Annotated in this window: 46 protein-coding genes, 1 tRNA gene and 1 pseudogene (1 of these 48 running past the window's edge); 20 read left to right on the top strand and 28 right to left on the bottom strand. The window is 66.5% G+C overall.

Going from position 1 to position 57,671, the window contains the following annotated elements; all coding sequences use genetic code 11:
- Positions 1-197, bottom strand: partial view of a TonB-dependent receptor gene (locus CA237_RS11690; RefSeq protein WP_066687528.1) — the beginning only. Its footprint begins 2,011 nt before the window's first position; 197 of the gene's 2,208 nt are visible here — the first part of the coding sequence; its start codon is at positions 195-197; the stop codon falls past the left edge of the window.
- A gap of 85 nt (positions 198-282) precedes the next feature.
- Between CA237_RS11690 and CA237_RS11685 the strand changes: the two genes are divergently transcribed.
- Complete coding sequence (locus CA237_RS11685) at positions 283-2,733, top strand: sulfite reductase flavoprotein subunit alpha (RefSeq protein ID WP_126014160.1); 2,451 nt, start codon at positions 283-285, stop codon at positions 2,731-2,733.
- A 13-nt stretch (positions 2,734-2,746) separates the two neighbouring features.
- Here the strand turns inward: CA237_RS11685 and hspQ are convergent, their stop codons facing one another.
- Entirely contained in the window at positions 2,747-3,121 is a 375-nt protein-coding gene (gene hspQ, locus CA237_RS11680) for a heat shock protein HspQ (protein ID WP_066687522.1), read from the bottom strand.
- 132 nt (positions 3,122-3,253) lie between these two features.
- Between hspQ and CA237_RS11675 the strand changes: the two genes are divergently transcribed.
- Positions 3,254-3,343 (top strand) — tRNA-Ser (locus CA237_RS11675).
- An 89-nt stretch (positions 3,344-3,432) separates the two neighbouring features.
- Positions 3,433-3,888, top strand: coding sequence for a TrmH family RNA methyltransferase (locus tag CA237_RS11670; protein WP_066687521.1), 456 nt, complete (start codon positions 3,433-3,435; stop codon positions 3,886-3,888).
- A gap of 15 nt (positions 3,889-3,903) precedes the next feature.
- On the opposite strand, the gene CA237_RS11665 is transcribed toward CA237_RS11670, so the two are convergent.
- Complete coding sequence (locus tag CA237_RS11665; RefSeq protein WP_126014159.1) at positions 3,904-4,758, bottom strand: fumarylacetoacetate hydrolase family protein; 855 nt, start codon at positions 4,756-4,758, stop codon at positions 3,904-3,906.
- Between the two features lie 158 nt (positions 4,759-4,916).
- On the opposite strand from CA237_RS11665, the gene CA237_RS11660 reads away from it, so the two are divergent.
- From CA237_RS11660 to glgX, 6 genes are all read left to right on the top strand, one after another.
- Complete coding sequence (locus CA237_RS11660) at positions 4,917-5,879, top strand: alpha/beta hydrolase (RefSeq protein ID WP_066687518.1); 963 nt, start codon at positions 4,917-4,919, stop codon at positions 5,877-5,879.
- A 105-nt stretch (positions 5,880-5,984) separates the two neighbouring features.
- Complete coding sequence (locus CA237_RS11655) at positions 5,985-8,414, top strand: glycogen/starch/alpha-glucan phosphorylase (protein ID WP_126014157.1); 2,430 nt, start codon at positions 5,985-5,987, stop codon at positions 8,412-8,414.
- Positions 8,411-10,561 (top strand): 1,4-alpha-glucan branching protein GlgB, encoded by a 2,151-nt coding sequence (gene glgB / locus CA237_RS11650; protein WP_066687516.1) that lies wholly within the window; start codon positions 8,411-8,413, stop codon positions 10,559-10,561. The genes CA237_RS11655 and glgB overlap by 4 nt, the downstream gene beginning before the upstream one ends.
- 18 nt (positions 10,562-10,579) lie before the next feature.
- On the top strand, positions 10,580-11,839 hold the full coding sequence (gene glgC, locus CA237_RS11645) for a glucose-1-phosphate adenylyltransferase (protein ID WP_084401214.1): 1,260 nt from the start codon (positions 10,580-10,582) through the stop codon (positions 11,837-11,839).
- Positions 11,840-11,990: 151 nt separating this feature from the next.
- Positions 11,991-13,406, top strand: coding sequence for a glycogen synthase GlgA (gene glgA / locus CA237_RS11640; RefSeq protein WP_066687513.1), 1,416 nt, complete (start codon positions 11,991-11,993; stop codon positions 13,404-13,406).
- The gene (gene glgX, locus CA237_RS11635) at positions 13,403-15,172 is read left to right on the top strand and encodes a glycogen debranching protein GlgX (RefSeq protein WP_066687511.1); all 1,770 of its coding nucleotides are present in this window, start codon (positions 13,403-13,405) and stop codon (positions 15,170-15,172) included. The genes glgA and glgX overlap by 4 nt, the downstream gene beginning before the upstream one ends.
- Here the strand turns inward: glgX and CA237_RS11630 are convergent.
- The 6 genes from CA237_RS11630 to CA237_RS11605 form a co-directional block, all read right to left on the bottom strand.
- Positions 15,159-16,658 (bottom strand): MFS transporter, encoded by a 1,500-nt coding sequence (locus tag CA237_RS11630; RefSeq protein WP_066687509.1) that lies wholly within the window; start codon positions 16,656-16,658, stop codon positions 15,159-15,161. The two genes, glgX and CA237_RS11630, sit on opposite strands and share 14 nt — an antisense overlap.
- Positions 16,659-16,807: 149 nt before the next feature.
- On the bottom strand, positions 16,808-18,853 hold the full coding sequence (locus tag CA237_RS11625) for a glycoside hydrolase family 97 protein (protein ID WP_066687506.1): 2,046 nt from the start codon (positions 18,851-18,853) through the stop codon (positions 16,808-16,810).
- Positions 18,854-19,020: 167 nt separating this feature from the next.
- On the bottom strand, positions 19,021-20,643 hold the full coding sequence (locus CA237_RS11620) for an alpha-glucosidase family protein (RefSeq protein ID WP_126014153.1): 1,623 nt from the start codon (positions 20,641-20,643) through the stop codon (positions 19,021-19,023).
- Positions 20,643-22,433: an alpha-amylase family glycosyl hydrolase gene (locus CA237_RS11615; RefSeq protein WP_066687500.1), complete on the bottom strand. Its 1,791-nt coding sequence runs from the start codon at positions 22,431-22,433 to the stop codon at positions 20,643-20,645. The genes CA237_RS11620 and CA237_RS11615 overlap by 1 nt, the downstream gene beginning before the upstream one ends.
- Positions 22,430-23,950 carry a tryptophan halogenase family protein gene (locus tag CA237_RS11610; RefSeq protein WP_126014151.1) on the bottom strand — a complete coding sequence of 507 codons (1,521 nt, stop codon included), beginning with the start codon at positions 23,948-23,950 and terminating at the stop codon, positions 22,430-22,432. Before CA237_RS11610 ends, CA237_RS11615 begins: the two co-directional genes overlap by 4 nt.
- Before the next feature lie 57 nt (positions 23,951-24,007).
- The gene (locus tag CA237_RS11605) at positions 24,008-26,761 is read right to left on the bottom strand and encodes a TonB-dependent receptor (protein ID WP_232307827.1); all 2,754 of its coding nucleotides are present in this window, start codon (positions 26,759-26,761) and stop codon (positions 24,008-24,010) included.
- A 188-nt stretch (positions 26,762-26,949) separates the two neighbouring features.
- On the opposite strand from CA237_RS11605, the gene CA237_RS11600 reads away from it, so the two are divergent.
- A complete protein-coding gene (locus CA237_RS11600; RefSeq protein WP_066687496.1) occupies positions 26,950-27,972 on the top strand; it encodes a LacI family DNA-binding transcriptional regulator in 1,023 nt (340 codons plus the stop codon).
- Positions 27,973-28,236: 264 nt separating this feature from the next.
- Here CA237_RS11600 and CA237_RS11595 read toward each other — a convergent pair whose 3' ends face one another.
- The 6 genes from CA237_RS11595 to CA237_RS11570 all read right to left on the bottom strand — a co-directional run bounded on the left by CA237_RS11595 (position 28,237) and on the right by CA237_RS11570 (position 35,824).
- Complete coding sequence (locus CA237_RS11595; RefSeq protein WP_066687492.1) at positions 28,237-29,127, bottom strand: SMP-30/gluconolactonase/LRE family protein; 891 nt, start codon at positions 29,125-29,127, stop codon at positions 28,237-28,239.
- A 1-nt stretch (position 29,128) separates the two neighbouring features.
- Positions 29,129-29,923 carry an SDR family oxidoreductase gene (locus CA237_RS11590; protein WP_066687491.1) on the bottom strand — a complete coding sequence of 265 codons (795 nt, stop codon included), beginning with the start codon at positions 29,921-29,923 and terminating at the stop codon, positions 29,129-29,131.
- 23 nt (positions 29,924-29,946) lie between these two features.
- On the bottom strand, positions 29,947-31,086 hold the full coding sequence (locus tag CA237_RS11585; protein ID WP_066687485.1) for a fumarylacetoacetate hydrolase family protein: 1,140 nt from the start codon (positions 31,084-31,086) through the stop codon (positions 29,947-29,949).
- Between the two features lie 10 nt (positions 31,087-31,096).
- Entirely contained in the window at positions 31,097-32,878 is a 1,782-nt protein-coding gene (locus CA237_RS11580) for an IlvD/Edd family dehydratase (protein ID WP_241215478.1), read from the bottom strand.
- 70 nt (positions 32,879-32,948) lie between these two features.
- On the bottom strand, positions 32,949-34,358 hold the full coding sequence (locus CA237_RS11575; protein WP_126014149.1) for a sugar porter family MFS transporter: 1,410 nt from the start codon (positions 34,356-34,358) through the stop codon (positions 32,949-32,951).
- A gap of 410 nt (positions 34,359-34,768) precedes the next feature.
- A complete protein-coding gene (locus tag CA237_RS11570) occupies positions 34,769-35,824 on the bottom strand; it encodes a LacI family DNA-binding transcriptional regulator (RefSeq protein ID WP_126014147.1) in 1,056 nt (351 codons plus the stop codon).
- A 158-nt stretch (positions 35,825-35,982) separates the two neighbouring features.
- Between CA237_RS11570 and CA237_RS11565 the strand changes: the two genes are divergently transcribed.
- Positions 35,983-38,391 (top strand): glycoside hydrolase family 3 N-terminal domain-containing protein, encoded by a 2,409-nt coding sequence (locus CA237_RS11565; protein WP_066687472.1) that lies wholly within the window; start codon positions 35,983-35,985, stop codon positions 38,389-38,391.
- A 586-nt stretch (positions 38,392-38,977) separates the two neighbouring features.
- On the opposite strand, the gene CA237_RS11560 is transcribed toward CA237_RS11565, so the two are convergent.
- The 5 genes from CA237_RS11560 to CA237_RS11540 form a co-directional block, all read right to left on the bottom strand.
- A complete protein-coding gene (locus tag CA237_RS11560) occupies positions 38,978-39,349 on the bottom strand; it encodes a tetratricopeptide repeat protein (protein WP_232307826.1) in 372 nt (123 codons plus the stop codon).
- 150 nt (positions 39,350-39,499) lie between these two features.
- Positions 39,500-39,928: a biopolymer transporter ExbD gene (locus tag CA237_RS11555; RefSeq protein WP_066687471.1), complete on the bottom strand. Its 429-nt coding sequence runs from the start codon at positions 39,926-39,928 to the stop codon at positions 39,500-39,502.
- A 12-nt stretch (positions 39,929-39,940) separates the two neighbouring features.
- Entirely contained in the window at positions 39,941-40,426 is a 486-nt protein-coding gene (locus tag CA237_RS11550; protein WP_126014145.1) for a biopolymer transporter ExbD, read from the bottom strand.
- A gap of 76 nt (positions 40,427-40,502) precedes the next feature.
- On the bottom strand, positions 40,503-41,297 hold the full coding sequence (locus CA237_RS11545; protein ID WP_066687469.1) for a MotA/TolQ/ExbB proton channel family protein: 795 nt from the start codon (positions 41,295-41,297) through the stop codon (positions 40,503-40,505).
- An 85-nt stretch (positions 41,298-41,382) separates the two neighbouring features.
- Positions 41,383-42,075 carry an energy transducer TonB gene (locus CA237_RS11540; protein ID WP_066687468.1) on the bottom strand — a complete coding sequence of 231 codons (693 nt, stop codon included), beginning with the start codon at positions 42,073-42,075 and terminating at the stop codon, positions 41,383-41,385.
- Between the two features lie 224 nt (positions 42,076-42,299).
- Between CA237_RS11540 and CA237_RS11535 the strand changes: the two genes are divergently transcribed.
- Positions 42,300-43,160 (top strand): hypothetical protein, encoded by an 861-nt coding sequence (locus tag CA237_RS11535; protein ID WP_066687467.1) that lies wholly within the window; start codon positions 42,300-42,302, stop codon positions 43,158-43,160.
- A 7-nt stretch (positions 43,161-43,167) separates the two neighbouring features.
- On the opposite strand, the gene CA237_RS11530 is transcribed toward CA237_RS11535, so the two are convergent.
- Positions 43,168-43,917 (bottom strand): SDR family oxidoreductase, encoded by a 750-nt coding sequence (locus CA237_RS11530; RefSeq protein ID WP_066687462.1) that lies wholly within the window; start codon positions 43,915-43,917, stop codon positions 43,168-43,170.
- Complete coding sequence (locus CA237_RS11525; protein ID WP_066687460.1) at positions 43,914-44,285, bottom strand: dihydroneopterin aldolase; 372 nt, start codon at positions 44,283-44,285, stop codon at positions 43,914-43,916. Before CA237_RS11525 ends, CA237_RS11530 begins: the two co-directional genes overlap by 4 nt.
- A 138-nt stretch (positions 44,286-44,423) precedes the next feature.
- Here CA237_RS11525 and CA237_RS11520 point away from each other — a divergent pair, with 138 nt between their 5' ends.
- The 4 genes from CA237_RS11520 to CA237_RS11505 all read left to right on the top strand — a co-directional run bounded on the left by CA237_RS11520 (position 44,424) and on the right by CA237_RS11505 (position 47,312).
- Complete coding sequence (locus CA237_RS11520; protein WP_066687458.1) at positions 44,424-44,921, top strand: N-acetyltransferase; 498 nt, start codon at positions 44,424-44,426, stop codon at positions 44,919-44,921.
- Positions 44,922-44,962: 41 nt separating this feature from the next.
- Entirely contained in the window at positions 44,963-45,526 is a 564-nt protein-coding gene (locus CA237_RS11515) for a DUF1285 domain-containing protein (protein WP_066687456.1), read from the top strand.
- A complete protein-coding gene (locus tag CA237_RS11510) occupies positions 45,523-46,113 on the top strand; it encodes a CoA pyrophosphatase (protein ID WP_066687449.1) in 591 nt (196 codons plus the stop codon). Before CA237_RS11515 ends, CA237_RS11510 begins: the two co-directional genes overlap by 4 nt.
- A 62-nt stretch (positions 46,114-46,175) precedes the next feature.
- A complete protein-coding gene (locus CA237_RS11505) occupies positions 46,176-47,312 on the top strand; it encodes a CCA tRNA nucleotidyltransferase (RefSeq protein ID WP_241215481.1) in 1,137 nt (378 codons plus the stop codon).
- Here the strand turns inward: CA237_RS11505 and CA237_RS11500 are convergent.
- The 3 genes from CA237_RS11500 to CA237_RS11490 are packed head-to-tail and all read right to left on the bottom strand — an operon-like array spanning position 47,282 to position 51,986.
- Positions 47,282-49,036 carry an EAL domain-containing protein gene (locus CA237_RS11500; protein WP_126014141.1) on the bottom strand — a complete coding sequence of 585 codons (1,755 nt, stop codon included), beginning with the start codon at positions 49,034-49,036 and terminating at the stop codon, positions 47,282-47,284. The two genes, CA237_RS11505 and CA237_RS11500, sit on opposite strands and share 31 nt — an antisense overlap.
- Before the next feature lie 55 nt (positions 49,037-49,091).
- Positions 49,092-51,344, bottom strand: a complete 2,253-nt coding sequence (gene parC / locus CA237_RS11495) for a DNA topoisomerase IV subunit A (protein WP_126014139.1) — start codon at positions 51,342-51,344, stop codon at positions 49,092-49,094.
- A gap of 60 nt (positions 51,345-51,404) precedes the next feature.
- Entirely contained in the window at positions 51,405-51,986 is a 582-nt protein-coding gene (locus tag CA237_RS11490) for a TetR/AcrR family transcriptional regulator (protein WP_126014137.1), read from the bottom strand.
- Positions 51,987-52,168: 182 nt separating this feature from the next.
- Between CA237_RS11490 and CA237_RS11485 the strand changes: the two genes are divergently transcribed.
- The 3 genes from CA237_RS11485 to purC all read left to right on the top strand — a co-directional run bounded on the left by CA237_RS11485 (position 52,169) and on the right by purC (position 54,739).
- A complete protein-coding gene (locus tag CA237_RS11485) occupies positions 52,169-52,990 on the top strand; it encodes an alpha/beta hydrolase (RefSeq protein WP_126014135.1) in 822 nt (273 codons plus the stop codon).
- A gap of 68 nt (positions 52,991-53,058) precedes the next feature.
- Positions 53,059-53,865 carry a hypothetical protein gene (locus tag CA237_RS11480; protein ID WP_126014133.1) on the top strand — a complete coding sequence of 269 codons (807 nt, stop codon included), beginning with the start codon at positions 53,059-53,061 and terminating at the stop codon, positions 53,863-53,865.
- 94 nt (positions 53,866-53,959) lie between these two features.
- Positions 53,960-54,739: a phosphoribosylaminoimidazolesuccinocarboxamide synthase gene (gene purC, locus CA237_RS11475; protein WP_066687427.1), complete on the top strand. Its 780-nt coding sequence runs from the start codon at positions 53,960-53,962 to the stop codon at positions 54,737-54,739.
- A 122-nt stretch (positions 54,740-54,861) separates the two neighbouring features.
- Here purC and CA237_RS11470 read toward each other — a convergent pair whose 3' ends face one another.
- From CA237_RS11470 to CA237_RS11460, 3 genes and pseudogenes are all read right to left on the bottom strand, one after another.
- Positions 54,862-56,664: an acyl-CoA dehydrogenase C-terminal domain-containing protein gene (locus CA237_RS11470; RefSeq protein WP_126014131.1), complete on the bottom strand. Its 1,803-nt coding sequence runs from the start codon at positions 56,662-56,664 to the stop codon at positions 54,862-54,864.
- Positions 56,665-56,668: 4 nt separating this feature from the next.
- The gene (locus tag CA237_RS11465; protein ID WP_084401208.1) at positions 56,669-57,112 is read right to left on the bottom strand and encodes a MerR family DNA-binding transcriptional regulator; all 444 of its coding nucleotides are present in this window, start codon (positions 57,110-57,112) and stop codon (positions 56,669-56,671) included.
- Positions 57,113-57,144: 32 nt separating this feature from the next.
- Positions 57,145-57,453, bottom strand: a pseudogene (locus CA237_RS11460) (histidine kinase); the annotation flags it as partial.
- Between the two features lie 38 nt (positions 57,454-57,491).
- On the opposite strand from CA237_RS11460, the gene CA237_RS19890 reads away from it, so the two are divergent.
- Positions 57,492-57,671: hypothetical protein (locus CA237_RS19890; protein ID WP_206432975.1), on the top strand; the 180-nt coding region annotated here is incomplete at its 3' end.

The raw sequence follows: 57,671 nt of genomic DNA, 5'->3' as shown, positions 1-57,671 counted from the left end.
TCGATCAGGTCGATCGTCAGCGGCAGGGCATTGGGCGGCAGAATCGTGCGCGCGGCGGTTATGACGATCTCTTCGTCACTTTCGGCAGTCTTTACAGCGTCCGCGTCGCCATCGACGCTCTGCGCCGCCACCGGCATCGCCAGTATCGCTACCGTCGCCACCGCTGCCAGCAACAGCCGGCCCGTTCCCCCGCGCATTCTCGTTTCCCCCGCGTAATATTGACGCTTGTTGCGCGGCCCGCTAACGCGATCAATTATCAATATCAAGTCATTCGAGCGCGGCATGACCCGGAACGTCCTGTTTCAGATTCACTGGTTCCTGGGCATTACCGCCGGGCTGGTTCTTGCGGTCATGGGCGTGACAGGCGCGGCGCTCAGCTTCGAACCGGAGATATTGGCCGCGCTCAACCGCGATCGCCCGGTCGCGGCCGGGACGGCCCGCCTGACCGGACCGGAACTGATCACCGGCGTCATGCGCCAGCGCCCCGATGCGGAGATCGGGCGGCTGATCGTCCCGAGCGGTTCGGACGAGCTGACCAGCGTCACCTATCGGCTGAAGGGATCGAAGGAGCGCCAGTTCGAACGCCTCGACCCCTATGACGGCACGCTGTTGGGCGAACCGCGCGGCGGCGCGACGATCGACTTCCTCGAAGACCTGCATCGCTGGCTCGCGCTGCCCGGCGGCGGCAACGGCATCGGTCGCCAGATCAGCGGCTTCTCGGCCATCGCCCTGATCTATTTCGCGCTGTCCGGCCTGTACCTGCGCTGGCCCAAGCGACCGCTCGACTGGCGCAACTGGTTAGTGCTCGATTTCCGAAAGACCGGGCGCAATCTCTACCGGATGCTGCATGCGGTGATCGGCGGCTGGGTGCTGATCTTCTACTGCATCAGCGGCTTTACCGGGCTGTGGTGGTCCTACGACTGGTATCGACAGGGCGTGCGTGCGCTGCTGGTGGCGGAGGGGCCGGTCGAAAAGCCCAAGCATCCGAAGGACGTTCCCGTCGATCCGACGCGCGCGTGGCAGGGCTTCGTCCATGCGACGGGGGGCCGGGACTATGACCGGGTGACCCTGATCGTACGCGATCATGGGGAGGTGCAGTTCCGCGCGAAGCTGCCGAACGGCCGTCACGACCGGGTCAGCGACGAACTGTCGATCGACGGTACGACGGGCCAGATGATCGCCGACAAGCGCTATGCTGCGCGGCCCGTGGGCGAAGATATCGTGACCAGCATCTTCGAACTGCATCGCGGCGCATATTTCGGGCTGATCGGCCGCATCGCGATGATGCTCGCCAGCCTGACCATGCCGCTGTTCACGATCACCGGCTTCCTTCTCTATTTTGCCAGGCGGCGTCGCAAGGCGGCTTTGGCCGAGGTCGTGGCGGATACCTCCGCCGCGCCGCTCGACCACGCGACGACGCTGGTCGCCTATGCCAGCCAGACCGGATCGGCCGAGCGCATCGCCCGGCTGACCGCCGCCGCCCTGCCCGATGCCGCGGCGCTGCCGATCGCCTCGCTCGACCCCGACCAGCTGTCGCGTGCCAGCCGCCTCTTCGTCGTCGCCAGCACCTATGGCGAGGGCGAGCCGCCCGACAATGCCCGCGGCTTCGCCCGAACGATGGAGCGCGAGGCGCCCGACCTGTCGCATCTCGACTATGCGGTAATGGCGCTGGGCGACCGCGAATATGCCGAATTCTGCGCCTTCGGTCACCGCGTCGACCGCTGGCTGCACGATCACGGCGCCACCCGGCTGTTCGATGCGGTGGAGGCGGACGGCACCGATGCCGATGCCCAGCGTCAGTGGCAGCATCAACTCGCCGGGCTTGGTGGGCGTACCGATCAGCCGGATTGGGCACCCGCCGCGATGGACGAATGGCGGCTGGTCGAACGCCGCCTGCTCAACCCCGGCAGCGCCGGGGGCGAGGCTTGGCATGTCGCGCTGGAGCCGGTCACCGCCGGCGCGGACTGGACACCGGGCGATATCGTCGAGATCCGGCCGCAACAGGATGTGCGCCGCGTTGCGGCCTATCTTGGCGCGTCCGGCCTTCCCGATACGCCCGAAAACCGGGCGATGCTGATGACCAGCATCCTGCCGACCGGCGCCGGCGATGTGGCAACGCTGAAGCCGATAGGGCATCGCGAATATTCGATCGCATCGATCGCCGCATCGGGCCGGATCGAACTGATCGTTCGTCGCTGCACGGCGGCCGACGGGTTCGATGGGCTGGGATCGGGCTGGTTGTGCCATGGCGCTCCGGTCGGCGGCATCATGCAGGCACGCGTCCGCGCCAACCCGGCCTTCCACCCGCCCGCCGACCCCAGCGTGCCGCTGATCCTGATCGGCAACGGCACCGGCCTCGCCGGCTTGCTCGCGCATCTGCGGCACCGTGCCGTTCGGGGCGGCGCGCCGGCTTACCTCTATTGGGGCGAACGGCATCAGGCGCACGACGATTTTCTCGCCGACGAACGCCGCGCGCTCATGGCCAACGGCACAATGGCAAGCCAGCAAGTCGCCTGGTCACGCCAGCCGGGCGGCCACCGCTATGTGCAGGATGCGGTCGCTGCGGATGGCGAGCATATCCGTTCGGCGGTCGAGGCCGGTGCGGCGATCTATGTCTGCGGCAGCGTTCAGGGCATGGCGCCGGGCGTCCACGCCGCCTTGTCGGCGATCCTCGGCGAATCGCTGCTGGAGGACATGCTCGGCAACGGCCGCTATCGCCGGGACATCTACTAACCCGGCCCGCCGATCAGTGCTTGTGCTCGCGGCGCAGGCGGTAGCGCCCGTCGGCATAGTCATCGAACAGCCCCCGGATCGCGGGATGATCGACCGGCTCCTCGCTGTCGTCGACGATCAGGTTCTGCTGGCTGACATAAGCGACATAGCTCGCCTCGGCATTTTCGGCGAGCAAGTGGTAGAAGGGCTGGTCCTTGCGCGGGCGTGCGTCGACGGGAATCGATTCATACCATTCCTCGCTGTTCGCGAAGACCGGGTCGATGTCGAACACGACCCCGCGAAAATCGAACAGCCGGTGGCGCACGACCTCCCCGATCGAAAAACGGGCATGGGCGATCGGCGGGACGGGCGTGCCAAGGTCGAGAAGCGGGGCGGAAGAAGCCTTCATGCGAAATAATCTAGGGTCGATGCGCGATTGCAGCAAGGATGCGCTTGCACATCCCGATTCCATGGGCTAACGGACCGCCCTCGCTGACCAACGTGCCGCGTCAAACACGGCATATGAGCGGAAAACCTCTGCGGAGAGGTGGCAGAGTGGTCGATTGTACCGCACTCGAAATGCGGCGTGCCTTTACGGGTACCGAGGGTTCGAATCCCTCCCTCTCCGCCACTTACCCACCAAATTGAACGATAGAATGGCCCGCCTTCGAGCGGCCACTATCGCTTGCGCCACGCGTCGGCACGCGCCAAGCAGCGCCGATGCGTATCGCGCTTTATGAACCCGAAATCGCGGGCAATGTCGGGGCCGTCATGCGGCTGGGGGCCTGTCTGGGCGTGGCGGTCGACCTGATCGAGCCGCTGGGCTTCGCCTGGGACGACCGTCGGGTGCGGCGCACGGCGATGGACTATATCGACCATGTGTCGGTAACGCGCCATGCCGGCTTCGCAGCCTTCCAAGGCGCCCGCGCCGGCAGCCGGCTGGTGCTGTTCACGACCAAGGCGACGCAGTCCGCCTACGACTTCCGGTTCGCGGCGGACGACGTGCTGCTGTTCGGCAAGGAGAGCGCGGGCGTACCGCACGGCGTAGCCGACAGCTGCGACGTCGCCCTTCGCCTGCCGATCAGGGCAGAGGTGCGCTCGATGAACCTTGCCACCGCCGCGGCACTGGCGCTGGGCGAAGCCCTGCGTCAGACGGGCGCCCTGCCCGCAGGATAAGGGCGCCCCGGAGCGTCAGCCGAGAACGGCGTCACCGAGGTGCCGCCATTCGACGACCTGCTGGGTCTGTTCGCCCAGCCCCGCGATGCCGAGCGTCATTTTGTCGCCGGCTTTCAGATAGATCGACTGCGGCTTCTTCCCTTCGCCCACGCCCGGCGGCGTGCCGGTGATCATCAGGTCGCCGGGATAGAGCGTGATAAATTCGCTGACATAGGCGATCAGCTCCGCGACATCGAAGATCATCGTGCGGGTATTGCCGGTCTGCATCCGCGCGCCGTTCACGTCGAGGAACATGTCGAGGTTCTGCGGGTCGGCGATCTCGTCGGGGGTCACCAGCCACGGGCCGACCGGACAGAAGCTGTCATGCCCCTTGCCCTTCGACCATTGCGACCCGCGCTGCTTCTGGTTGAAGCGTTCCGACACGTCGTTCGCGATGGTGAAGCCTGCGACATGGGTCAACGCCTCTTCCTTGGCGACATAGCGCGCGGTCTTGCCGATCACGACGGCCAGTTCGACTTCCCAGTCGCTATGGGTCGACCCCTTGGGCAGCATCACCTCGTCATTCGGACCGGTCAGCGCCGACAGCGGCTTCATGAACATCATCGGTTCCGTCGGCACCGGCAGGTTCGATTCGGCCGCATGATCCGCATAGTTCAGGCCGATCGCCACGATCTTTCCGATCCCCTTCACCGGCACGCCATAGCGCGGCTCGCCCTCGACCACCGGCAGCGCCGCGATGTCGACCGACAGGTCGCGGATCGTATCGAAGGTAATGTCGTCGATCACGCCCGACAGGTCGCGGATGCGGCCATCGGCGTCGACGATGCCCGGCTTTTCCGCGCCCCGGTTGCCATAGCGACAGAATTTCATGCGACGTCTCCCAAGCATTGCGGCGACCGCCCGGGCGCCGGTTCGTCCCTTCCCCTCGCGATGTGCCCCGGATACGTCAAGCGGAGACGGCGCCCGCTCGACGTTCCGGTGTCGGCCCGGCATGCTGGACACGACATGAAGAGGGACAAGCGACCGCGATGACGACCGGACCGGGTAGCGTGCTAGGCCGCCGCGCCGTGATCGGCGGTGGCATCGCGACAGGCATTGCCGCGACCCTTCCCGCCAGCGCGGCGCAGCCCGCCCGCTTCCGCCAGATCTGGCCCAGCGGACCGCCGGGCAGCGCGGCGGTCCATGCCGTCGAGCAGGAAGTCCCCCGCTCGGCGACCGGGCCGGTGGACGACACCGCCTTCGTCCATGTACGCACGCCGGGTCTACTACACGCCGTCCCGACGCGCCCCAACGGCGCGGCGATACTGCTGATCCCGGGCGGCGGCTATCGCCGGGTCGCGATCGGTCATGACGGCCGCAACATGCTGCGCTTCTTCGCCGAGCGTGGCTATCATGCGTATCTGCTGAAATACCGGCTGCCGGCCGATGGCTGGGCGGCGGGACCGGACGCACCGTTGCAGGACGCGCAGCGGGCGCTGCGGATCGTGCGGGCGGAGGCGGCGGCGAACGGCGTCGACCGCGATCGCATCGGAGTGCTGGGATCGTCGGCGGGCGGGCATTTGGCGGCGATGCTCGCCTATCGCGGCGACGCGACCTATCGGCCGACCGACGCGATCGATGCCCAGCCTCTGGGCGTGCGGATCGCCGCGTTGCTCTATCCGGTGGCCCTGATGGGCGTGCCCGGCACCCATCGCGCGTCGCAGGACGAACTCGTCGGACGCAGCGCCAGCCCGGAACAGGCCGCCCGCTATCGCAGCGACGCACGCATCACCGCCGCCAGCCCGCCGACCTTCCTCACCCATGCGATCGACGACCGCATCGTCGCGGTCGACAATGCGCTGGCGCTACTGGGCGCGCTGCGCCGGGCAAGGGTGGCGACGGAAGCGTATCTGCCCGAACTGGGCGGGCATGGCTTCGGCGTGCTGCGCGACGGGCAGCCGGCGCCGTGGACCGCGCTGTTCCTCGAATGGGCGAAACGACACGGTTTGTAAGCTTTTGCCTGTAACCGGAACGACGCGGATCGCGCATACGTATTGCGCGTGACAAGCGTCCGGCATTCGATACTGTCGTGCGCGCCCCTTCGTCGAGGAACCTGCGTGACCCAGCCTGCTTTAGCCGCCGTTGCCCCGACCACGCCCCCGCTCGCCGAGGCGATCCTCGACACGCTGATCCACCGGATCGGCAAGGACGCACAGGCTGCACTACCGCACGACTGGCTGGCGGCGACGATCCTGACGGTGCGCAACGACATCATCGAACGCTGGATGGCGTCGAGCAAGCAGGCCCATGCCGCGGGTGCCAAGCGGGTCTATTATCTCAGCCTCGAATTCCTGATCGGCCGACTGCTGCGCGATGCGATGGCGAACCTGTCGCGGACCGACGAGGTGCGCGAGGCGCTGGCCTCGCTGGGCGTGAACCTCGCCGACCTGGAGGGGGAGGAACCCGATGCGGCGCTCGGCAATGGCGGTCTCGGCCGGCTGGCGGCATGCTTCATGGAAAGCCTCGCGAGCCTCGACCTGCCCGCTTATGGGTACGGCATCCGCTATGTGAACGGGATGTTCCGCCAGCGGATAGACAATGGCTGGCAGGTGGAACTGCCGGAGACGTGGCTGCGCCATGGCAATCCGTGGGAGTTCGAACGGCGCGAGAGCAATTACCGCATCGGGTTCGGCGGCGAGGTCGTCGGTGACGAGAATGGCGACATCCACTGGATGCCGGGCGAGAGCGTAGAGGCAGTGGCGGTCGATACGCCGGTGATCGGCTGGCGGGGCGCGCGGGTCAACACGCTGCGGCTGTGGACCGCGCGGGCCCGCGATCCGATCCGGCTCGACCGGTTCAACGCCGGCGACCACGAAGGCGCGCTGGCCGCATCGGTCCGCGCCGACACGCTGGTGCGCGTGCTCTATCCCGCCGATTCGACCCCGGCGGGACAGGAATTGCGGCTGCGGCAGGAATATTTCTTCTCCTCCGCCTCGATCCAAGACATCGTCCGCCGCCACGTCCAGTATTTCGGCGATATCCGCACCCTGCCCGACAAGGCGGCGATCCAGCTGAACGACACCCATCCGGCGGTGTCGGTCGCCGAACTGATGCGCATCCTGGTCGACGACCATGCGCTCGATTTCGACGGCGCGTGGGAGATTACCAGGGCAACGTTCGGCTATACCAACCACACGCTGCTCCCCGAAGCGCTGGAAAGCTGGCCGTTGCCGCTGTTCGAACGGCTGCTGCCGCGCCACATGCAGCTGGTCTACGCGATCAATGCAAAGATCCTGCGCGAGGCCCGGGCCCAGGGGCAGGACGACGGTGCCATCGCCGCGATCAGCCTGATCGACGAAGGCGGCGAGCGGCGGGTGCGCATGGCGAACCTCGCCTTCGCCGGCAGCCACAGCGTCAACGGTGTCGCCGCACTCCACACCGACCTGATGAAGCAGACGGTGTTCGCCGACCTGCACCGGCTCTATCCCGACCGGATCAACAACAAGACCAACGGCATCACCCCGCGCCGCTGGCTGTTCGAAAGCAATCCGGGGCTGACGTCGCTGATCCGCGAGGCGATCGGCGATGCCTTCCTCGACGATGCGACGAAGCTCGCCGACCTCAAACCCTTTGCCGCCGACGCGGCGTTCCGCGAGAAGTTCGAAGCGGTAAAGCGCGCCAACAAGGTACGCCTGTCGCAGCATCTGCGCGAGGTGATGGGCGTCCGGCTGGACCCCGATGCGATGTTCGACGTGCAGGTGAAGCGCATCCATGAATATAAGCGCCAGCTGCTCAACATCCTCGAAACGGTGGCGCTCTACGACCAGATCCGCAGCAATCCGGACAAGGACTGGACGCCGCGCGTCAAGTTGTTCGCTGGCAAGGCGGCGTCGAGCTATCACAACGCCAAGCTCATCATCAAACTGGCCAACGACGTCGCGCGGCGGATCAATGCCGACCCGGCGGTGCGCGGGCTGCTGCGCGTCGCGTTCGTGCCGAACTATAATGTCTCGCTCGCCGAACTCATCATGCCCGCCGCCGACCTGTCCGAACAGATCAGCACCGCCGGCATGGAGGCATCGGGCACCGGCAACATGAAGCTGGCGCTGAACGGCGCGCTGACCATCGGCACCCTGGACGGCGCCAATGTCGAAATCCGCGATCATGTCGGCGCCGACGACATCGTGATCTTCGGCCTGACCGCCGAAGAAGTCGCCGAAAAGCGCGCCGCCGGCTATAACCCGCGCGAGGCGATCGCCGCGTCGCGCGAGCTGCAACAGGCGCTCTCCGCGATCAAGGGCGGCGTGTTCAGCCATGACGATCCCGGCCGCTATGCGGGGCTGATCGACGGGCTGGAGAATAGCGACTGGTTCCTGTGCTGCGCTGATTTCGACAGCTATGCGCAGGCGCAGCGGCAGGTCGATGCCCGCTGGACCGATCGTGCCGGCTGGAACGCCAGTGCGATCCGCAATGTCGGCGGGGTCGGATGGTTCTCGTCCGACCGCACCATCGGCGAATATGCGCGCGACATCTGGAAGGTGATGTGACCCCCGGCGACGACGCCATCGCCGCGCTGCTCGGCGGGCGTCACGCCGATCCCTTTTCGCTGCTCGGCCCCCATGCCGGGCCGGCGGGGACGTTCGTGCGCGCCTGGCTGCCCGGCGCGCAGAAGGTGCTGGTGCACGACCTGTCGGGCAAGGTGCTGGGCGAGCTGAAACCCGTCGGCGACGGTATCGTCGAAGGGACGATGGACGCCCCGCCCCAGCCGCTATGGTATTATGCGCGCGGCGGCGGCGGCGAATGGTGGGTGAAGGACCCGTACAGCTTCGGCCCCGTCCTCGGCCCGACCGACGATTTCCTGCTGGCGGAGGGCACGCATCTGCGCCTCCACGACAAACTGGGCGCGCATCCGATCCGGCACGAAGGGGCCGACGGCATGCACTTCGCGGTCTGGGCGCCCAATGCGCAGGTCGTCAGCGTCGTCGGCGACTGGAACATGTGGGACGCGAAACGCCACCCGATGCGGCGGCGGAGCGACGTCGGCGTGTGGGAAATCTTTCTGCCCGATATCAATGCCGGACAGGCTTACAAGTTCGCGATCATCGGCCCGGACGGCGAACGCCTGCCGCTGAAGGCCGACCCGTTCGCCTTCGAAAGCGAGCTGCGCCCCGCGACTGCTTCGCGCACCGCCGCCCCGCTTGATCATGACTGGCGTGATAAGGCGCATCGCGACCATTGGGCGTCGGTCGATCCGCGCCGCGTGCCGATTTCGATCTACGAAGTCCATGCCGGCAGCTGGCGGCGGGGTGACGATGGCTGGTTCCTGCCTTGGGACCAGCTGGCCGACCGGTTGATCCCCTATGTCGTCGACTTAGGGTTCACCCATATCGAATTCCTGCCGATCAGCGAGCATCCCTACGACCCGTCCTGGGGATACCAGACGACCGGCCTCTACGCCCCGTCCGCGCGGTTCGGTGATCCGGCAGGGTTCGCGCGCTTCGTCGATGGCGCGCACAAGGCGGGGGTCGGCGTGCTGCTCGACTGGGTACCGGCGCATTTCCCGACCGACGCGCACGGCCTGGCGCGTTTCGACGGCACCGCGCTGTACGAACATGAAGACCCGCGCCTCGGCTTCCACCCCGACTGGAACACGGCCATCTATAATTTCGGCCGCCGTGAAGTCTTCCAGTTCCTGGTGAACAACGCGCTGTTCTGGGCCGAGCGCTATCATGTCGACGGGCTGCGCGTCGATGCGGTCGCATCGATGCTGTACCGCGACTATTCGCGAAAAGACGGCGAATGGATTCCCAACGACGCGGGCGGGCGCGAGAATTGGGAAGCGGTCGAGTTCCTGCGCGCCGCCAACCGCGCCGTCTATCGCGAGCATCCCGGCTTCTTCACCATAGCCGAGGAATCGACCTCATGGCCCGGCGTGTCGAAACCCGCGCATGAAGGAGGGCTCGGCTTCGGATTCAAATGGAACATGGGCTTCATGCACGACACGCTGTCGTACATGGCGCGCGAGCCGGTGCATCGTTCGCACCATCATGACGAGATCACCTTCGGGCTGACCTATGCCTTCAGCGAGAATTTTGTCCTGCCCTTGAGCCACGATGAAGTGGTCCATGGCAAGGGTTCGCTGCTGACCAAGATGTCCGGCGACGACTGGCAGAAATTCGCCAATCTGCGCGCCTATTATGCGTTGATGTGGGGCTATCCTGGCAAGAAGCTGCTGTTCATGGGGCAGGAATTTGCCCAGCGCCGCGAATGGTCGGAGGAGCGCGCGCTCGATTGGGAGCTGATGGACGCGCCTGCGCATAAAGGGGTCGCCGCGCTGGTCCGCGACCTGAACCGGCTCTATCGCGACACGCCCGCGCTGCATGCGAGCGATTGCGAGGGCGAGGGGTTCCACTGGGCGGTGGTCGACGATGCCGCCAATTCGGTCTTCGCATGGGAACGTCGCGCGCCGGGCGAGCCGCCGGTGCTGGTCGTCAGCAACCTGACCCCGGTGGTCCGCGAAGGATACCGCGTGCCGGTGTCGGCCGACGGCGCCTGGCGCGAAGTGCTGAACAGCGACGCCGCCGTCTATGGCGGCAGCGGCATCGGCAATCTGGGCGAGGTCACCGCCAGCGACGGTGCGGTCGTGCTGACGCTGCCGCCGCTGGCGACGATGTGGTTCGAATTTACAGCATAATACGGGGGAGAGTGCTGCGTGGAAAGGCGAGGACAACCATTGGCACGCGATGCCATGGCCTATGTATTGGCGGGCGGCCGGGGCAGCCGCCTGTTCGAAATGACCGACACCCGCGCCAAGCCGGCGGTCTATTTCGGCGGCAAGAGCCGGATTATCGATTTTGCGCTGTCGAACGCGATCAATTCGGGCATTCGCCGCATCGGGGTGGCGACGCAGTACAAGGCGCACAGCCTGATCCGCCACCTGCAGCGCGGCTGGAACTTCCTGCGCCCCGAACGCAACGAAAGCTTCGACATCCTGCCTGCCAGCCAGCGGATCAGCGAGTTTCAATGGTATGAAGGCACCGCCGATGCGGTGTTCCAGAATATCGACATCATCCAGAGCTACGGTCCGGAATATATGGTCATCCTTGCCGGGGACCATATCTACAAGATGGACTATGAGCTCATGCTCCAGCAGCATGTCGACACCGGCGCCGACGTGACCGTCGCCTGCATGGAGGTACCGAAGGCCGAGGCGGTCGGGTTCGGCGTGATGCATGTCGATGCGACCGACCGCATCATCGATTTCGTCGAAAAGCCCGCCGATCCGCCCACTTTGCCCGGCGATCCCGACCGCTCGCTCGCCAGCCTCGGCATCTATGTCTTCCGCACCGCCTTGCTGTTCGAGCAGCTGCGCCGCGATGCCGATACCGCAGGGTCGAGCCGCGATTTCGGCAAGGACCTGATCCCCTGGCTGGTCGAGCACGGCCATGCGCAGGCGCACCGCTTCTCCTCGTCCTGCGTACGCAGCCCGGAGGAACCGCGTGCCTATTGGCGCGACGTCGGCACGGTCGATGCCTACTGGGAAGCGAATATCGACCTGACCGACGTCGTGCCGCAGCTCGACCTGTACGACCGCAGCTGGCCGCTCTGGACCTATTCGGAGATCACGCCTCCCGCGAAGTTCGTCCACGACCTCGACGGACGTCGGGGCAGCGCAGTGTCGAGCTTGGTCGCGGGCGACTGCATCGTGTCGGGATCGACCGTGCATCGCAGCCTGCTCAGCACCGGGGTGCGGGCGCACAGCTATAGCAGCATCGATGAATCGGTGATCCTGCCGATGACCCGGATCGGGCGGAATGCTCGGCTGACGCGCTGCGTGGTCGATGCGGGGGTGACCATTCCCGATGGGCTGGTCGTGGGCGAGGACCCGTTGCTCGACGGCCACCGCTTCCGCCGGACCGATCGCGGCATTTGCCTGATTACCCAGCCGATGATCGACCGGCTGGGCGCGTGATGGCGACTCGTCAGGTCCTCCCCGGCACGGGGAGGGGGACCGTCCGCAGGACGGTGGAGGGGGGCGTCGTCGTCCACTCCGCGTGGTGGAGGGGGAACGCCCCCTCCACCATGCTCAGCATGGTCCTCCTCCCCGTGCCGCGGAGGACCTGATGCACGTCCTGTCCGTCGCCTCCGAAGCCTATCCCCTCGTCAAGACCGGCGGCCTCGCCGATGTCGTCGGCGCCCTCTCCGCCGCCCTAGCCCCGCACGGAATCGAGACGACGACGCTCCTGCCCGGCTACCCGTCGGTCGTGAAATCGCTCGGCCGCGCCAAGGCCATCCGCCGCTGGGACGACCTGCTCGGCACGCCCGCACGCCTGCTCGGCGGCAGGATCGACGGCCACCCGCTGCTGGTGCTCGACGCCCCCGACCTGTTCGCGCGCGACGGCGGACCCTACGCTGATGCGACCGGCCGCGATTGGGACGACAACTGGCGGCGCTTCGCCGCGCTCGGGCGGGCGGCGGCCGATCTGGCCGGGCAGTTCGATTTGGTCCACGCCCACGACTGGCAGGGCGCGATGGCGCCGGCCTATCTGCGCTATGACGGCGCGCAGGTGCCGAGCGTCCTGACGATCCACAACATCGCCTTTCAGGGCCGCTACGATGCCGCCGTGTTCGCCGGCCTTGGCCTGCCCGAAACGGCCTACGCGCTCGATGGCGTCGAATATTATGGCGGGGTCGGGCTGCTGAAGGCCGGCCTTGCCTCGGCCGATGCGATCACCACCGTGTCGCCCAGCTATGCCGAGGAAATCCGGCACGGCGAATTCGGCATGGGGCTGGAGGGCCTGATCGAGGCACGTCGCGACCGGGTGTCGGGCATCGTCAACGGCATCGACCCGGCGGTCTGGTCTCCGGAAACCGATGCGGCCCTGCCCGCCCGCTATACGGCCCGCACCCTGTCCCGCCGCCGGACCAACAAGCGCGCGGTCGAACAGGCGTTCGGCCTGGACGGGGATGACGGCCCGATCTTCGTCGTCGTCAGCCGCCTGACATGGCAGAAAGGCATGGACGTGCTGGCCGGGCAACTCGACGCCATGGTCGCGATGGGCGGGCGGCTGGCGCTGCTCGGGTCGGGGGACGCCGCGCTCGAACAGGCATTCAGGGCAGCGAGCAACCGCCATCCCGGCCGGATCGGCGTGCGGATCGGCTATGACGAAGCGCTCTCGCACCTGTTGCAGGGCGGCGGCGATGCGATCCTGATCCCGTCGCGCTTCGAACCCTGCGGTCTGACCCAGCTCTATGGCCTCGCTTATGGCTGCGTGCCGGTGGTCGCCCGGACCGGCGGCCTTGCCGATACGGTAATCGACGCGAACGAGGCTGCGGTCGCAGCCGGCGTGGCCACGGGCATCCAGTTCGCCGCAGTCACCCCTGACGGCCTGTCGCAGGCGCTGCGCCGTACGATGGCGCTCTACGCCCAGCCCGATCCCTGGTCGACAATGCAGAAGCAAGGGATGCGCGCCGACTTTTCGTGGACGCGGAGCGGCGCACGCTATGCCGAATTGTACCGGAGCCTGGTGGCGGCATGATCCCCGGCGCCAGCGCGATCCCCGGCGGCACCCGCTTCGCCGTCCGCGCGCGCGACGCCGCGGCGGTCTGGCTGTGCCTGTTCGATGGTGATGCCGAGCGCCGGCTGGCCATGGCCCGGGAAGGCGACTGGTTCGTCGCGGACGTGCCGGGCATCGGCCCCGGACAGCGTTACGGCTATCGTGCGGAAGGCGATTGGGCGCCCGATACCGGCCGCTGGTTCGATCCGGCGAAGCTGCTGGTCGACCCCTATGCCATCGAGCTGGACCGCCGGTTCCGCTATCATCCGATCCTGCCGGTATATGGCGAGGACACGGCGGCTATCGTCCCGTGCGCGATCGTTCCTGCGCTCTCCGACCCGGCGCCTGTCGAACGCCCGCGGATCGATCCGGCGCGCCCGATCTACGAATTGAACGTCCGCGCCTTCACCATCCAGCATCCCGACATTCCGGAGGCGCAGCGCGGCACCATCGCCGCCCTCGCCCACCCGGCCGTCATCGCACATCTCCGCAAGATCGGTGTGGGCACCGTCGAACTAATGCCGATCGTCGCGTGGATCGACGAACGCCATCTGCCGCCGCTCGGCCTGCGCAACGCATGGGGCTATAATCCGGTCGTCCCGATGGCGATCGATCCCGGCCTTGCGCCGGGCGGCGTCGCGGAACTGCGCGATACGGTCGCCACGCTGCGCGAAGCGGGGATCGGCGTGATCCTCGACCTGGTGTTCAACCATAGCGGGGAGAGCGACCGCGACGGCCCGATCCTGTCCCTGCGCGGACTGGACAATCTATCCTACGCCCATGCGCCCGACGGCAGCCTCATCAACGATACCGGCACCGGCAATACGCTAGATGCAGGCGATGCGGGGGTGCGCGACCTGATCCTCGCCTCGCTGCGCCACTTCGCCGCGCTGGGCGTCGATGGCTTTCGCTTCGACCTCGCCACCGTCATCGCCCGCTCGCCGGGGTTCGACCGCCACGCCCCGATCTTCGCCGCGATCGCCGCCGATCCGTTGCTGAACCACAAGGTGATGATCGCCGAACCGTGGGACATCGGCCCCGGCGGCTATCAGCTCGGCAATTTCCCGTCCGACTGGCTCGAGTGGAACGACCGGTACCGCGACGATGTCCGCCGCTTCTGGCGGGGCGACGGCAGCGTCGGGCTGCTGGCGACGCGGCTGATGGGATCGGCGGACGTGTTCGGTCCGGTGACGCGCAGCGTGAACTTCCTCGCCGCGCATGACGGCTTCACCCTCGCCGACCTTGTATCGCATGTCGACCGCCACAATCACGCCAATGGCGAGGATAATCGCGACGGGCACGGCGAGAACCTCTCCTGGAACCACGGCGTCGAAGGGCCGTCCGAAGACCCCACCGTCACAGCCGCCCGCACCGCCGACCTGCGCGCGCTGCTCGCTACGCTGTTCGCCACGCGCGGCTATATCCAGCTGACCGCCGGCGACGAATTCGGCCGGACACAACGCGGCAACAACAACGCCTATGCGCAGGACAATGCGATCACCTGGATCGACTGGACCGCGCGCGACGTCGCGCTGGAGGAGCATGTCGCCACGCTCGCCGCATGGCGTCGCGACCGTCCGGCGGTGTTCGATACCGACGTACCGGAACAGGCGACCTGGCTCACGCTGGACGGCCAGCCGATGACGGCGGAGCGGTGGGAGGCACCCGACTGCCCCGGCTTCGCGCTGCATTTGCCGGGCGCGACGATCCGGATCGATCGCGCGGCCCGAAGCGTCACGCTGCGCTAGGCTCGCGCACCCGCAGCATCGCCACTGCCGCCAGTGCCATCACCGCCGCCGCGACCAGCATGGTATAGGCCGGCTGGGTCGGGAACCACGTCTTGATCACGCCACCCATGACGGTCGCGACGATCAGCTGCGGCAGGACGATGAAGAAATTGAAGATGCCCATATACACGCCCAGTTTGCGCTGCGGCAGTGCGTTGGCGAGCAGCACATAGGGCATGGTCAGCACCGACGCCCAGACGATACCGATCCCGACCATCGGCACGATCATGCCCAGCCGGTCATGGGTCAGGTATATCCCGATATAGGCCGCCGCACCGACAGCCAAGCACAGCATATGCGTCCGCCCCGCCCCGATCCGGCGCGCCAGCAGCGGCAGTGCGAACGCCGCGACCGCAGCCACGCCCGAATAGATTGCGAACAGAACGCCGACCCAGCTGCCCGCCTGATTATAGCCGTCCGACGCCGGATCGACCGTACCCCACACCTGCTGCGCGATCACCGGGGTGGTGTAGACCCACATGATGATAAGCGCGCCCCAGGTGAAGAACTGCACCAGCGCCAGCCGCCGCATCGTGTCGGGCATGGTCGCCAGGTCGCCGATGATGTGGCTGAGCACATTGTCGCCGCGTCCGGCGCGGACCAGCGCCGCCGATACCAGCTGCGCAACACCGTACAGCGCGATGCCCGCCGCGACGAAATAAGCTTCGCGTCCGCTTTCCAGCGCACCGGCCGCCTCCGCCCACGCGATCAGCCCCGCGACCACCGCGCCGCCGACGATCCAGAGCGCCCCGCGCGTCGGCACGACCATCGGCGCGGCATCGTCGGCCTCCGCCGTCTCCTCGCCGAACGCCGCCATCTCCGCCGGGCTGTATTCGCGGACGGTCAGCACGGTCCACAGCACCGCGATCAGCAGCATGACGCCGCCGAAGTAAAAGCCATAGCGCACCGCATCGGGCACCTGTCCGGCCGGGGCGGTGTTGCTGACGCCGAACACATTTTCCAGCACATAGGGTGCGATGCTGGCGACGACCGCGCCCGCGCCGATGAACCAGGTCTGGAACGCATAACCCGCCGGTCGCTGCTTGGGTGCCAGCATGTCGCCGACGAACGCGCGAAACGGCTCCATCGACACGTTCAGCGACGCATCGAGGATCCATAGCGTGATCGCCGCCGCCAATATGCTTGGCGAATTGGGCATGAAGAACAGCGCGCAGGTGCACAGGATCGCACCGACGAGGAAATAGGGTCGCCGGCGCCCCAGCCGTCCCCAGGTCCGGTCGGAATAATGGCCGATCAGCGGCTGGACCAGCAGCCCGGTCAGCGGCGCGGCGATCCACATCAGCCCCAGCTGATCGATCGGCGTTCCCAGCGACTGGAAGATGCGGCTGGCATTCGCATTTTGCAGCGCGAAGCCGATCTGGATGCCGAAGAAACCGAACGAGATGTTCCAGAGCTGGGCGAAGCCGAGCGTCGGGCGGGTCTGCATATTCTCAAGCTCCTCCCCGCTCCGCGGGGAGGGGGACCATGCGTTAGCATGGTGGAGGGGGGTGTCCGTCTCCACCACGGTTGCGTTGCGGGGCTACCCCCTCCACCGTCCTGTGGACGGTCCCCCTCCCCGTTTACGGGAGAGGATCGTTACTTCCGCTTCGGTGCCACGAAACGGATCGCCTCGCCACCGCCCGGCGCCAGCGCGATGGTCAGCGTATCGCCCTTCCTCACCTGACGCTGTTCGATGGTGATCGAATGGCGGGCATCGGTGCGATAATCCGCGCCGGGGCCGTCGCGATAGATTTCAGCGGTGTACGTCTTGCCGGCCTCGAGGAAGTCGAGCTCGACCGTCGAGCTGCGCGCCTCTTCGTCACCGATCGCGCCGAGGAACCAGTCGTTGCTGCCCGCCGCCCTGCGCGCGATCGTGACGTAATCACCGACCTCGCCGTTCAGCACGCGGGTGTCGGACCAGTCGGTCGGCACGTCGCGAATGAACTTGAACGCCGCCGGATAGCGCGCGTAATTCTCCGGCGTATCGGCTGCCATCACCACCGGCGAATAGAGCGTGACATACAGCGCCAGCTGCTTGGCGATCGTCGATTGCAGGAACACGCCCGGGCTGCCGGTTAGGCTCAGCACGCCCGGCGTAAAGTCCATCGGCCCGCCCAGGAACTGGGTGAACACCAGATTGGCCTCATGCTCGGGCGGGTTGTTCCCGCCGCCGCCCCAGGCATTATACTCCATCCCGCGTCCGCCTTCGCGGCTGAGCCAGTTGGGATAGGTACGGCGGAGACCCGTATCCTTGACCGGTTCGTGACTGTCGATCGACACCTTGTAGCGGGCGGCGGCGTCGAGGACGCGCTGATGGTGGTTCACCATCCACTGCCCCTCATGCCACTCCCGGTGCTTCGATCCGTCGGCATCGACGCGCTCGATCTGACCCGCATCGGTGACATAGCCGGTCTTGACCACCCGCTCGCCATGATCGGCGGCCCATTTGAACGCGCTGTCCAGCTGGCGGTCGTAATTGCTGACCGACCCGCCGGTTTCGTGATGGCCGATCAGCCGCACGCCCTTCGACTTGGCATAGGCGGCGAGGCCTGCCGCATCGAAATCCTCGGTCGGCTGGCTGAAGTTCATGTCGTTGCCGTTGCCGAACCAGTCGCCGTCCCAACCGACATTCCACCCTTCGACCAGCACGCCCTGAATCCCGTTGGCGGCAGCGAAGTCGATATAGCGGCGGACATTGGCGGTGGTCGCGCCATGCTTCGGCCCGCGCGCCCAGCTCCATTCCCCCTTGATCATGTTCCACCACACGCCGACGAACTTGCCCGGCCGGATCCAGCCCGACGTATCGCCCAGCTTGTTCGGCTCGTTCAGGTTCAGCCCGATCCGGCTGGCGGCGTAGAGACCGGGCGCGTCGTCGGCGATGGCGATGGTCCGCCACGGGGTCGAGAAACCGGCGGCGCGCGACACCTTGGGACCGTTCGATCCCGGCGTCAGCACCGCGCGGAACGTCGTCCCCTCGGCGCGGGCGAGGTTCATCGCCGAATAATCGCTCAGCGCCGCTTCATGGATCGCGACATGGCGACCGCTGGCGAGCTTCACCGTCATCACCGTCTGCGCGGTGCCGACCGCGTCGAGCGGGGTCTTGTTGTAGAGATATTCCTCGCGATTCCACTCGAACGCCGGCTTCCACCATGCTGTGCCCGGTTCGGCAAAGGCGAACTGGGTCAGTTCGTCGGCGATGTTGGCGGTCGTCAGATTGGCCTGTTTGGGCAAGGTATAGCGAAAGCCGACGCCGTCATCGAACAGGCGGAAGGTCACCGCCATCTCGCGCTTCAGGTTCTTCGCCTCGCGGAACGTCACCGTCAGTTCGGTGTGATTGTCGCGGATCGTCTTCCATTCGCCAAACGGCTGCGTCCAGGTGGTGTCCGTCCGGTCGCGCTTCGTGCCGGTCAGCGTCAGCCCGCGCTCGATCTTCGGCGCGTCGGTGAACATGAAGCCCAATTTGCTGTCGTTCAGCACCGGCCGGCCGTCCTTGGCGATCGAATAGCTCGGCCGCCCTTCGTTATCGAGGCTCACCGCCACCGTCAGCTTGCCGTCGGGCGACGCCGCGCGTGCCACGACCTCGGCAAAGGCGGGCGAGGCCATCGCAGTCGCGCCGGCCAACGCCAGCGCCCATTTCATCATCCTCATCGCCTTCTCCTTTTTCCCGAGCCTTCCCTCCGTCCATCCTGAGTAGCCACTGAGCTTAGCGAAGGGGCGTATCGAAGGACCGGCAAGGGTGCTTCGATACGCGTCTTCGACTTCGCTCAGCCGCTACTCAGCACGAACGGGAGTGGAAAGCCGCACGTGTTTCAGTCGCGGATCCCGACCTGCGCCGCGAACGGACCGAACCGGTCCCCGTCCACATCGCCGATGGTTTCGATCGCTCGCAGGCCCGCTCCGCCTGCGAAGGTCGCCGGTGCATCGGACAGGTTGAACACGCAGAGCGCCTGCTGCCCCTCCAGTTCGCGTTCGAATGCGAAGATCGAATCCGATGCCTCGACGATGGTCATGCTGCCTGACCGCAGCGCCGGATGGGCGTTGCGCAGGCGCAGGACACGCCGGGTAAAGTTCAACAGCGACGCATCGTCCTCCGCCTGCCGGTCCACCGCCAGCGCCCGGTGCGCCTCGCCGGTCGGCAGCCAAGGCTTGCCCGACCCGAACCCCAGATTCTCCGCATCCGCCGCCCATGGCATCGGCGTGCGGGCACCGTCACGCGACAGGGTCAGCGGCCAGTTCGCGATCGCTTCCGGATCCTGCAGATCCTCGAATGCGATGTCGACCTGCGGCAGCCCCAGTTCCTCGCCGTTATAGAGGAAGATGTTCCCGCGCAGGCAGGCGAGCAGCAGCATCTTGATCCGCCCGAACGCCCCCGCATGGGCCGGGTCGGTCAGCCAGCGCGAGACCGCACGTGGCGCATCATGGTTCTCGAACGCCCAGCTCGGCCAAGGCGCATCCTCGCCCCAGGTATCGAACGCGTCACGCAAGATACGGGGCGACAGTTCGGGCGCGTAGAGAAAGTCGAAGCCATAGGCGGTGTTGAGCCGCCGGTCGCCCTCGCAGAACAGCTTCATCTCGCGCGTCGCATCGTCGCCGCCGATCTCCGCAACGGTGAAGCGATCGCCATAGCTGTCGAGCAGCGCGCGGACGTGTTCGAGGAATGCCGGAATGTCCGGATGCCCCTGATTGTACAGCTTGCGCTGGAAATCGAACGGGCGGGTCCGCGTTTTGCCGTTGCTCGGCATCGGCGGATTGTCGCGCAATTCCGGGTCGTGCATCGCGAAGTTGATCGCGTCCAGCCGGAACCCATCGACGCCGCGGTCGAGCCAGAAGCGCGCGGTGTTGAGCAGCGCTTCCTGCAGCTCCGCATTGTGGCCGTGGAGCTGCGGCTGTTCCTTCAGGAAATTGTGCAGATAATATTGCCCGCGCCGCGCGTCCCACGTCCAGGCCGGGCCGCCGAACACCGACTGCCAGTTGCTCGGCGGCGAGCCGTCGGGCTTGGCATCGGCCCACACATACCAGTCGGCCTTGGGGTTGGTACGGCTCGACCGGCTCTCCACGAACCAGGGGTGTTCGTCGCTGGTGTGCGACCACACCTGGTCGATGATGATGCGCAGGCCCAGCGCATGCGCCTTGGCGATCAACGCATCGAAATCGGCGAGCGTGCCGAAGATCGGGTCGACATCGCAATAATTCGCGACGTCATAGCCGAAATCCTTCATCGGTGAAGTGAAGAACGGCGACAGCCAGATCGCATCGACGCCCAGCGATGCGACATAGTCGAGATGCGCGGTGATTCCGGGCAGGTCGCCGATCCCGTCGCCATTGCTGTCGGCAAAGCTGCGCGGATAAATCTGGTAGATGGTCGCGCCGTGCCACCACGGACGGGCGGTGGCGGGTTCGGGGGCGATCGTCCGGGCGGCTGCTTCGGTCATTATCGGGTCTCCGCGGCGCACACCGCATAGCCAAGGGCGGGAATGGTCAGGCGGATCGCACCCGGCGCGGTCACGCTGCCGCATGTGCCGGACAGGGCGCGGAACCGGGTGGAGGCGGTCTCGACCTGCACGTTGCGGGTGATCGGCGCGTCCGATGTGTTGAACACCAGCAGCACCTCACCGCCGCTCATCGGATCGAACCGCGAAATGGCGAGGAGACCCGGCTTGTCCTCCCGCGCGCGCAGCACTTGCCGGCCGCGCGTCAGCGCCGGGGTCTCGTTCCGGAGCTTCGCCAGTTCGGCGATCTGCCGGTACAGCGGGTGGCTAGGCGTGAAATTGGCGGTCGCGGTGGTCGCATTGGTGCCGACCAGCTTGTTGTCGTTGTACGACGCGACCTGGGACGCGAACATGTCCTCGCGCGCGTCCTGATCGTTGCCGTCACCGGCAAAGCCCTGTTCGTCGCCTGAATAGATCGTCGGCACGCCCCGCAGCGTCAGCAGCATCGCGTTCGACAGCATCACCCGCGACAGGATTTCCGCATCGCTCGCCTGCGGCCGCGCCTGCCGCAGGTAGAAGGCGAAGCGGCCATTGTCGTGGTTGCCGGTAAAGGTCGGCAACTGCCGCGCCATCGCCTCGCCGCCGGCATAGAGCACGTCGCCGTCGAACACAGTCTCGAACACATCAGTGCCCTTCGTACCCGCAACACTCTGCAACACCGCCTCGCGAAACGAGAAGTCGAGCACGGCCGGGAACTTGCCGGTCTTGGTCCAGGCGGCGAGGCCACCCGCGTCGAGCGACGACAGCGCGACTTCGCCGAAGACGTGGAAATTGGGGATACCGCGCGCCTTCGCCCGCGCCTGCATCGCCGGCACGAACGCCGCCCAAAATTCCGGGTTCACATGTCGCGCGGTATCGATGCGGTAACCGTCGATCCCGAACCGGTCGATCCAGCCGCCGAAGATATCGATCATCCCGGCCACCACGCGCGGATTCTCGGTCATCAGGTCGTCCAGCCCGACGAAATCGCCCATTTGCGAGCTTTCGTTGCTGAACGTCGTGTTGCCGCGATTATGGTAATAGATCGGGTCGTTGAGCCATGCCGGCACCTTCACCGACCGCTCGGCCGGCGGCACGAACGGGGTATAGGCGAAGGACGGATCGGTCAGCTTCGCGAAATTCTCCGCCGTCTGCACGCCATCGCCGGCAAAGCCCCGGTTCTTGGCCCTAGCCGAATAGGGATAATCCGCGCGGCTGCGATAGACGCACTCGGCCTTCCCCACGCATTCGCGATACTGGATCACGTCGGCGGTATGGTTGGCGATGATGTCCATATAGACCTTCATCCCACGCGCATGTGCCGCATCGACCAGCGCCTTGAAATCGGCATTGGTCCCCAGATGCGGGTCGACCTGGGTGAAGTCGGTCACCCAATAGCCGTGATAGCCGGCGGACTCGCTGCCCGGCCCGCCCTGCACCGCCTTGTTCTTGAAGATCGGCCCGACCCAGATCGCGGTGGCACCCAGCGACTGGATATAGGGCAGCCGCGCGGTCAGCCCTTTCAGGTCGCCGCCATGATAGAAACCCTTGGCGGTCGGATCGAACCCATGGACCAGCCGGTCGCCGGTCATCCCGCCGCGGTCGTTCGCCTTGTCGCCATTCTCGAACCGGTCGGGCAGGACGAAGTAGATGACCTCGTCCTCCGGCGCCCGCGCACGGAAATCCTGCGCGACGGCAGCGACGGGCAGCGCGCTGGCACCGAGGGTCAGGGCGAGGAGCAGGGATCGGATCACGCGGCAACCTTTGCGTCGGGCGCCGGGCAATGGGCGCGGAGAAACTGGTCATGGGTCGGCATCCGCGCGACCGTGGCGGCTACATGTTGCGCCGAAATGTCGAGAAACTGGTCACGCCGGGCGGCGGGTAGGGCATCGGCGAGCGGGTGATAGCCCTTGGCGACCACCCCCTGCCCGACCAGCAGCTGCAACCACGCGACCTCGGCGAACAATTCATGCTCGTCGCGGACGATCCGCCCCGATTGTTCGAACAGCGCGATGCGTTCGATCAGGCTATCGGGCAGCGGCGTCGCGCGACGTTCCTGCCAGAACGGCTCGTCCCGCCCGTTCAGCGCATAATGCGCGATCAGGAAGTCGCGGATGCTCAGCCATTCGCGCGCCGATTGCCGATTGAACTCGGCGATATCGGCGGTGCGGGGCTTGGCGCTCGGCCAAAGCGACAACAGCCGCGCAATCCCCGACTGGACCAGATGGATCGACGTCGACTCCAGCGGCTCCATGAACCCGGCGGCCAGCCCGAGCGCAACGCAATTGCCGATCCACGGCGCCTGACGCCGCCCGGTGGTGAAGCGCAACGGCCGGGGATCGCCCAGCGCCGCCCTATCAAGATTGTCGAGCAATGTCGTCGCGGCCTCGTCGTCGGACAGATGCGCGCTCGAATAGACGAGGCCGTTGCCCGTCCGCTCCTGCAACGGGATACGCCATTGCCAACCCACCGTGCGCGCCGTCGCCCGGGTATAGGGCGTGATCGGCTCGACCGATGCGCACGGCACCGCCAGCGCCCGGTCGCACGGCAACAGCGCCGACCAGTCGTCCCAGCGATCGCCCGCCATCCGCCCGATCAGCAGCGCGGCGAACCCCGAACAGTCGATAAAGAAATCCGCCTCGACCCGCCGCCCATCGTACAGCGTAACGCCGGCGATCAGGCCGGTTTCACCGTCCTGCGAAACATCGACTACGCGCCCTTCGACCCGGACGACGCCCGCGCGCTCGGCCCGCTCACGCAGATAGGCGGCATAGCGCGCCGCATCGAAATGATAGGCCCAGGCGATGCCGGACGGCGCCTGCGGATTGCCGGGATCGCGGTCGAACCGGTTCGCTGCCGCCGCGACCGCGCAGGCGCTGTGCGACCACAGCGACTGCGGCCGGTCGCCCCCGCCCGCCGCCAGCCAGTAATAATGGAACGGCACCAACCCGACCGCGCGGCCGATCGTGCCGAAGGCGTGGAGGTAGCGGCTGTCCGCGCCGTTCCAGCCGGCAAATTCGATGCCCAGCTTGAAGCTGCCGCCGGTCCGCGCGACGAAATCATCCTCGTCGATGCCGAGATGCTGGTTGAACAGCCGCAGCTGCGGAATGGTCGCCTCGCCCACCCCGACCGTGCCGATGGCATCGGATTCGACCAGCGTGATGACGGTGCCGGCGGGCAGAAAGCGGGCCAGCGCCGCCGCCGCCATCCATCCGGCCGAACCGCCGCCGATGATCGCGACAGTCCGGACGGGTTCCTGATCGATCGCCATCATCGCCTCCGTCACGTCGGTCCCGCCTGCCCGATCATGGGCAGGCGGGGTAGAGCATCAGAACCGGAACGATGCCCCGGCCAGGAAGCGCCGGCCATAGCTCTGATAGTCGATCACGGCGAGGTCGTACGCTGGATCGACGGTCGCGAAGCGTTCGTCGGTCAGGTTCTGCCCCTGCACGAACAGCGACAGCCCTTCGAGCGCGGTGCCCTTCTGGAACTCGTAACCAATCTGCGCATCGATGATCGTCTCGTCCAGTGCACGGCGGCGCTGGCGATTACCGCCAAAGCCCGACAGTTCACCCACGAAGGTCGAGCGATAGCGCGCCGATCCGCGGGCGCTGAAGCCCCACTTCTCGAAATACGCCGTGCCGTTGATGACCCACTTCGAATAGCCGGGAATATCCTCGGCCGGGGCGGTCGGGGTGGGCTTGATCTGCGTCTTGGTCCACGATCCGCCACCGGTCACGCCGAACCCGTCGAGGAACGACACGAAGGTGTTGAGCGGCAGCGTAGCGGCCAGTTCGACGCCGTAGATGCTGCCACCCTCGCCGTTGATCGGCACGTCGGCCCGGCCCAGCGTCGGGGTGCCCGGCGGCGTACCGGTGGGCGTCGGGAAGCCCGCATAGTCGAACGGGATGGTCTGGTTGTACACGAACGACTTCAGGTCCTTGTAGAACCCCTGCGCCGCGATGTAGCCCGCCCGGCCGAAATACTTCTCCAGCGTAAGATCGAACGAATTCGACCGGATCGGGCGAAGGAACGGATTGCCGCCGCCGCCGGTGATGATGCGTTCCTGCGGGTTATACCCATAGCCCTGCGACACGCGCATGTCGTCGAGTCGCGGCCGCTGCACCTGCCGCGCGGCACCCGCACGGATCACCCAGTCGCCGGGCATGCGCAGCGACAGGTTGATGCTGGGCAGCAGGTCCCAATAATCCGCACCGCGAATGGTCGGGACCAGCGTCCCTGCGGCGGCAACCAGACCCGACGACTTCTGTTCGGTATTGACCGCCTGAACGCCGATATTGCCGGTCAGGATCGATGCGCCGATGTCCTGGTTGATGTCCGCCTGGACATACATCGTCATCAGGTCTTCTTCGATCCGGAACGCCTTCGCCGGGACGTCGAGGCTGGTGTTCGCGATCAGCGAATAGACACCGCCTGCCAGCAGGTCGCGCGGGTCGTAGCTCAGCATCGGCCCCAGCCCGAGATAGCTGAGACTGGTCGGCTCCTTCACATACTGGTCGGGAATGCGCAGCTGGCGCAGGCCACCGCTCAGCGCGAGCAGCGCTTCGTCCGGGGTCAGCGACTTGTCACGATCGGTGTAGTTCAGCCCGACCTTCACCGCGCCGAAGAAATTGTCCAGTTCCTTCTCGACTTCGAAGCGATACTGCGCGATCCGGTCCTTGACGATGCGATCGTTGAAATAGCCCGCCTGCAGATTGGCGCCACCCCAGCCGAGCGGATCGGTCAGCAGGATCAGGTTCGGGTCCGAATAGTTCAGCGTCGGCGAGAAGCGCGTGCCGGTCTTGCCGCTGGTGAAGGAAATCGTGTCCTTCGCCCCGACATTCTGGCCGTAGCCGGTGCCGGCATAGCTTTCGAGGATGATCTCCTGCCGATCGGTCTTCGAATAGCTGGCGTCGAGCGTCGCGTTCCAGCCGTCATCGCCGCGCCACGCCATGTTGTAGCCGAACGAATAGAGCTTCGCCTTGCGCTCGAACGCGTCGTTGCGGACCACGCCCTCGACATTGCCGAACGTGCCAGAGGTGATGAAGCCGTCGCTGTTCGCTGTCGTGTTGGTCAACTTCACGCCATTGGGATTGGCGGCGTTGTTGAAATCCTGACCATAGCCCAGCGGCAGTTCGATGCCGCGCTTGATCTGGTCGTCGTTGAAGTCCGAATAGAAGCCGTCGACCGTCACGGTCAGGTTCGGCACCGGCCGGTACTGCAACGTCCCCGACAGACCCAGGCGCTTGAGCCGCGTCGAGGTGACGTACGACTTCGACCCGCCGATCACGCCCTGCCCGTTGAAACCGGCATAGCCCCAGGCGTTGAACTCCTGGATCTGGTACGGTTCGTCCAGATAATTGGCCGACAGCGCGACGCCGATCGTCTCGTCGGCGAACTGGTCGATATAGGTGCCGTTGACGCGATAGCCCTTGTCGCGCGATCCGGCGTTCAGCTTGCCCAGATCGGCATAGGTGCCGCGCGCGCCGATCGAGATCGCCTGACGCCCATATTCCAGCGGCCGGACGGTGCGCAGGTCGACTGTACCGGACAGGCCCTGCCCGACCAGGTTCGCCTGGCCGGTCTTGTACACCAGCACCTGGCTCATGATTTCGGCCGGATACTGGTCATATTCGACGGCGCGGTTGTCGCCGGTCGACGTCTGTTCGCGGCCGTTCAGCAGCGTGGTCGAGAAATCGGGCGCGAAACCACGGATCGAGATCGAGTTCGACCGGCCCGAGACACGCTGCGAGGTAAGGCCCGGCAGGCGGGCGATCGATTCCGCGATCGACGCATCGGGCAGCTTGCCGATATCTTCCGCGCTGATCGATTCGACGACCTGATCGCGGTTCTTCTTTTCGGCGACGGCGTTTTCCAGGCTGGCGCGGAAGCCGGTGACGACGATGTCGGTATCTTCTTCCGACGCCGGAGTCGCGGTCGGATCGGTCGCGTCGGCCTGCGCCGGCGCGGTCTGCGCAACAGCGGTGCCTGCCCCGGCCAGCAGCCCTGCGACCATCAATGCCGTGATGCTCGACCCCCGCGCCAATTTGGCGCACGTCGACGCTTGCGATGAATACCGCATGATCCAATCCTCCCCAACGATGGTTGATTCCCCGGCTCTTTCGCCCGGTTCGTCCGTACCGCCCTATTGAAACCATTGGGGCATGTTGAGAAGCGGACAGCATACGTATTCAGTCGCCCCTTGCCCCACGTTATGCGTCGCCGCTACACCGGCGGCAACGCCCATGGGGGGCCGGGAGAGGACATCGCATGGCGGCGGGCGACAAGCCGACCTCGTTCGACATCGCGGCACTGGCCGGCGTGTCGCAACCGACGGTCAGCCGTGCCCTGCGCGGCGACCGGACGGTGAGCGCCGCCACCCGCCTCCGGATCGAGGCGATCGCCGCCCAGCTGAACTACAAGGTCGACAAGAACGCCTCCGCGCTCCGCCGAGGCAGCACCTCGACCCTGGCGCTGCTGTTCTTCGAAGACCCCGCACCCGACGGATCGCGGATCAACCCGTTCTTCCTGTCGATGCTGGGGTCGATCCTCCACACCTGCGGCGCGCGCGGCTACGACCTGCTGACCTCGTTCCAGCAGCTCTCCGCCGACTGGCATGTCGATTATGAGGACAGCCGCAAGGCCGACGGGCTCATCCTGCTCGGCTATGGCGATTTCGACGATTATTCGCGCCGCCTTGATCAGCTGGTCGCGCAGGGGACGCATTTCGTGCGCTGGGGATCGGCCGATCCGGCGCATCCCGGCACCGTCATCGGCTGTGACAATCTCGGCGGCGGGCGCGATGCCGGCCAGCATCTGATCGACCGGGGTCGGCGCAGCATCGCCTTTCTCGGCGATGCATCGAGCCACTATCCGGAGTCCCGCGACCGCTATCGGGGGCTCACCGCCGCGTTGCAGGCGTCGGGCCTGCCGGTCGATCCGGGATTGCAGGTCGATGCGCTGTCGAGCGAGGCATCGGGCTATGACGCCGCCAGCCGCTTGCTCGCCCGCGGGATCGCGTTCGACGGCATCTTTGCCGCATCGGACATGATTGCGCTGGGCGCGATGCGGGCGCTGGCCGAAGCGGGGCTCAGCGTGCCGGGCGATGTCGCCATCATCGGCTTCGACGACATCCCCGCCGCCTCGCTCGCCCAACCGCCGCTGACGACGATCCGACAGGATTATGCGCGCGCCGGCGAATTGCTGGTCGACATGCTGATCCGCCGCATCAACCGCCGCGAAACCGCGCCGGCGCTACTCCCGCCCGAACTGGTAGTGCGCAAGTCGAGCTGAGGGCAGTAGCGCCAGCAACAACGTCATACCGGACTTGATCCGGGGCCCTCCTTCTCCCGAAGCCTGAACCCTCCTCATCGCGACAAACGTCATCCCAGCGCAGGCTGGGATCTCTCGGTGATCGCACACGGCAGGAGCCGCTTGAGGCCCCAGCCTGCGCTGGGGCGACGTATCGCGCCGGGTAGATCACGTGCCAGCTTCTTCAAAAATGCTGGACCGGATCACATCCGGGATGACGATCGAGTACCCCTGAGAGCCGCCCCTTCAAACCCCGACCGAAATCTCCGTCCCCGCCACGCCCGGCACATCGACTTCGAACTGGAACAAATTCCCCGCCAGCGGCTGCGCCGCCGCCTGTTCGGCGTCGTGATGCTTGTTCGCGGTGGTTGCGAACACCGTCCGCCGGTCCGGCCCGCCGAACGCAACCTTCGTGATTGCATCGACCGGCATCCGCAACGTCTCCAGCAACTCGCCCTTCGGTGAATAGCGGCGGATGCCCCAGCCGGTGTACAGGCCGATCCAGACGCAACCTTCGGCGTCTACCGCCGGGCCATCGGGATAACCTTCGTCGTTCGGGATCGACACGAACAGCCGCCGATCGGTCAGCGACCCGTCGTCGGCAATGGTGCAGGCATAGACATGCCCGCCCAGCGTATCGACATGATACAGCGTCCGCCCGTCCGGGCTGACCGCCGGGCCGTTGGTGATCGCGACCGGCGGCGCCGACGCGACCGCCCGCCCGTCTGCGCCTAGGCGATAGATGGTCCCGGTCGCGGCACTTTCGCCATCATCCATCGTCCCGAACCACAGCCGCCCCGACGAATCCACCGTCGCATCGTTCAGCCGGTTGCCCGGCAGATTGGGTTCGGGATCGACCAGCAGTTCGAACCCGCCCGTGACCGGATCGAAGCGATGCAGCCCGGTCTGGAGGCCCGCGATGAACTTGCCGTCCGCCGATGGAAGCACGAAACCGCACTGGCCGGGTGCTGCCCAGCTGCGCCGCTCACCGCTCGCCGGATCGTAGCGATGGACGCGCGGCGTCTTGATACAGCCGAACCAAAGTGCCTGGTCCCGATCGACCCAGATCGGTCCCTCCAGCAACGGTGCCGCCAGGTCCCAGACGCTGACCGGTTCGGATTTCTGTACCTTGGTCATCCTAGCGCCACCCTGCATCCACGAAAAAGCTGTGCCCGGTTACCAGCCGCGCATCGTCGGAGGCAAGGAACAGGATCATCGCCGCGATGTCGCCGGCGACCAGCCGACCGTTCAGGCACTGCGCCTTCACGATCTCCGCCTCGCCCTCCGGCGTGTACCATTTCAACTGCCGCGGGGTGCGAACATTGCCCGGGATGACACAGACCGAACGGATGCCGTCGCCGCCCAGTTCGCGTGCGAAGCTGCGGGTAAGCCCTTCGATCGCCGCCTTGGCGGTCTGGTACAGGGTCAGCTCCTCGAGCGCCAAATGCCAGCTGATCGACCCCATGTTGACGATCACGCCTTTGCCCCTGGCCTTCATGCCCGGGATCACCGCCTGCGCGGCGAAGAACAGGTGGCGCAAATTCACGCCCATCCGGTTGTCCCAATAGGCTTCGTCGACCTGCTCGATCGAATGGCGGTCGTCGCTGGCGGCGTTGTTGACGAGCACGTCGAACTCACCGCCCTGCGCGATCGCATCGGCTATCGCGGCCTTGAGCGAAGCGATATCGGTCAGGTCGACCCGCTGGAACATGGGGGTCGGACCGACGTCTGCCAGTTCCTCGATCAGCTTGCGCGAATCCTCTTCGGCAATGTCGAAGAAGGTGACGTGCGCGCCCTGTCGCACGAACCCTTCGACCACGCCCGCACCGATCCCCGACCCGCCGCCGGTGATGAGCACGCGCTTGCCGGCGAGTGACGGATAGGAAGCACGGGCTTCGGGCGCGATCGGGTAGGCGAAATCGTCAGGCGACATGGAGGTTTTCCAGCAAAGAGGTGTCAGGCGGCGATCAGGCCGCGGCGCGCAAGGTTGCGCATCAGGTCGCGGATGCCGAACCGCCACGGCTCGGCCACCTTCGACGTGGTGACGGTGTTGACCAGCTCGCCCAGCGACGTGGTGCTGATCCGCACCACGTCGCCCGGCTTATGGGTGAAGCCCCGGCCCGGTTCGTCACGATCCTGTACCGGCGCGAACAGCGTGCCGAGGAACAGGACGAAGCCGTCGGGATACTGGTGCTCCGACAGCGCCTGCCGCACCAGATCCTCCGGATCGCGGCTGATCTCGCGCATCGTGCTGGTGCCGGTCAGGACATAACCCTCCGGTCCATCGATGCGCAGGTCGACCACCGCGTCGCGGACGGTGTCCATGGTGAAGGTGCCGTCGAACAGGCGGATGAACGGTCCGATGCCGGTCGAGGCGTTGTTATCCTTCGCCTTGCCGAGCAGCAGCGCCGAGCGTCCTTCGAAGTCGCGCAGGTTGACGTCGTTACCGAGTGTCGCGCCGACGATCTTGCCGTCGCTGGTGGCGACGACGACGATTTCCGGTTCGGGGTTGTTCCACGACGAGTCCGACCGGATGCCGACTTCACCACCCCAGCCGATGGTCGAAAGCACCGGTGCCTTGGTGAACACCTCCGCATCGGGGCCGATCGCGACCTCCAGATATTGCGACCACATGCCCGCGTCGATCAGCGCGGCCTTCAGCTCGGCGGCCTCGCTCGACCCCGGCTTCACCGAGCGAATGCCCCCGCCGATGCGCGCTTCCAGATCGCCGCGAATACCCTGCGCCGCATCGGCATCGCCACGCGCGCGCTCCTCGATCACCCGCTCCAGCGCCGAAACCGCGAACGTGACGCCCGCCGCCTTCACGCATTGCAGGTCGATCGGCGACAGGATCGGCGGATGCTCGCCCGCCGGATCCGCCAGCGCGGCGGTGTCACACACCACCGGACCGTCAAGCGACGCGATATCGCTGCACTCCAACAGGTCGGCGACGGTCGCGGCATGCGCCGATACGTCGATAACCTTGCCGCCCTTCACCACCACCGGCGTCGGGCCGTCGGCCAGCTGCATCCGCCCGACCAGCAGCGCCTGGTCATGATCGGCCGGCAGCATCCGCGCGGCATGTTCGCTTTTCATGTCCGTTTCCTCAGTGATTGTGGCGCGGCGTCGTTTCCGACGTCCGACGATATTTCAGCGCAAGGTCGAGCACAACACCTTCGCCCAGTTGCCCGACCTTCTCGCGGTAGATTTCTTCCCAAGGCGTCTGACTGGCCGGCACCGGCGGGATGCCCTCGCCCTTGCGCCGTGCGATCTCGGCATCGTCGACCAACATGTCGCAGCGGCCATGGTTCAGGTCGATGCGGATCGTGTCGCCGGTACACAGCCAAGCGAGGCCACCGCCGACCGCACTTTCGGGCGAGGCGTTCAGGATCGACGGGCTGTCCGACGTCCCCGACTGCCGCCCGTCGCCGATCGTCGGCAGGCTCTGGATACCCCGTTGCAGCAAGGCGGCGGGCGGCTGCATGTTGGTGACCTCGGCCGATCCCGGCCAGCCGATCACCCCCGCGCCGCGAATGACGAGAATGCAGTTCTCGTCGATATCGAGCGCCGGATCGTCGATCCGGTGGTGATAATCGTCCGACCCGTCGAACACGATCGCCCGCCCTTCGAAACAGCCCTCATGGCCCGGCCGCGACAGGTAGCGCGCCCGGAAATCGGGACCGATCACGCTGGTCTTCATGATCGCCACGTCGAACAGATTGCCCGACAGCACCAGGAAGCCCGCCTGTTCTTTGAGCGGCTGGTCGTACGCCCGGATGACCTCGCGATCGGTAGCAAAGCGGTTGGCGACATTCTCACCCAGCGTCCTGCCGGTAACCGTCGCGACATTGCCGTCGACCTTCCCCGCCGCGATCAGTTCGGACAGTACCGCCGGCACGCCACCGGCGCGGTGGAAGCGCTCACCCAGGAACCGCCCCGCCGGCTGCACATCGACCAGCAGCGGCAGGTCATAGCCAAACTCCATCCAGTCGGACGGCTTGAGCTCGATATCGGCATGGCGCGCCATCGCGTGCAGATGCGGATGCGCGTTCGACGATCCGCCGATCGCGGTGATGAGCGCGATCGCGTTCAGGAACGACTGCCGCGTCAAAATCTTCGACGGACGCAAATCGTCATAGGCCATCTCGACGATACGCTTGCCCGTCTCGTACGCGATCTGCCCCCGCTCGCGATAGGGCGCCGGGATCGCCGCGCAGCCGGGCAGCGACATGCCCAGCCCTTCGGCGATGGCGTTCATCGTCGATGCCGTACCCATGGTGTTGCAATGGCCGGCCGACGGCGCCGACGCGGTCGCCGCCTCCAGAAACTCTTCCTCAGTGATCTCGCCCGCCGCGAGCTTGCGCCGTGAGCGCCAGATCACCGTGCCCGACCCGACCAGATCGCCGTCATGCCACCCGTCGAGCATCGGCCCGCCCGACAGCACGATCGCCGGAATGTCGACCGTCGACGCCGCCATGATCGCCGACGGCGTGGTCTTGTCGCACCCGGTGGTCAGCACGACCGCATCGATCGGATAGCCGTTCAAAATCTCGACGAGCCCGAGATAGGCGAGATTGCGGTCGATCGCCGCGGTCGGCCGGCGGCAATTCTCGAAGATCGGATGGGTCGGAAATTCCATCGGAATCCCCCCCGCCGCCTCGATCCCCGCCTTCACCCGCTTGACCGTTTCCAGGTGGATGCGGTTGCACGGCGTCAGGTCCGATCCCGACTGGGCGATGCCGATGATCGGCCGCCCGCTGGTCAGTTCCCTGGGCGTGATACCGTAGTTCATGAACCGTTCAAGATACAGCGCGGCCATGTCGAGACGGCCGGGCGCGGCGAACCATTCGCGCGATCGGAACGGACGGGCGGGGGTACGGGTCATCATGTCCACTCGGTCGAGAGGCCCCGCAACGCGCGGGGCCGAAGGTAGCGAAGGTTACGCGTAACGCAGATTCTCAGCCCTGCATGTCCTCCAGCTCCTTGCCCTTCGTCTCATGAATGAACTTCTGGACGAGGAAGAAGCTGATGACGGCGCAGATGCCGTAGAAGCTGTAGGTGATCGTCAGACCCAGGCCGGCGGCCATCACCGGAAAACTCTGCGCGATCAGATAGTTGGCGAACCACTGGGCAAAGCCGCAGATCGCCAGCGCCGATCCGCGCATCTGGTTCGGGAACATCTCGCCCAGCATGACCCACATGATCGGGCCCCAGCTGACGTTGAAGAACACGACGTAGAGGTTCGCCGCCCATAGCGCGAGCGTGCCGAGTTCCGCCGACAGCTGAAGTTTACCCGCCGCGTCGAGCGTGCCGTTGTGGAAGCAATAGACCAGCGCCCACAGCGTCACCGCCATGCCCGCCGAACCGATCAGCAGCAACGGCTTGCGCCCGATCCGGTCGACCAGCGCGATCGTCACGAAACAGGCCGCGATCGACACGACACCCGACAGGATGTTGATCTGCAACGACTGGTCTTCGGTAAAGCCGGCCAGCTGCCACAGGGTCGCGCCATAATAGAAGATGACGTTGATGCCGACGAGCTGCTGGAACACCGCCAGCACGAGGCCGGCCCAGACGATCGGGCGGATGCCGCCCTTCACCGGGTCCATGATGTCGCGAAGCTGCGGACGGTGATCCTTGCTGAACGACGCCTCGATATCGCGGATCTTCACCGCCGCGGCTGCCGGCCCGAACAGCCGGGTCAGCACGATGCGCGCTTCGTCGAGACGCCCCTTCTGCACCAGATAGCGCGGGCTTTCCGGGATGAAGAGCAACGCGACCAGGAACACTGCCGCCGGGATCGCCTGCATCCAGTACATCCAGCGCCACGCCTCATAGCCGCCCCACCAGATTTCGGTCGAGGCGCCCGCGGCGGCGGCCAGATAATAGTTCACGACGAACGCGGCGGTCAGGCCGGTGATGATCATGATCTGCTGGATCGTCGTCATCCGCCCGCGAATATTGGCGGGGGCAACTTCGGAAATATAGGCGGGCGACAGCACCGATGCCGCGCCGACCGCCATGCCGCCCATGAAGCGCGCGACGACGAACAGCAGCTGGACATGGCTGAACCCCTGGACCAGCGCGCCGACGAGGAACAGGATCGCGGCGAGCATCATCACCTTGCGGCGGCCCATCGCGTCGGCCAGCTTGCCCGCCAGAAACGCACCGACGAAACAACCGATCAGCAGCGAGCCGACCGTGAAGCCCAGCCCCGCCTCGCTCAACCCGAAGGCGCTCTTCAGCCCCTCCTGCGTCCCGTTCACCGCACCGCTGTCATATCCGAACAGCAAACCGCCAATCGTCGCCACCGCGACGATGGCGATGACAAGCGCGATGTTCACGCGCTCCCCGCTCGCCTCTGTCATCCCCGTCCACTCCCAAGCTCACTGCCGCGCATGGCGACGTGTTAGCGGTAACGGTGACGAATTCTTATGATAATTGCAAGCGCCGCAATCGAACGTCAAACCGATTTTACCTGAAGACGTTTGGCGAGGCCGATCGCCCCTCCGCCATTCCAGTGCCGGTGGCGTCGAAAAGGCCCACCTCCCACTGTCACCCCGGGCTTGACCCGGGGTCCCGCTTCTTCTCCGCCCCCCGTAGAAAGCGGGACCCCGGATCAAGTCGAGACCTCTGCGAAAGTCCCAACCCTTCGCCCCTTGCTGCACCCCCGCGCAGGCGGGGGTACGGCAGATCTCCTAGTATAGCGCGCGACTTTCACAAAAGTCTCAAGTCTGGGGTGGCAACAGGACCGGGTTGACCGGCCCAGCCTACGCCATCATTCCGGCACCGGCCCGCACGACTCCCGCACGACCAGTTCATGCTCCAACACCCGGTCCTCGTCCTCGCCGACATCGTTGCCCGCCCGCCGTTCGCGCACCTGGGTCAGCAGCATCTCGACCGCCGCCTCCGCCATCGCCGCGATCGGCTGGCGGATGGTGGTGATCTCGGGCCAAGTGGTGGTGGCGAGCGAGGTGTCGTCGAACCCGACGATGCTGACATCCTGCGGCACGTGCAGCCCGCGGCGATGCGCGACGCTGATCGCCGCCGCCGCCATGTCGTCGTTGCTGGCGAAGATCGCGGTCGGTCGATCCTCCCGGTCGATCAGTCCTTCGGCCGCATCGATGCCCGACCGATAGGTGAACAGCCCCTGTTCGACCGGCATGTCCGCGACCTGCAGACCGGCGCCCTCGATCGCCGCGACGAACCCCCGCCACCGCTCCGCACTCGCGCCGTTGTTCGGATTGCCGCGCACGAAACCGATCCGGCGATGGCCCAGACCCAGAAGATGCCCGGTCATCGCCTTGGCCGCCGCGAAATCATCGATGCGAACCGACGAGCGGCCTGGTTGCGCCATGCCGACCGCGACCGCGACCGAAGGCGTGCCCGCCGCGTCCAGTTCGTCCTGCACCAGCGGGGCATCCGACAGCGGCGGCGGCAGGATCACGCCCTGCACCGGCGTCGACGCGAACCGCCGCGCGCCTTCCGCCTGTGCTTCCGGACCGTCGCCATCGCACGGCTCCAGCACCAGATGGCAGCCGACCTTGCGCGCACCTTCCAGCGCGCCGATCAGGAAATGCGACAGATAGGCCATCGACGGGTTGGCATAGAGCAAACCGATCTGCGCCGCCTCCCCCGCCGCCAGGCTGCGCGCCGCGCTGTTCGGCGAATAGTTGAGCTGCTCGATCGCCGCCAGCACCGCCTCGCGGGTCGACTGGCGGACATTGGCGCCGCCGTTCACGACTCGCGACACCGTCATCGCCGATACGCCGGCGGTGCGCGCGACATCCTGGATCGTGACGCTGCCCCCGCTGCGGCGACTGGGTTTATCCATGAAAATGGTTGGCTCCTTCGGATCACTGATTATGGCGCAGCCGGGCCGATTGCAAATCGCGACGATCGGTTGACGCATCGCCGGCGGCCCGATAGCTGATAGCGCTACCAAATACGGTGACGGCTGCGCCGGACGCCGAATGTCATGGGAGAGAGATCGTGACCCTAGCGTCGAAGCCCGTCCGCCTTGCGCTCGCCTGCCTGCTCGCGACCGCCGCCACCGGCACCGTCATCGCGCAGAACCGCCCGACACGCACCGCCGCTGCCGAAAAGATGCTCTACAAGGACGCGTCGCAGCCGGTCGCGGCCCGCGTCGAGGATCTGCTGCGCCGCATGACGCTGGAGGAAAAGGTCGCCCAGATGATCGGCATCTGGGAAAAGAAGGGCGATATTCAGGACGCAAAGGGTAATTTTTCTGCTGCCAAGGCGTCGCGTGCCTTCCCCAACGGCCTCGGCCAGATCACCCGTCCGTCGGACAAGCGCGGCGTCACCGCCAGCAACAACGCCGCCGGTGTCGCGGAGGACGCGGTGAACCGCACCGCGCAGGAAACCGCCGACTACATCAACGCGGCGCAGCGCTGGGCGGTCGAGAACACCCGGCTCGGCATCCCGATGATCATGCATGAGGAAGCGCTGCACGGCTATGTCGCGCGTGGCGCTACCAGCTTCCCGCAGTCGATCGCGCTCGCTTCGTCATGGGACCCGGCGCTGGTCGAACGCGTGTTCGGCGTGGCGGCGCGTGAAATGCGCGCACGAGGCGCCAATCTCGCCCTCGCCCCCGTGGTCGACGTCGCGCGCGATCCGCGCTGGGGCCGGATCGAGGAAACCTATGGCGAAGACCCGCATCTGGTCGGCGAAATGGGCCTCGCCGCGATTCGCGGGTTCCAGGGCACGACGCTGCCGTTGAAAGCCGACAAGGTCATGGTGACGCTCAAGCACATGACCGGTCATGGCCAGCCCGAAAACGGCACCAATGTCGGCCCGGCCAACATCTCCGAACGGACGCTGCGCGAAAATTTCTTCCCGCCGTTCCAGCGTGCAGTGACCGAATTGCCGGTGCAGGCGGTGATGGCATCCTATAACGAAATCGACGGCATCCCCAGCCACGCCAACAAATGGCTGCTCGACGACGTGCTGCGCCGCGAATGGGGCTATAAGGGGTCGGTGGTCAGCGACTATTTCGCGATCAAGGAACTGAACACCCGGCACAAGCTGTACGGCACCGACATGGCCGCCGCCGGCCGCCGCGCGCTCGACGCCGGGGTCGACATGGAGCTGCCCGATGCCGAGGGTTGGTCGACGCTGGCTGCAATGGTCAAGTCGGGCCAGGTGCCGGTGTCGCAGGTCGACAACGCGGTCCGCCGCATCCTGACCATGAAGTTTCAGATGGGGTTGTTCGAAAACCCCTATGCCGACGCCCGCACCGCGGAGGCAAAGACGGCGACGCCCGACGCGATCGCGCTGGCCCGCGAAGCAGCCGTGCGGTCGATGGTGCTGCTCAAGAACCAGAACAACCTGCTGCCGCTCGATCCGGCCAAGGTCGGCCGGATGCTGGTCGTCGGCACCCACGCCCGCGACACCCCGATCGGCGGCTATTCGGACGTGCCCAAGCATGTCGTGAGCGTGCTGGAAGGCATGCAGCAGGCCGCGCAGGGCCGCTTCTCGGTCGACTATGCCGAGGGCGTGCGCCTGACCCGCAGCCGCCAATGGGCCGCCGACAAGGTCGAACTGGTCCCGGCGTCCGAGAATGCGCCGCTGATCGAGGAGGCGGTGCGCAAGGCGGCGTCGGCCGACACGATCCTGCTGGTGCTCGGCCAGAACGAACAATTGAGCCGCGAAGCCTGGGCCGACCAGCATCTCGGTGACCGGCAGAAACTCGACCTGATCGGCGAACAGAATGAACTCGCCCGCCGCCTGTTCGCGACCGGCAAGCCGGTGCTGGTCGTGCTGTTGAACGGCGGCCCGCTCGCCGCGACCTATCTCGACGCGACCGCGCCCGCGATCCTCGAGGGCTGGTATCTCGGGCAGGAAACCGGCCACGCCGTCGCCGATGTCGTGCTCGGCCGTGCCAATCCGGGCGGCAAGCTGCCGGTGACGGTGCCGCGCAGCGAGGGGCAGCTGCCGATCTTCTACAACCACAAGCCGACCTCGCGGCGCGGCTATCTGTTCGACACCACCGCGCCGCTCTATCCGTTCGGATACGGCCTGTCCTACACCAGCTTCACCGTCGGCGCGCCGAAGCTCGCCAAGACGACGATCGGCCGCGACGAAACGGTCCGGGTGTCGGTCGACGTCGCTAATACGGGCCGCCGCGCGGGGGACGAGGTCGTCCAGCTCTATGTCCGCGACGACGAAGCGACGGTAACGCGCCCCGTGCTCGAACTGAAGCACTTCCAGCGCGTAACCCTGCAACCGGGCGAACGCCGGACGGTCACCTTCGACCTGAAGCCGAACGACCTCGCCTTCTGGAACGTCGACATGAAACATGTTGTCGAACCCGGTACCTTCACCATCAGCACCGGCAACAGCTCGACTCAATTGAAGACTGCCACGTTGACCGTCCGGTAACTCCCGCCGAACATGCGAAAGGTGCCGGCAGGTCGCTTGTCGACCTTCCGGCAACTGGAAGCGTTGCGCTCATCTTCGGCGCTGCCGGACGATCGATCAAATAACGCCAGGTGCTTACTCAGCAGAGCCGACCTTAGGATGACGGTCCGGCGTTGCTGCTCGCAGACGGCGACCCGGCGTCAATCGTCTCGCAGCCCGACGTGATACCGAAGGTTCACAATGCGACAGCAGTCGCGCCGACGGTATTGAGGCTGCTCTTAGCCTGACGATCAGCGTGCAGTCCGACTTGGGACTGTATTCCCGTAGCGAGGGTCGCAAAGATCGCTCGTGCGGTCCCCGCAGTTGCGGGTTTCCCTTTCGCAATCTTTCTATCTGCGACGACCACTGCGCGCGCAGAGGCTCGGGACTCAAACGATAGGGTCAGGCCGCATTCGAAGATTTGCTACTTGCGAGATCGCATAGGTTCGCAGGAAAGTAGCTTGTCGTCTGGGCAGATGATCGAGCAATCCGACGAAGCCGGTCTGGGTTGGCCGTGCAGGTTCGACCGATCCGGCTGCCACGATCGGCATGCCGGATCGGTTCGACATCAGCGCGAAGTAATCTGCATCGTGCCCGGCTGATCGAGCAGCCGCAGGCCGCGGCGGGCGACGTCGTGGGCGCTCGCTACCTGCGACGAGGGCATCACCAGCGACGCGTCCTTGGCATTCAGGACGCGCAGATAGAGTTCGCGCGCCTCGGTGGGGCGCTGCGTCATCGCATAGACCGCTGCCAGATTGAGGAGGACTTCCGGTTCCCGGCTACCGGCGCGGGTTTCGCGCTCGAGCGTGCGTTCGGCGGTGGTGAGGTTGCCGGCGGTGATGGCGGCGTGCGCGTATTCAACTTGCTGGGCGTTCGCGCTGGTGGCGATCCCCATCACCGCCAGCGCCGAGCCAAGCAGTGCGGCAGTTCCGATTCGCATGATACCATCTCCTGTTTGTTACATCGTGATGACATCAATGTTTCACTTTGAAGACGGTTGCGCAAGCGATGCCGCGTGCCGCAGGCACAAAAAAAGGGCGGCCCGAAGGCCGCCCCTGATCCGCCGTTCGACCGGCCGAGCCATCAGCGATCAGAAATCGCCGCGATACTGCTCGTTGCCGACGAAGCCGAGCTTCGTCACGTTGGCGCGCTTGATGATCGCCAGCACGCCGTCGACCACTTCGTACCGCGCGGTTGCGTCGGGCTGGAAGTGCAGTTCGGGCTGCGGGCTCATCGCCACGGTCTGATCAAGATACTGGGTCAGCGTGACCTCATCGACCGGCGAACCGTTCCAGAAGGTCTGGCCCTGCGCGTTGATCGTGATCTTGTTCTTCTGCGGGTCGATATTGTTCTGCGGCCGGTTGTCCGGCTGCGGAAGGTCGACCTTCACCGCGTGGCTCTGGATCGGGATGGTGATGATGAACATGATCAGGAGCACGAGCAGCACGTCGATCAACGGCGTCGTGTTCATGTCCATCATCGGTTCGTCGTCGCTGCGACCGCCACCACTCATTGCCATGTCAGGCTACTCCTATTGACGCGTACGCGGCGTGGTGTTCGGGTCCGGTTCGGAAATGAACCCGACCTTGGTGAACCCGGCCGACTGCATCGTGTAGATGGTGCCGCCGATGCAGCGATACGGCGTATTCACGTCGCCCCGGATGTGCACTTCGGGCAGTTCGAGGTTCGGGTTGCCGACGCCACCCTGACGGGCCACTTCGTCTTCCAGCTTCTTGACCGCACGAGTGCGCAGTTCGTCCGCCGTGACCCGGGTCAGGCCCCAGTACACCGCGCACTGGCCATCGAGGCCCTGCACCGACAACGAGACGTTCTCCGGCTTGGTCGTCGTCGGTTCGAACACGACCTTCGGGACCTTGAGGCCGCTCACCTGCTGGACCACGACCGGAACCGCGATCAGGAAGATGATCAGCAGCACGAGCATGACGTCCACGAGCGGCGTGGTATTGATGTCCGAGAGGGGGGCTTCATCGCCGCCGCCGCCAACACTCATCGCCATGAGGCTATCCTATCCACTTCTACTCAATCGAACCGCCGGGACCGGTCACGGCCCCGGCGGCATCAGCACCGTGCGATCAGACGCGCGGAGCGGTCGGCACGCCACCGGCCTGGCCGGCGGTGGTGCTGCCGACTGCCGGCTTGGCGGTCGGAGCCGGGCCACGGGCGGCGACGGTCGGACGGACCGCACCGTTCGAGGCGAGGTAGCCGAGCACGTCGTTCGAGAAGGCCGACAGGTCTTCCGCGATCGACTTGTTACGGCGCTGCAGCCAGTTGTAGGCGAGCACGGCGGGAACCGCGACGACCAGACCGATGGCGGTCATGATGAGCGCTTCACCGACCGGACCGGCGACGTCGCCGATGGCGGCCTGACCGGCGGCACCGATCTTCACGAGCGCGCGGTAGATGCCGACCACGGTACCGAACAGACCGACGAACGGCGAGGTCGCGCCGACGGTCGCGAGGAAGGCGAGGCCGCCGTTGAGCTTCGAGTTGATCGAGGCTTCCGAGCGAGCGAGCGAGCCGTGCAGCCAGTCATGCGCTTCGACCGGATCGGTCAGCTTGCCATGCTGTTCCTGCGCGGCGAGGCCGTCGTCGACGATCTGGCGATAGGCCGAGTTCTTGTCGAGCTTCGCGGCGCCTTCACGCAGCGAGTTCGACTGCCAGAAGGTGGCGCGGACGCGCTTCGCCTGGTTCATGATCTTCTGCTGTTCGAACAGCTTGGTGAAGAGAATGTAGAACGAGCCGACCGACATGATGACCAGGATACCCAGCGTGCCGAACGCGATCGCGCCGCCCTGCTGAAGCGCTTCCCAGAAGCCGAAGTTCGGAGCTCCGGCAGGTGCGCCGGCAGCAAGGATGGGGGTGAGCATCGGATAGTTTCCTTAGAGCTGATATGTTCTTGAAGAATATTGCCCCGGACCGTCCCGTGACCCGAAGGTCGCGGGACACCCGGTCTTACCGATCGGCCGGCAGCTGCCAGCGGACGCGACGCGACGAACTCGAACGGATCGGGTTGCCCGACTGGTCGAGCGCCGGGCTGTACCGGCCGCGACGGGTGATCGCCGAGCAGGCGGCGCGATCGAGCGCGGCCGAACCGGACGACGACGTCACGCGGCAGTTTTCGACACGACCCTGCGTGTTGATGTCCCAAGCGATCGCCGTCACACCTTCGTCGCCGCTGTTGAGCGCGCTGGGCGGATAGTCGTCGTTGGTGATCCACTGCGCGGGATCGCCCTTCGCACCTGCGGCCTTGCTGACCACGGGCGCGGGCGGCGCCGGCGGCGCAACCGGAGCCGGCGGCGCAGGCGGACCGGCCGTCGGGATCGGCGCGTAGGTCGGCGGCGGCGTCGTCACCGACTGGATCACCACCGGCGGCGGTGCCTGCGTACGGACGATCGGCGGCGGCGTCACGACCGGCGGCGGCGACTGCGGCTGCGGCTGTTCAGGCGGCGGCGGGGGAGGAGGAATCTCCTCGGGCGGGGGTGGCGGCTCCTCGACGTCGAACGTCTCGGTATCCTCAGTCACCTTCTTCACATATTTGTAGGCAAGGCCGGAGATGAACGCGTACCCGATCACGACGTGGAGGATACCCACGATGATCAGCGCGACGATCCGGCCACTACCTGCTTTTTGGTCAGCGTAAGCCATTCAGCAACCAAACTCCTCTAGCCCGGTACATTGGGTCGGTCCGTCCGGCGGAAACCGGCACGCAACGACCGTCGTGTCCGGGGCTACGCGGCATTCCGGACCGCGATTGTCTATCGCGGCCTTACAAACGACGCAAACGCTTTGTCGGACGAAACATTCGTACAATCGCGCCATTACCGAAATAAGTCTGTAACCACGGTTTTCCGCGGGTTAAGAGCAGTTGCATGAAACGCATCCCGCTCTGCACCGCAGCATTTTCCGCATTTCTGGTCGCATGTTCGCCGGTGTCGGCACGCCAGGGCCCACCCGTTCCTGTTAACGTTATCGGCGAATCGGCGGCCATTCCCTATGCCCGGGTCGCGCGGCTGGCATTGGAAAGCGATATCGTGCTGGATGCCACGATTCGCTCGGTCGCGCGGATCGCGCCGGCGGAAGCGCCCGGCCTGGCGCCCGGCCATGTCCGTTTCTACGTCACCGCCGATGTCGGTGCGCTGATTCGCGCCAACGGCCCCCTGCCCGCCCGTGTCGGCTATCTGGTCGACGTCCCGTTCGACCCGCGCGGCCGTGCGCCCAACCTGAAGCGGCAGCGCATCATCGCCTTTGCCCGCGCAGTGGCCGGGCGTCCCGATCAGGTACAGTTGGTGACGCCAGACGCACAATTTACCTGGGCACCGGCGCTCGACCAGCGGGTGCGCGACGTCGTGCGCGAGGTGATCGCGCCGGATGCACCGCCCGCGATCACCGGGATCGGCAATGCGTTCCACGTACCGGGCACGCTGCCGGGCGAAGGCGAGACGCAGATCTTCCTGCAAACGACCACCGGAGCACCGGTGTCGCTGCTGATCCTGCGCCGTCCGGGCGAGCAGAAGCGCTGGGCGCTGTCGCTGGGCGACATCATCGACGAGGCCGGCGGCGCGCCGAAGCCCGATACGCTGGCCTGGTATCGGCTGAGCTGCGGCTTGCCCGATGCGCTGCCCGACACCAGCCTGCAGTCGCAGGATGCGGACAATGCCGCGATCGCGCGCGAGGATTATGCGTTCGTGCGCGAATCGCTGGGCCGGTGCGACGACGGACGCACCGGCTGACCTCGCCTCAGCGGGCGAGGTGCACGAAGTCGCGTTCGAACCAGACCAGCCCGGCGCCGCCATCGACGAACAGCGTCTGTCCGGTCGACGCCTCCGCACGGGCGAGGAACAGCACCGCATCGGCGACCTGATCGATATCGGGTAGCCGGCCGAGCGGCATCAGCGCCGCCAGCCGATCGACCTGTTCCGGGCTATAGTCGTCGGTCGCCAGGGTCAGCCCGGGGGCGACGCCGTTGACCCGCACCGCCGGCGCCAGCGCCAGCGCCAGCGTTCGCGTCGCTTCACCCAGCGCCTGTTTCGACACGGTATAGGCCAGCTGATCGCGGTGCGGATGGGCGATGCGCTGGTCGAGGATGTTGACCACCACGCATCCACCCTGTTCCGCCAGCTTGGTCGCCAGCACGAACGGCGCAGCGGCATTGACCGCGAAATGCGACGTCAGCGATTCCGGCGTCGGATGGCTCGCATCGTCGGCACGAAAGCATGACGCATTGTTGACCAGCAGGTCGACCCGCCGCCCGAACCGCGCCGCGACCGCCGGGATCAGCCCCTGCGTCGCGTCCCCATCGGCCAGATCGGCGGCGAAGCAATGATGCGTCGCACCGGCGGCCGCAATGGTCGCGGTGACCTCCGCCTCCGGCTCGCCGGCATGCGACGCGTGGAGCGCCACGTCATAACCCGCCTGCGCCAGCCGCCCGGCGATATGCCCGCCCAGCCGCCGGAAGCTGCCGGTAATCAGCGCCAGCGGGCGGCTCACCGCCGGTGCCGGACCATGGTGACGCCGATCGATTCGCCCGCTTCGGCAATGGCCAGCTTGACGATACGGATCTTTACCCGCTGCACGCGCGGGTCGGACATGAACAGCGTATCGACGATATGGTCCGCGACCCCTTCGATCAGGGTGAAATGGACGCCGGGCGGCAGCGAGCTGGTTGCCGCTTCCTTCAGGTCCATATAGCTTTTCGAGGCGGACAGCGGCGTGTCGGGCGTGAAGCGCTCCGGACAGTCGAGATCGACCGTCATCGAAATGCGCAACGGTTGCGGCAGATGGGTTTCCTCGGAGTAAATGCCCGTCAGGACATTCACTTCGATGTCGTGGACTTCCAGTTGAAGCGAATCGTGCAAACGGCACCTGTCATCGAAAGGGAATATCCGCGCGATAGCAGAAGCCGGCGGGCGCGTAAGCCGTTCGCCAATCTTCGCTTGTGCGACGCCGACGGGGCGGTACAGGCGCGTTTTCATACCCGATCGACTGGACCGAATTTGCCCGACCTGCTGCCCCTTGCCTCCGTCCCCGCCGCCGATGTCGAAGCGTTGCTCGATGCCGCCTTCGGACCCGACCGGCATGGACGCACCGCCTATCGGGTGCGCGAAGGGCTGTCGCCGATCGGCCATCTGAGCTTTGCGAAGGTGGAGGACGGGCGGCTGGTCGGTGCGATCCAGTGCTGGCCGGTGCAGCTGGAGGGGGATGACGGCGACGTATTGCCGCTGACCATGGTCGGCCCGGTGGCGGTGGCGCCCGATCGGCAGGGCACCGGGATCGGTCATGACCTGATGCAGCGGGCAATCGCGGCGGCGGGCGACGATGCGCCGCTGATGCTGGTCGGCGATGCACCTTATTATGCGCGCTTCGGGTTTACGGTGGAGCGGACCGGCGGATGGCGTATGCCCGGGCCGTATGATCCGGCGCGGGTGCTGGCGCGGGGCGACGTGCCGCTGCGAAACGGCATGCTCGCGCCGCGCCTGTCGCTCGTCGCCTGACCCCTTGTCGCGGGCGCCCCGAGCGAGCTAACGGATTTCCCATGCCCATGCAGCCCCCCGCCGATTTCGCTTCGCTGTCGCTTGCTGAGGTGGCGCGCCTTGCCGCCGAGGCGAAGCTGCCGCCGGTCGATCGCTGGAACCCGACGCATTGCGGCGACAGCGAGATGCGGATCGCCGCCGATGGCAGCTGGTTCCATCAGGGCAGCCCGATCGCCCGGGCGGAGATGGTGCGGCTGTTCGCGACGATCCTGCGGCGCGAACCCGACGGCTCCCATGTCCTGGTGACGCCGGTCGAAAAACTGTCGATCACGGTCGACGACGCACCGTTCGTCGCGGTCGAGGCGAAGCTGTCGGGCGAAGGCGATCAGGGCCGCATCGCGTTTCGCCTGAACACCGACGAGGTCGCGGTCGCCGATGCCGAGCATCCGATCCGGATCGAGGGGACGGCGGACGCGCCCCGGCCCTATCTGCGGGTTCGCGGCGGGATGGATGCGCTGATCGCGCGGACCGTATTCTACGAGCTGGTCGAGCAGCTGGTCGAGGGGCCGGACGGGCGGCGCGGGCTGTGGAGCGAGGGCGCGTTCTTTCCGTTCGAACCGGCATGACGCTGGCGGAGCGGCTGCGGGCGCGGCTCGCGGCGCCCGCCGGACCGCTGCTGGTGGGGGACCTGAACGGCGAGGCGCCGATGCCCGAGGGCGGATGGCGCGCGGCGGCGGTGCTGGTCGCGGTGACCGATTCCCCGGAACCCGGCGTGCTGCTGACGCAGCGGACCGGCGATTTGCGCACCCATGCCGGTCAGGTCGCCTTTCCCGGCGGCAGTATCGATCCGGCTGACGCGGGACCGGTCGACGCGGCGCTGCGCGAGGCGGCCGAGGAGATCGCGCTGCCGATCGGCACGGCGGAGGTGGTCGCGACGCTCGATCGCTATCATACGGTGACCGGGTTCGAGGTGACGCCGGTGTTGGCGACCGTGCCGGCCGACCTGCCGCTCGTCGCCAACCCGCGCGAGGTGGACGCGATCTTCGAAGTCCCGCTCGCCTTTCTGCTCGACGCCGCCAATCACGGGCGGGGCAGCCGGTGGCATGACGGGCGCGAGCGGCATTATTACGAACTGATCTTCGGCGAACGGCGCATCTGGGGTGCGACGGCGGCGATGATCGTCAACCTGGCGCAAAGACTGACATGGCCGTGAACGAACCCACCACCCTGCCCCCCGCCGACTGGACGCAGCGGCCCGGCCTCGACCGGCTGGCCATGGCGCTCGGTGCCGAGGAGGGCGCGGCGCGCTATGTCGGTGGCGCGGTGCGCGACACGCTGCTGGGCCTTGCGGTCGCCGACATCGACGTCGCGACGATCCATCCGCCGCAGGAAGTCGTCCGCCGGCTGCAGGCCGCCGGAATCAAGGCGGTGCCCACGGGAATCGTGCATGGCACGATCACCGCGGTCGCCGACGGCACGGTCGTCGAGGTGACGACGCTGCGCCGCGACGTGAGCACCGACGGCCGGCATGCCGAGGTCGCCTTCACCGACGACTGGCAGGCCGATGCCGCCCGCCGCGATTTCACGATGAACGCGCTCTACGCGGACATGGGCGATCATCGGCTGCACGATTATTTCGGCGGGATCGCCGACCTGCGCGCCGGGCGCGTCCGCTTCATCGGCGATCCATTGCGCCGTATCGCCGAGGATCATCTGCGCATCCTGCGCTTCTTCCGCTTCCTCGCGCGGTTCGGCGATACGCCCGATGCCGAGGGATTGGCGGCCTGCGTCGCGCGGGCCAACGACCTGATGGCGCTGTCGCGGGAGCGGATCGCCGACGAACTGCTCAAGCTCCTGGTCGCGCGCGATGCGGTCGGCGTGCTGCGGCTGATGGTCGATAACGCGATCTGGCAACCGGTGCTGCCCGAACTCGACGGTGCCGCGGTCGACCGTCTGGCCGCACTGGTCGCGGCGGAAGCGGCGGCGGGCCTCGCACCCGACCCGATCCGTCGCCTCGCCGCGCTGCTCGATACCGGCAATGCGGAAGGGGTCACCGCCCGGCTGAAACTGTCCAATGCCCAGCGCAAGCGCGTCGCCGTTGCGCTGGGCGACGCGGCGGAACACCCGTTGGCGCTGGGCTATCGCCTGGGGGTCGAGAGCGCCGTCGACCGCCTGCTGCTGACCGGTGATCCGGCGGCGGCGGCGAAGGTCGCCCGCTGGACGCGGCCGAGCCTGCCGCTGACCGGCGGGGCGCTGGTCGAACGCGGCCTGGCGCGCGGCCCCGACGTTGCGCGGGCGCTGCGGCAGGTCGAGGATCGCTGGATCGCCGAGGGTTTCCCCGACGCCGAGCGGACCGCGGCCATCGCCGATGCCGTGGTCGATCAGGCGTTGCGGGCGAGCAGCAACGCGTAAGCCGCGTCCGCATCGATCGGCCGCGAATAGAAATAGCCCTGCCCGAAGGCGCAGCCGAGCGCGACCAGCGTGTGTTCCAGCTCCTGCGTCTCGATCCCCTCCGCCGTCGTTCGCAGGCCCAGCGCCTGCGCAAGGCTGAGGATCGCACGCACGATCGCCACCTTGTCGCGATCGGCGAGCATGCCGGTGATGAAGCTGCGGTCGATCTTCAGCTTGTCGATCGGCAGCTTCTGCAGATAGGCGAGGTTGGAGTAGCCGGTGCCGAAATCGTCCATCGCGATCTGCGCGCCCATTTCCTTCAGCGCCAGCATGGTCCGCAGCGTCCGGTCGGGATCGACGACGAACGCACTTTCGGTCAGTTCGATGGTGAAGCGGTGGCCGGGCAACTGGTGCTGTGCCAGCACCTCGGCGAACATCGCCTCGACATTGTCGCGCTGCAGCTGCACCGCCGACAGGTTGACCGCCATCCGCGCACCGCAATCGCCGCCGGCCATCCGGTCCCAGTCGGACAGCGTGCGCGCCGCCTCGTCCATCGCCCAGCGGCCGAGCGGGACGATCAGGCCCGATTCCTCGGCGACCGGGATGAAATCGACCGGCGAGATGTTTTCGCCCTCCGCCGTCCGCCAGCGGGCCAGCGCTTCGAAACTGCTGATCCGGCCGTTGGACAGGTCGCAGATCGGCTGGAATGCGAGGTGGAGCTGGCGCGCCTCCAGCGCATGCCGCAGCTGGGTCTCGATCGAAAACTGGCTGCGCACGATGTCGAACAGGTGCGGGCGATAGACCTCGGTCTGGCCGGTCCGTTTCGATCGCTTGACCGCGAACTGTGCGTGGCGGATCACGTCCTCCGCCTCGGCATCGCTATCCTCGGCCAACGCGATGCCGATCGAGCATTCGACCCGAATGGTGAAGTCGGACAGCTGGAACGGCTGGATCAACGCCTGTTGCAGCCGGGTCGCGGCGTGCAGCGCGTCGTCGGCGCCATCGCGCAGACCCAGCAGCACGGCGAACTCGTCCCCGCCGGTCCGCGCCAGCACGTCGGAACTGCGCAGTACGCCCTTGAACCGGCGCGCCACGGAGATCAGCAATTCGTCGCCCGACAGCGATCCCATACAGGCATTGACCCGGCTGAACCGGTCAAGGTTGATCGCCAGCACCGCATAGCGCGCCCGGTCGCCCGTCGCGACGCGTTCCTCGACCAGATCGCCGAAGCCGGTGCGGTTCGGCAGGCCGGTCAGCGAATCGGTGTTCATTTCGCGACGCAGGCTGGTTTCGGTGCGCTGTTCCGGGGTCTGGTCGACCAGCGACATGATACAGCGCGGCGTACCGGCCGATTCCTCCCGCCGGGCGAGCGTCACGTCATAATGGCGGCTATCGACCGCATCACCGAGCCGCAGCGCCATCCGCCGCCGGGTATCGCCCGACAGCAGGAACACGAGAATCTGGTCGCCGATTTCGTTCAGCAGCGCGGCCCGCCCTTCACGCGCCGCAAAGCCGGCCGCGCGAAAGGCGATATTCACCGTATCGAACACGACCGCGCCCGATACGACCGACGCGATCGCCGTCGGCACCGGCAACAGGTCGAGAATGGCTTCGCGCGGATCGAGCGCGGGCGTCGCGTCCAACTGGCAGGCGGACAGGTCGGCGAACGGAATCCGCGCGCCCTGCTCCGGGATCGGGAACGCCTGCGACCTGAACGCGGAAAATATCTGCCTGCCGAACGCCATTGCTACCGCTATGGCCGACGGAGGTTAAAAGCTTCTGAAACCGAATACGGTTCGATCAAAAACGATTGTCGCGGGGAAATCCGTTGGGCGGCATCCGTCCGGCGGCACCGCGCGCGGCGCGCCATGGCGACAGGTCGCTTTCGGTCCGCATCCGCCCGGTCTCGCCGCCCATCGTCCAGTGCAGCCCGTCGGCAAAGCGCAGCGTGCGTGCATCGGACAGTCCGCCATCGCGGAAGCGTTGCAGCTGCACCCCCTGCCCACGCGCCATTTCCGCCAGTTCGGTCAGCGGGAACAGCACCAGCTTGCGGTTGTCGCCGATCGACGCGACATAATCGTCCTCCGCCGCGATCGGCCGGACGACCTTCAGCTTCGCGCCCGGACGCGGCGACATGACCTGCTTGCCCTTGCGCGTCTCGGCCAGCACATCGGCCACCCGGACCGCGAAGCCGCGCCCGTCGGTCGCCGCCAGCAACAGCCGGTCGGACGCCGCCGCCCGCGACAGTCCGACGATCCGCGCATCGCCATCGAGGTCGATCATCGCGCGCACCGGTTCGCCGAAGCCGCGCCCGCCCGGCAGCTTGTCCGCGCCCAGCGTGTAGAAGCGTCCGCCATCGGTCGCCAGTAACAGCTTGTCGGTGGTATGCGCATGGAAGGCGAAGGCCGGCCCGTCGCCTTCCTTGAACCGCGCGGTATCGGCCGAGGCCAGGTCGACATGGCCGCGCAGCGCGCGCACCCAGCCACGCTGCGACAGGATGACGGTCAGCGGCTCGCGCTCGATCATCGCCTCGGCCGGAATTTCGCGCGCCGGGGCGGCTTCCTCGACCGTCGTTCGGCGCTTGCCCAGCGGCGTTTCATGGCCGTAGCGGTCGCGCATCCTAGTCAGATCGCGCTTCATCCGGGTGCGCTGCCGCGCATCGCTCGACAGCAGCAGGGTCAGTTCAGCCTGCTCCTTTTCCAGCTTCGCCCGCTCGCCGCGGATTTCCATTTCCTCCAGCTTGCGCAGGGAGCGCAGCCGCATGTTGAGGATCGCCTCCGCCTGCCGGTCGGTCAGGCTGAACTCGGCGATCAGCACCGGCTTGGGTTCGTCCTCGGTCCGGATGATCGCGATCACCCGGTCGAGGTTGAGATAGGCGGCAAGATAGCCGTCGAGCAGCTCGATCCGGTCGGCGATCTTCGCCAGCCGGTGTTCGCTCCGCCGGCGCAGCACGACGAACTGGTGATCGACCCACGCCTTCAACGCCTCGCGCAGCGGCATCACGCGCGGGGTGCGGTCCTTGTCCAGAACGTTGAGGTTGAGCGGCACCCGCGATTCGAGATCGGTCAGGCGGAACAGCCCGTCCATCAGCACCTGCGGATCGACGGTCCGGCTGCGCGGTTCGAGCACGATGCGGATCTCGGCATCCGATTCGTCGCGGACATCGGTCAGGATCGGCAGCTTCTTGTCGTTGATCAGCGCCGCGATCTGTTCGATCAGCTTGCCCTTCTGCACGCCGTAGGGAATTTCGGTGATGACGATCTGCCAGCCGCCACCCTTTTCCCGCTCGATCTCGTGCCGGGCGCGCACCCGGAAGCCACCGCGTCCGGTGGCATAGGATTCACGGATCGCTGCGGGCGAATCGACCACGATGCCGCCGGTCGGAAAATCCGGCCCCCGGACATGCGCCAGCACCGCCGCGTCGTCCGCCTCGGGCTGGTCGACCAGCACGATCGCGGCGTCGAACAATTCGGCGGCGTTGTGCGGCGGCACGCTGGTCGCCATGCCGACCGCGATCCCGCTGGCACCATTGGCCAGCAGGTTGGGGAACATGCCGGGGAACAGCTCCGGCTCCTGCTCCTCGCCATTATAGGTGGGGCGGAAATCGGTCGCGTCCTCGTCCAGGCCCGCCATCAGGTCGATCGCGACCTGTGTCAGCCGTGCCTCGGTATACCGGTACGCAGCGGCATTATCGCCGTCGATATTGCCGAAATTGCCCTGCCCGTCGACCAGCGGGTAGCGCAGCGCGAAATCCTGCGCGAGGCGGACCATCGCGTCATAGACCGACTGGTCGCCATGCGGGTGGTATTTGCCGATCACGTCGCCCACGACGCGCGCGCATTTCTTGTACCCCGATGCAGGGTCGAGCTTCAGCAGCCGCATCGCCCATAGCAGGCGGCGGTGCACCGGCTTCAACCCGTCGCGGACGTCGGGCAGCGACCGGGCGGTGATCGTCGACAGCGCATAGACGAGATATCGTTCGGACAGGGCGCTGTCGAACGGTGCGTCGAACACGCCGATCGGCGTCGCGGGGTCGGTCAGATCACTTGCCATCGCGGATGCGATAGCAGGGGAATGCGACCCCTGCGAGGGGCGAAATGGAACGAACCGGGATCAGGCGGCCTGTCGGCCCGGAGCGTCCTGCGCCTGCGGCAGCTTTCCGTCGCACAATGCCCAGACATCGGCGACGATCGAGCGCCACTCGTCGCTGTCCATCTCGACGAGGCCGAACAGGCGCATCAGGAACGCCCCTTCCATCGCCAGAAAGGCGAGCCGCAGCCAGCGCCCCTCGTCGGTCGACACGTCGATCGCATCCAATCGATTGCGATACCAGCGCCGCACCTGCACCATGTGCTGTGGCGAATTGAGCAGCGAGACGAGCAGCGTCGGCGCCCCCCGCCGCGACCGGTCGTCATAGTTCGAACCATAGGCAATATGTGCCCGGATCCGTGACACTTCATCGTCCGGCACCGCACCCAGTTCGATCATGTGTTCGGCATATTCTTCCTGCCAGCGTTCGAACATCGCCGCGATTAGCGATTCCTTGCTGCGAAAGCTGTACTGTACCCCGCCATTGGTGATGCCCATGCGTTCGGCAACGGCGGCGATGGTCAGGCCGGCCGGCCCCTTTTCCATCGTTACCGCCTCGGCGGCGTCCAACAGCTTGTCCCGCTCGATCGTACGAATTCTACCCACGCAACGCCCCCTGCGGCTATCTCCCCGGATAGCAAAGTCTTTCCCCAACCGCTTCTTACCCAACCAGCCGGATACGCACAAATTTATTATACGATGTTGTCGACAGCATTGTTGTTTTCTGTCGGCTGTTGCAGATTTTCTTCATGTCCCAATCCGTTACGCCGGACCTTCCGTGGGTTCCGATGACCTGGCCTGACCTGACCGGGCGCCCCCGATCCGAACCGGATCATGTTTTCCGCTACGGCGGCGACAGTTTGCAGGTGGTCGATCTGTGGCTGCCGAAGGGCACGACAAAGGGCCGCTGGCCGACGATCCTGATGGTTCATGGTGGATGCTGGCAGAGCGCGATCGCCGACCGGCGGCTGATGGACTGGGCCGCAAGCGACCTGCGCGACCGGGGCTTTGCGGTGTGGAACATCGACTATCGCGGAGTCGACCGCGACGGGGGCGGCTATCCGGGCACCTTCCGCGACGTCGCCGCAGCGGCCGACCTGCTGCGCGACCACGCCGATGCCTGTCACCTCGACCTCTCGCGGGTCGTCGCGGTCGGACATTCGGCGGGCGGTCATCTTGCCCTGTGGCTTGCCGCCCGCCACCGCCTGCCGGTCGGGAGCGTGCTGGCGGACGGCGACCCGCTGCCGATCGCCCATGTCGTCAGCCTGGGTGGCCTGCCCGATCTGGCCGCGGTCGAATCGAGCCCCGACAATGGTTGCGGCACGGAGGTCATTGCCCGGCTGGTCGGCGACCGGCCCGATCGCTTCGCCGACACGTCGGTGCCGTGCCTGCTGCCGATCGGCGTGCCGGTCGACCTTCTCAACGGACGCGACGACCGGATCGTGCCGGCACGGATGGCGCCGGCCTTTGCCACTATGGCGCAGGAGAAGGGTGACGAGGTCGCCGTCCACGAGGTCGCCAATACGGGCCATGTCGAGCTGATCTCCCCCGGAACGCCGGCCTGGGAGGCGGCGATCAACGTCGTCCGACACGCTGCATCTCCCGGCTGACAACTGGAAATTTGACACATTGCCATGATTGCGCCACATTTTGGCCTCAATTGAGGCAAAGGTGGTTCATGCGATATCGCGCTTCCTTATTCGCCCTGCTGGTCGTTGCCGGTTGCAGCCAGGCGCCCGGCGACCCGTCCGAACAGGCCGCCCCCGGCGTCGACGTCACCGCCGCACCCGGTGTCGCCTTCAGCTATCGCTACGGCTTCCGCCTGCCCGCCGCACGGATCGCCGCCGTGCAGGAGGCGCATGCCGCCGCCTGCGAACGGCTCGGCATCGCGCGCTGCCGGATCACCGCGATGCGCTATACCCGCAGCGAGGATAACGAGATTTCCGCGATGCTCGGCTTCTCGCTTGCCCCGGAACTTGCCCGCAGCTTCGGGCGCGACGGTATTCGCGGGGTCGAAGGTGCCGAGGGCATGCTGCTCGATTCCGAGATCACCGGCGAAGACGCCGGCGCGAAGATCGACCAGCTGGCACAGACGCGCGATGCCGCAACCGCCGACCGCTCGGCGATCGACGCCCGCAGCGGCACTACCAGTCGCGAAGCCCGCGCCGAACTGGAACGACAACGCGCCGCCGCCGTCGGATCGGAACGGGAGGCTGGCGCCGCCATCGCCGAACAGCGGGCCGCGCTCGCCGCAACGCCGGTGGTGTTCGACTATCGATCGGGCGAGGCGATCCGCAGCTTCGATCCGGCATCGCCCTTCACCCGCGCCGCCGACCTGTCGGTCGCCTCGGCGCGCTGGACCATCGGCACCGCACTTGCCTTGATCGGCCTTACCCTGCCGCCCTTGGCGCTGGCGTTGCTCGGATTGCTGCTGTGGCGCCGCGTCCGGCCGCTGCTGCCGAAGCGGGTCCCCCTCGCGGGCTGATTGCGCGAGCGGCCCCCTTCGGCTATGCGGCGGCTTTCCGCAGGGGGCCGGACATAATCGCTCTGGCCCATGCCGTTTCGTTGAAGGGAATCGCATGGCTCGCCGCCGCCAGATCTACGAAGGCAAGGCAAAGATCCTTTATGAGGGTCCGGAACCGGGTACGCTGATCCAGTATTTCAAGGACGACGCCACCGCCTTCAACGCCCAGAAAAAGGGCACGATCAACGGCAAGGGCGTGCTGAACAACCGGATTTCCGAGCATGTCTTCACGCTGCTCGGCAATATCGGCGTGCCGACCCACTTCATCCGGCGCCTGAACATGCGCGAGCAGCTGATCCGGCAGGTCGAGATCGTGCCGATCGAGGTCGTGGTACGCAATGTCGCGGCCGGTTCGATCAGCAAGCGGCTGGGTATCGAGGAGGGCCAGCAGCTTCCGCGCACGATCATCGAATATTATTACAAGGACGACGCACTCGGCGATCCGATGGTGTCGGACGAACATATCCTGTGCTTCGGCTGGGCGGCGCAGGACGAACTGCACGAGATGGCCGACATGGCGATCCGGGTGAACGATTTCCTGTCGGGCCTGTTCGCCGGGATCGGCATCCGCCTGGTCGACTTCAAGCTCGAATTCGGTCGCATTTGGGACAATGATTTCAGCCGGATCATTTTGGCCGACGAAATCAGCCCCGATGGCTGCCGGTTGTGGGACATGACCACTAACGAAAAGCTCGACAAGGATCGCTTCCGTCGTGACCTCGGTGGTGAGGTCGAGGCGTATCAGGAAGTCGCGCGGCGGCTTGGTCTGTTGCCGGAAGGCGCGGATTCGGCGGTGCTCGACCTTGAGACACATCGCAAGAAGCGCGAGAAGTAAGGCTACAACGCCTGCAACATGACGTACCCCCGCGCAGGCGGGGGTCCAGAGCCCGACACGCCAACGTGCCGGTTGCGACCTTGGACCCCCGCCTGCGCGGGGGTACATGTTTGTGAAACCCCTTACCCCCGCGCGAACAGCGCCGGGTCGAGCGCCATCACCGCATCGGCCCCGCCTTCGATCTTCCGCCGCAGCGCGCCGGTGTCCGGAATGATCCGCTCGGCATAGAAGCGCGCGGTCACCCGCTTGGCCTCGATGAACGCCGGATCGCCCTCGCCCGCCGCGGCCAGCGCTTCCGCCGCCGTCAGCATCCGCAGCCACATCAGGCCCGTCGCGACGATGCCCATGATGTGCATGTAGGAATGCGCGCCCGCCCCGACATGGTTCGGGTTCTGCATGCCATTGCCCATGAACCACATCGTCGCCGCCTGCAGGTCCTTGAGTCCGCGCTCCAGACGCTCGGCGAAGTCGCGCGTCGCGTCGGCACCCTTGGCGGTCGCGATCTCTTCCGCGACGATACGGAAGAAATGCTGGATCGCGCGCCCGCCATTCTGCGCCAGCTTGCGCCCGACCAGGTCCATCGCCTGCACGCCGTTGGTGCCTTCATAGATCATCGCGATCCGGGCATCGCGGACATACTGCTCCATGCCCCATTCGGCAATGTAGCCATGGCCGCCATAGACCTGTTGCGCGTTGGTCGCGACGTCATAGCCCTTGTCGGTGCCATAGCCCTTGATGACCGGGGTCAGCAGCCCGACCAGATCGTCGGCCAGCTCACGCGCCGCCGCGTCCTCGCTCATATGCGCGAGGTCGACCTGCAACGCGCCCCACAGGCACAGCGCGCGCAGCCCCTCGGTGAGCGCCTTCCCCTCCATCAGCATCCGGCGGACATCGGGATGGACGAACAGCGTATCGGCCTTCTCGCCCGGCTCGTTCGGGCCGGTCAGCGCCCGCCCCTGCCGCCGGTCGCCGGCATAGATCACCGCGTTCTGGTACGCGGTTTCCGCCACGCCCAGCCCCTGCAACCCGACACCCAGCCGCGCGGCGTTCATCATGATGAACATGGCGGCAAGGCCCTTCATCTCCTCGCCGACCAGCCAGCCCTTCGCCCCGTCATAGTTCATGACGCAGGTCGAATTGGCGTGGATGCCCATCTTGTGTTCGATCGAACCGCAGCTGACCGGATTGCGATCACCCAGCGACCCGTCCTCGTTCACCAGGAACTTGGGCACCACGAACAGCGAAATCCCCTTCGAGCTTTCCGGCGCGCCCGGCGTCTTGGCTAGGACGAGGTGGATGATGTTGTCGGTCAGGTCATGCTCGCCCGACGAGATGAAGATCTTGGTGCCGGTGATCGCCCACGACCCGTCGTCGTTCGGCACTGCGCGCGTCTTGATAAGGCCCAGATCGGTGCCGCATTGCGGCTCGGTCAGGTTCATGGTGCCGCCCCATTCGCCCGACACCATCTTGGGCACGTACATCGCCTGCTGTTCGGGGCTGCCCTTCACCAGCAGCGCGGCAATCGCGCCATGGGTCAGCCCCGGATACATGGCAAAGGCCATGTTGGCCGAAATCAGATATTCCTCGAACGCGGTCGCCACGACATGCGGCATCGCCTGCCCGCCGAACTGCTCCGGTGCCGACAGCGTGCCCCAGCCCGATTCGACGAAACGGCGATAGGCATCCTTGAACCCCTCAGGCGTCGTCACGCTGCCATCGGCATGACGGGTACAGCCCTGCTGGTCACCCGATGCGTTGAGCGGGAACAGCACTTCGGCAACGAAGCGCCCCCCCTCTTCCAGCACCGCCTCCACGGTATCGGGCGTGGCATTGGCGAAGCCCGGCAGCGCGGCATGGTCGCCGATCTTCAGGACATGGTCGAGGATGAAGCGCGTGTCGCGGACCGGCGGGGTGTAGCTGGGCATGGGGTCAATCCTTCTCCGGGGATGCGCCCTCTGACGGGGCGGCCTGCAAGGGGAGCGCTTCGATCGTGGTCACGAAGTCGCTGAGTTCGGCGATGGCAGCATCGATATCGCGCCGCTGGTTTTCGAGCAGGGCGATCCGGTCGCGGCATTTCTGGACCGTCACCTGTCGCTGCACGACGCGGCCGTCGCCGATATCGTACAGGTCGATCATCTCGCGAATTTCGGCGAGGCTGAACCCGACCCGCTTGCCGCGAAGGATCCAGGCGAGACGCACGCGGTCGCGCTGCGAATAGATGCGCGCCAGACCACGTCGTTCCGGCGCGATCAGCCCCTCATCCTCATAGAAGCGCAGCGCCCGCGCCGTCACGCCGAACTCGTTGCACAGGTCGGTGATCGAGAAACGGTCGGCCTCGGTCGATTCGATGGTCTGGGCAGGAGATGCTTCCATGCCCATAAACCTAGTTTACGTTGACGTGAACGTCAACCTTCGTCTGCAGGTGGAGGCGCGGGCGGGCAGTCGGCCCGCCGCGCAGGCTTGCGCTTCACCGCCGTCGTCGCGAATTCGGCCGCATCCAGCGTTCCGTCGCGCCCCTTGTCGGCGGTTGCGAACTTGGTCGTCGTCTTGGCGGCCCATTCGTCGAAGCTCAGCCGCCCGTCGCCATTGGTGTCGAGCTTCGCATAGGCCTTGCGCCGCGACGCCAGATATTCGTCGCGGGTGATGCGGCCGTCGCGATCCTTGTCATACCGGTCGAAACGCTTCTGCTCGCGCGTGCGCTGCGTCGCTGCCGGTGGATCATCGGCAAGCGGGGTATCGATGCCGGCGGTGGATGCCGTCACCTTTGGCGGCGGCGGCCGAGCGACTCGGGCCGAGATGGGCGTTGTTCGCCCTGGCGCGGCACCAGAGCTATGCGGCGACCGCTGCGAGGGCGGCTCGGCTGGCGGGTGCGGCGCTGGCCGGATCGCTGCGCGGTCACCGCCCAGCACCCTGGTCGCAGCCGCGAACAGGG

The sequence above is a fragment of the Sphingomonas sp. ABOLH genome (assembly GCF_003951715.1).
Classification (GTDB): Bacteria; Pseudomonadota; Alphaproteobacteria; order Sphingomonadales; family Sphingomonadaceae; genus Sphingomonas; species Sphingomonas hankookensis_A.
This window is presented reverse-complemented; position numbering and strand designations above follow the sequence as displayed.

Coding starts and splice junctions, on each gene's coding strand:
- CA237_RS11505 (WP_241215481.1), top strand. CDS start 46,176: ATGGCGCTCGGTGCCGAGGAGGGCGCGGCGCGCTATGTCGGTGGCGCG.
- CA237_RS11555 (WP_066687471.1), bottom strand. CDS start 39,928: ATGGCAATGAGTGGTGGCGGTCGCAGCGACGACGAACCGATGATGGAC.
- CA237_RS11605 (WP_232307827.1), bottom strand. CDS start 26,761: ATGCGGTATTCATCGCAAGCGTCGACGTGCGCCAAATTGGCGCGGGGG.
- glgA (WP_066687513.1), top strand. CDS start 11,991: ATGCACGTCCTGTCCGTCGCCTCCGAAGCCTATCCCCTCGTCAAGACC.
- CA237_RS11685 (WP_126014160.1), top strand. CDS start 283: ATGACCCGGAACGTCCTGTTTCAGATTCACTGGTTCCTGGGCATTACC.
- CA237_RS11625 (WP_066687506.1), bottom strand. CDS start 18,853: ATGATGAAATGGGCGCTGGCGTTGGCCGGCGCGACTGCGATGGCCTCG.
- CA237_RS11620 (WP_126014153.1), bottom strand. CDS start 20,643: ATGACCGAAGCAGCCGCCCGGACGATCGCCCCCGAACCCGCCACCGCC.
- CA237_RS11550 (WP_126014145.1), bottom strand. CDS start 40,426: ATGGCGATGAGTGTTGGCGGCGGCGGCGATGAAGCCCCCCTCTCGGAC.
- CA237_RS11510 (WP_066687449.1), top strand. CDS start 45,523: ATGACGCTGGCGGAGCGGCTGCGGGCGCGGCTCGCGGCGCCCGCCGGA.
- CA237_RS11570 (WP_126014147.1), bottom strand. CDS start 35,824: ATGGATAAACCCAGTCGCCGCAGCGGGGGCAGCGTCACGATCCAGGAT.
- CA237_RS11535 (WP_066687467.1), top strand. CDS start 42,300: ATGAAACGCATCCCGCTCTGCACCGCAGCATTTTCCGCATTTCTGGTC.
- purC (WP_066687427.1), top strand. CDS start 53,960: ATGGCTCGCCGCCGCCAGATCTACGAAGGCAAGGCAAAGATCCTTTAT.
- CA237_RS11575 (WP_126014149.1), bottom strand. CDS start 34,358: ATGACAGAGGCGAGCGGGGAGCGCGTGAACATCGCGCTTGTCATCGCC.
- CA237_RS11665 (WP_126014159.1), bottom strand. CDS start 4,758: ATGAAATTCTGTCGCTATGGCAACCGGGGCGCGGAAAAGCCGGGCATC.
- CA237_RS11540 (WP_066687468.1), bottom strand. CDS start 42,075: ATGGCTTACGCTGACCAAAAAGCAGGTAGTGGCCGGATCGTCGCGCTG.
- glgX (WP_066687511.1), top strand. CDS start 13,403: ATGATCCCCGGCGCCAGCGCGATCCCCGGCGGCACCCGCTTCGCCGTC.
- CA237_RS11465 (WP_084401208.1), bottom strand. CDS start 57,112: ATGGAAGCATCTCCTGCCCAGACCATCGAATCGACCGAGGCCGACCGT.
- CA237_RS11610 (WP_126014151.1), bottom strand. CDS start 23,950: ATGGCGATCGATCAGGAACCCGTCCGGACTGTCGCGATCATCGGCGGC.
- CA237_RS11595 (WP_066687492.1), bottom strand. CDS start 29,127: ATGACCAAGGTACAGAAATCCGAACCGGTCAGCGTCTGGGACCTGGCG.
- parC (WP_126014139.1), bottom strand. CDS start 51,344: ATGGCAAGTGATCTGACCGACCCCGCGACGCCGATCGGCGTGTTCGAC.
- CA237_RS11515 (WP_066687456.1), top strand. CDS start 44,963: ATGCCCATGCAGCCCCCCGCCGATTTCGCTTCGCTGTCGCTTGCTGAG.
- CA237_RS11485 (WP_126014135.1), top strand. CDS start 52,169: ATGACCTGGCCTGACCTGACCGGGCGCCCCCGATCCGAACCGGATCAT.
- CA237_RS11660 (WP_066687518.1), top strand. CDS start 4,917: ATGACGACCGGACCGGGTAGCGTGCTAGGCCGCCGCGCCGTGATCGGC.
- CA237_RS11545 (WP_066687469.1), bottom strand. CDS start 41,297: ATGCTCACCCCCATCCTTGCTGCCGGCGCACCTGCCGGAGCTCCGAAC.
- CA237_RS11470 (WP_126014131.1), bottom strand. CDS start 56,664: ATGCCCAGCTACACCCCGCCGGTCCGCGACACGCGCTTCATCCTCGAC.
- CA237_RS11480 (WP_126014133.1), top strand. CDS start 53,059: ATGCGATATCGCGCTTCCTTATTCGCCCTGCTGGTCGTTGCCGGTTGC.
- CA237_RS11670 (WP_066687521.1), top strand. CDS start 3,433: ATGCGTATCGCGCTTTATGAACCCGAAATCGCGGGCAATGTCGGGGCC.
- CA237_RS11590 (WP_066687491.1), bottom strand. CDS start 29,923: ATGTCGCCTGACGATTTCGCCTACCCGATCGCGCCCGAAGCCCGTGCT.
- CA237_RS11580 (WP_241215478.1), bottom strand. CDS start 32,878: ATGATGACCCGTACCCCCGCCCGTCCGTTCCGATCGCGCGAATGGTTC.
- hspQ (WP_066687522.1), bottom strand. CDS start 3,121: ATGAAGGCTTCTTCCGCCCCGCTTCTCGACCTTGGCACGCCCGTCCCG.
- CA237_RS11585 (WP_066687485.1), bottom strand. CDS start 31,086: ATGAAAAGCGAACATGCCGCGCGGATGCTGCCGGCCGATCATGACCAG.
- CA237_RS11630 (WP_066687509.1), bottom strand. CDS start 16,658: ATGCAGACCCGCCCGACGCTCGGCTTCGCCCAGCTCTGGAACATCTCG.
- CA237_RS11500 (WP_126014141.1), bottom strand. CDS start 49,036: ATGGCGTTCGGCAGGCAGATATTTTCCGCGTTCAGGTCGCAGGCGTTC.
- CA237_RS11600 (WP_066687496.1), top strand. CDS start 26,950: ATGGCGGCGGGCGACAAGCCGACCTCGTTCGACATCGCGGCACTGGCC.
- CA237_RS11560 (WP_232307826.1), bottom strand. CDS start 39,349: ATGCGAATCGGAACTGCCGCACTGCTTGGCTCGGCGCTGGCGGTGATG.